The sequence below is a fragment of the Streptococcus cristatus genome, assembly GCF_001578775.1.
Lineage (GTDB): Bacteria > Bacillota > Bacilli > Lactobacillales > Streptococcaceae > Streptococcus > Streptococcus cristatus_A.
In genome coordinates this window covers 1,654,509-1,696,678 of sequence record NZ_KQ969062.1, presented here as the reverse complement: position 1 = coordinate 1,696,678, position 42,170 = coordinate 1,654,509, and the positions used below count along the sequence as shown (strand labels likewise).

Annotated in this window: 43 protein-coding genes; 36 read left to right on the top strand and 7 right to left on the bottom strand. The window is 44.1% G+C overall.

Annotated elements, in window-relative coordinates; translation table 11 throughout:
- Together SCRDD08_RS08270 and SCRDD08_RS08265 are read left to right on the top strand one after the other, a co-directional pair.
- Window positions 1-581 (top strand): transposase (locus SCRDD08_RS08270; RefSeq protein ID WP_155719799.1); only part of this gene is annotated, 581 nt, incomplete at its 5' end.
- A gap of 122 nt (window positions 582-703) precedes the next feature.
- A complete protein-coding gene (locus SCRDD08_RS08265; RefSeq protein ID WP_061423196.1) occupies window positions 704-1,546 on the top strand; it encodes a C39 family peptidase in 843 nt (280 codons plus the stop codon).
- A 51-nt stretch (window positions 1,547-1,597) separates the two neighbouring features.
- Here SCRDD08_RS08265 and SCRDD08_RS08260 read toward each other — a convergent pair whose 3' ends face one another.
- Window positions 1,598-1,885 carry a DUF3270 family protein gene (locus SCRDD08_RS08260; RefSeq protein ID WP_061423195.1) on the bottom strand — a complete coding sequence of 96 codons (288 nt, stop codon included), beginning with the start codon at window positions 1,883-1,885 and terminating at the stop codon, window positions 1,598-1,600.
- A gap of 129 nt (window positions 1,886-2,014) precedes the next feature.
- Between SCRDD08_RS08260 and SCRDD08_RS08255 the strand changes: the two genes are divergently transcribed.
- Window positions 2,015-2,944, top strand: coding sequence for a peptidase U32 family protein (locus SCRDD08_RS08255; protein ID WP_061423194.1), 930 nt, complete (start codon window positions 2,015-2,017; stop codon window positions 2,942-2,944).
- 130 nt (window positions 2,945-3,074) lie between these two features.
- Here SCRDD08_RS08255 and SCRDD08_RS08250 read toward each other — a convergent pair whose 3' ends face one another.
- Window positions 3,075-3,632 carry a TetR/AcrR family transcriptional regulator gene (locus SCRDD08_RS08250; protein ID WP_061423193.1) on the bottom strand — a complete coding sequence of 186 codons (558 nt, stop codon included), beginning with the start codon at window positions 3,630-3,632 and terminating at the stop codon, window positions 3,075-3,077.
- A 140-nt stretch (window positions 3,633-3,772) separates the two neighbouring features.
- Between SCRDD08_RS08250 and SCRDD08_RS08245 the strand changes: the two genes are divergently transcribed.
- The 7 genes from SCRDD08_RS08245 to SCRDD08_RS08215 all read left to right on the top strand — a co-directional run bounded on the left by SCRDD08_RS08245 (window position 3,773) and on the right by SCRDD08_RS08215 (window position 10,862).
- Window positions 3,773-4,474 carry an ABC transporter ATP-binding protein gene (locus SCRDD08_RS08245; RefSeq protein ID WP_061423192.1) on the top strand — a complete coding sequence of 234 codons (702 nt, stop codon included), beginning with the start codon at window positions 3,773-3,775 and terminating at the stop codon, window positions 4,472-4,474.
- A gap of 1 nt (window position 4,475) precedes the next feature.
- A complete protein-coding gene (locus SCRDD08_RS08240) occupies window positions 4,476-7,199 on the top strand; it encodes an ABC transporter permease (protein WP_061423191.1) in 2,724 nt (907 codons plus the stop codon).
- 97 nt (window positions 7,200-7,296) lie between these two features.
- Window positions 7,297-8,145, top strand: coding sequence for a metallophosphoesterase family protein (locus SCRDD08_RS08235; RefSeq protein ID WP_061423289.1), 849 nt, complete (start codon window positions 7,297-7,299; stop codon window positions 8,143-8,145).
- 56 nt (window positions 8,146-8,201) lie between these two features.
- On the top strand, window positions 8,202-8,651 hold the full coding sequence (locus SCRDD08_RS08230) for an Rrf2 family transcriptional regulator (RefSeq protein WP_061423190.1): 450 nt from the start codon (window positions 8,202-8,204) through the stop codon (window positions 8,649-8,651).
- A gap of 128 nt (window positions 8,652-8,779) precedes the next feature.
- Window positions 8,780-9,409, top strand: coding sequence for an NAD(P)-dependent oxidoreductase (locus SCRDD08_RS08225; protein ID WP_061423189.1), 630 nt, complete (start codon window positions 8,780-8,782; stop codon window positions 9,407-9,409).
- Window positions 9,410-9,465: 56 nt separating this feature from the next.
- The gene (locus SCRDD08_RS08220; protein ID WP_061423188.1) at window positions 9,466-10,323 is read left to right on the top strand and encodes a VOC family protein; all 858 of its coding nucleotides are present in this window, start codon (window positions 9,466-9,468) and stop codon (window positions 10,321-10,323) included.
- A gap of 35 nt (window positions 10,324-10,358) precedes the next feature.
- Entirely contained in the window at window positions 10,359-10,862 is a 504-nt protein-coding gene (locus SCRDD08_RS08215; protein WP_061423187.1) for a methylated-DNA--[protein]-cysteine S-methyltransferase, read from the top strand.
- A gap of 110 nt (window positions 10,863-10,972) precedes the next feature.
- Here the strand turns inward: SCRDD08_RS08215 and SCRDD08_RS08210 are convergent, their stop codons facing one another.
- The 5 genes from SCRDD08_RS08210 to SCRDD08_RS08190 all read right to left on the bottom strand — a co-directional run bounded on the left by SCRDD08_RS08210 (window position 10,973) and on the right by SCRDD08_RS08190 (window position 16,040).
- Entirely contained in the window at window positions 10,973-11,665 is a 693-nt protein-coding gene (locus SCRDD08_RS08210; protein ID WP_061423186.1) for an alpha/beta hydrolase-fold protein, read from the bottom strand.
- A complete protein-coding gene (locus SCRDD08_RS08205) occupies window positions 11,646-12,674 on the bottom strand; it encodes an ABC transporter substrate-binding protein (RefSeq protein WP_061423185.1) in 1,029 nt (342 codons plus the stop codon). The genes SCRDD08_RS08210 and SCRDD08_RS08205 overlap by 20 nt, the downstream gene beginning before the upstream one ends.
- A 55-nt stretch (window positions 12,675-12,729) precedes the next feature.
- Window positions 12,730-13,485 carry an ABC transporter ATP-binding protein gene (locus SCRDD08_RS08200; protein WP_061423184.1) on the bottom strand — a complete coding sequence of 252 codons (756 nt, stop codon included), beginning with the start codon at window positions 13,483-13,485 and terminating at the stop codon, window positions 12,730-12,732.
- Between the two features lies 1 nt (window position 13,486).
- Window positions 13,487-14,533, bottom strand: coding sequence for a FecCD family ABC transporter permease (locus SCRDD08_RS08195; protein WP_061423183.1), 1,047 nt, complete (start codon window positions 14,531-14,533; stop codon window positions 13,487-13,489).
- 424 nt (window positions 14,534-14,957) lie between these two features.
- Window positions 14,958-16,040 (bottom strand): M24 family metallopeptidase, encoded by a 1,083-nt coding sequence (locus tag SCRDD08_RS08190; protein WP_061423182.1) that lies wholly within the window; start codon window positions 16,038-16,040, stop codon window positions 14,958-14,960.
- Window positions 16,041-16,301: 261 nt separating this feature from the next.
- Between SCRDD08_RS08190 and yycF the strand changes: the two genes are divergently transcribed.
- The 26 genes from yycF to SCRDD08_RS08060 all read left to right on the top strand — a co-directional run bounded on the left by yycF (window position 16,302) and on the right by SCRDD08_RS08060 (window position 42,122).
- Entirely contained in the window at window positions 16,302-17,003 is a 702-nt protein-coding gene (gene yycF / locus SCRDD08_RS08185) for a response regulator YycF (RefSeq protein ID WP_061423181.1), read from the top strand.
- Window positions 16,996-18,360 (top strand): cell wall metabolism sensor histidine kinase VicK, encoded by a 1,365-nt coding sequence (gene vicK, locus SCRDD08_RS08180; RefSeq protein WP_005589490.1) that lies wholly within the window; start codon window positions 16,996-16,998, stop codon window positions 18,358-18,360. Before yycF ends, vicK begins: the two co-directional genes overlap by 8 nt.
- Window positions 18,353-19,153, top strand: a complete 801-nt coding sequence (locus SCRDD08_RS08175; protein ID WP_061423180.1) for an MBL fold metallo-hydrolase — start codon at window positions 18,353-18,355, stop codon at window positions 19,151-19,153. Before vicK ends, SCRDD08_RS08175 begins: the two co-directional genes overlap by 8 nt.
- A 326-nt stretch (window positions 19,154-19,479) precedes the next feature.
- On the top strand, window positions 19,480-19,839 hold the full coding sequence (locus tag SCRDD08_RS08170; protein ID WP_061423179.1) for a YbaN family protein: 360 nt from the start codon (window positions 19,480-19,482) through the stop codon (window positions 19,837-19,839).
- Between the two features lie 145 nt (window positions 19,840-19,984).
- Entirely contained in the window at window positions 19,985-20,674 is a 690-nt protein-coding gene (rnc, locus tag SCRDD08_RS08165) for a ribonuclease III (RefSeq protein ID WP_045501072.1), read from the top strand.
- The gene (gene smc / locus SCRDD08_RS08160) at window positions 20,674-24,210 is read left to right on the top strand and encodes a chromosome segregation protein SMC (protein ID WP_061423178.1); all 3,537 of its coding nucleotides are present in this window, start codon (window positions 20,674-20,676) and stop codon (window positions 24,208-24,210) included. Before rnc ends, smc begins: the two co-directional genes overlap by 1 nt.
- Window position 24,211: 1 nt before the next feature.
- On the top strand, window positions 24,212-25,006 hold the full coding sequence (locus SCRDD08_RS08155; protein WP_061423177.1) for a Cof-type HAD-IIB family hydrolase: 795 nt from the start codon (window positions 24,212-24,214) through the stop codon (window positions 25,004-25,006).
- A complete protein-coding gene (locus SCRDD08_RS08150; RefSeq protein ID WP_061423176.1) occupies window positions 25,006-25,824 on the top strand; it encodes a Cof-type HAD-IIB family hydrolase in 819 nt (272 codons plus the stop codon). Before SCRDD08_RS08155 ends, SCRDD08_RS08150 begins: the two co-directional genes overlap by 1 nt.
- 3 nt (window positions 25,825-25,827) lie before the next feature.
- Window positions 25,828-27,345 (top strand): signal recognition particle-docking protein FtsY, encoded by a 1,518-nt coding sequence (gene ftsY, locus SCRDD08_RS08145; RefSeq protein ID WP_061423175.1) that lies wholly within the window; start codon window positions 25,828-25,830, stop codon window positions 27,343-27,345.
- 141 nt (window positions 27,346-27,486) lie between these two features.
- Window positions 27,487-28,116 carry a uracil phosphoribosyltransferase gene (gene upp, locus SCRDD08_RS08140; RefSeq protein WP_015605186.1) on the top strand — a complete coding sequence of 210 codons (630 nt, stop codon included), beginning with the start codon at window positions 27,487-27,489 and terminating at the stop codon, window positions 28,114-28,116.
- Between the two features lie 171 nt (window positions 28,117-28,287).
- Window positions 28,288-28,878, top strand: coding sequence for an ATP-dependent Clp protease proteolytic subunit (locus SCRDD08_RS08135; RefSeq protein WP_005592197.1), 591 nt, complete (start codon window positions 28,288-28,290; stop codon window positions 28,876-28,878).
- An 86-nt stretch (window positions 28,879-28,964) separates the two neighbouring features.
- Window positions 28,965-29,234, top strand: coding sequence for a DUF2129 domain-containing protein (locus tag SCRDD08_RS08130; protein ID WP_061423174.1), 270 nt, complete (start codon window positions 28,965-28,967; stop codon window positions 29,232-29,234).
- 99 nt (window positions 29,235-29,333) lie between these two features.
- Entirely contained in the window at window positions 29,334-30,494 is a 1,161-nt protein-coding gene (locus SCRDD08_RS08125; protein ID WP_061423173.1) for an ABC transporter substrate-binding protein, read from the top strand.
- Window positions 30,495-30,633: 139 nt separating this feature from the next.
- On the top strand, window positions 30,634-31,515 hold the full coding sequence (locus tag SCRDD08_RS08120) for a branched-chain amino acid ABC transporter permease (RefSeq protein WP_005589506.1): 882 nt from the start codon (window positions 30,634-30,636) through the stop codon (window positions 31,513-31,515).
- Between the two features lie 3 nt (window positions 31,516-31,518).
- Complete coding sequence (locus SCRDD08_RS08115; protein WP_061423172.1) at window positions 31,519-32,472, top strand: branched-chain amino acid ABC transporter permease; 954 nt, start codon at window positions 31,519-31,521, stop codon at window positions 32,470-32,472.
- Window positions 32,472-33,236, top strand: coding sequence for an ABC transporter ATP-binding protein (locus SCRDD08_RS08110; RefSeq protein WP_005589509.1), 765 nt, complete (start codon window positions 32,472-32,474; stop codon window positions 33,234-33,236). The genes SCRDD08_RS08115 and SCRDD08_RS08110 overlap by 1 nt, the downstream gene beginning before the upstream one ends.
- The gene (locus tag SCRDD08_RS08105; protein ID WP_061423171.1) at window positions 33,236-33,946 is read left to right on the top strand and encodes an ABC transporter ATP-binding protein; all 711 of its coding nucleotides are present in this window, start codon (window positions 33,236-33,238) and stop codon (window positions 33,944-33,946) included. Before SCRDD08_RS08110 ends, SCRDD08_RS08105 begins: the two co-directional genes overlap by 1 nt.
- Before the next feature lie 700 nt (window positions 33,947-34,646).
- Window positions 34,647-35,489, top strand: coding sequence for an NAD(P)H-hydrate dehydratase (locus SCRDD08_RS08100; RefSeq protein ID WP_061423170.1), 843 nt, complete (start codon window positions 34,647-34,649; stop codon window positions 35,487-35,489).
- 221 nt (window positions 35,490-35,710) lie between these two features.
- Window positions 35,711-35,935 (top strand): helix-turn-helix domain-containing protein, encoded by a 225-nt coding sequence (locus SCRDD08_RS08095; RefSeq protein ID WP_005589514.1) that lies wholly within the window; start codon window positions 35,711-35,713, stop codon window positions 35,933-35,935.
- 101 nt (window positions 35,936-36,036) lie between these two features.
- Entirely contained in the window at window positions 36,037-37,377 is a 1,341-nt protein-coding gene (gene xseA, locus SCRDD08_RS08090; protein WP_061423169.1) for an exodeoxyribonuclease VII large subunit, read from the top strand.
- On the top strand, window positions 37,355-37,567 hold the full coding sequence (locus SCRDD08_RS08085) for an exodeoxyribonuclease VII small subunit (protein ID WP_005589516.1): 213 nt from the start codon (window positions 37,355-37,357) through the stop codon (window positions 37,565-37,567). Before xseA ends, SCRDD08_RS08085 begins: the two co-directional genes overlap by 23 nt.
- On the top strand, window positions 37,564-38,439 hold the full coding sequence (locus SCRDD08_RS08080; RefSeq protein WP_061423168.1) for a polyprenyl synthetase family protein: 876 nt from the start codon (window positions 37,564-37,566) through the stop codon (window positions 38,437-38,439). Before SCRDD08_RS08085 ends, SCRDD08_RS08080 begins: the two co-directional genes overlap by 4 nt.
- Window positions 38,432-39,256 carry a TlyA family RNA methyltransferase gene (locus SCRDD08_RS08075; RefSeq protein ID WP_061423167.1) on the top strand — a complete coding sequence of 275 codons (825 nt, stop codon included), beginning with the start codon at window positions 38,432-38,434 and terminating at the stop codon, window positions 39,254-39,256. The genes SCRDD08_RS08080 and SCRDD08_RS08075 overlap by 8 nt, the downstream gene beginning before the upstream one ends.
- Window positions 39,240-39,671 carry an arginine repressor gene (locus SCRDD08_RS08070; RefSeq protein ID WP_061423166.1) on the top strand — a complete coding sequence of 144 codons (432 nt, stop codon included), beginning with the start codon at window positions 39,240-39,242 and terminating at the stop codon, window positions 39,669-39,671. The genes SCRDD08_RS08075 and SCRDD08_RS08070 overlap by 17 nt, the downstream gene beginning before the upstream one ends.
- Before the next feature lie 8 nt (window positions 39,672-39,679).
- Window positions 39,680-41,338, top strand: a complete 1,659-nt coding sequence (gene recN, locus SCRDD08_RS08065) for a DNA repair protein RecN (protein WP_061423165.1) — start codon at window positions 39,680-39,682, stop codon at window positions 41,336-41,338.
- Between the two features lie 52 nt (window positions 41,339-41,390).
- Window positions 41,391-42,122 (top strand): metallophosphoesterase, encoded by a 732-nt coding sequence (locus SCRDD08_RS08060; RefSeq protein WP_061423164.1) that lies wholly within the window; start codon window positions 41,391-41,393, stop codon window positions 42,120-42,122.
- The last annotated feature ends 48 nt before the right edge of the window (window positions 42,123-42,170 follow it).

Sequence of the window (42,170 nt, the reverse complement as noted above, 5' to 3'; positions counted from 1 at the left end):
TCCTGCCTTTTCTGAAATCATGTCCAGCAGAGGTTGAAACAGTCGTCGCTGATGCCGGGTATGGGAGCGAAGAAAACCTCCTCCGTCTCGACGAACAAGGAATAGGCCATTATATCAAATACAATCAGTTTGACAGGGAACAAAAACGCTCCCATAAAAACTCGGCCAAAAATCTGGCTAATTGGCTCTATGATGAAGCTTCAGACAGCTATACTCATCCGGATGGCTTTGTATATTCCTTTCATCACATCGAAACTCGGAAAACAAGCACAGGGTTTGAACAAGAAATCAAGGTTTATCTCACAGATCAGCCAGAGCAGGCACCTCAACAGGGGCTTTATATCAATGAGCGTTATCAAGCCCTGAAACTCAAAGAAAGCCAGACGCTTTTATCGGAAGAAGGCCGCCGCATCTATGCTCAGCGGAAGATAGATGTCGAGCCTGTCTTTGGTCAGATAAAGGCTTGTTTGGGCTACACTCGCTGCAATCTGCGAGGCAAGCGCAAGGTGAAAATTGACATGGGACTGGTTCTCATGGCCAATAACCTCAAGAAACTGAGTAAGAAAATGGCTCAAAACTAGAAAAAAGGATAAGATCTTAAACTGACCTTATCCCTTTTTCATGAGTTGAAGCTTTTTGTCTCAGCCTCATCTTGATTTTCGAACAAGAAAGCGTTATCATATGAATAAAAGGGGGTGTTGGTATGAAAAATTTAAAAGTACTTGCCTTGCTTGGTTTAGGCTGCTGCTTACTAGCTTGTTCTCGACAGAAAGCTTCAGAGTACCCTAAGTCTGGAAGCCCTGACTCTTCTTCTAAGGTTTCGAGCACGAGTCAAGCCCACTCGAAAACAGCTAGCAGTAGTCAATCTAGTGCTAATCAATCCAGCCCTAGTCAGAGTTCGACTTCTGCGGAGTCGGAAAGCTCTAGTCAGACCAGTGAAAAGGTCAGAGAGGAGGAGACACAGCCTTCTAGTAAAGAAAAGCCTTCTCCAATCCGAAAACGCCTGGAAGTTCCTATGCAGATCCAGCGAGCTTGGAATACTTGCGCACCGACCTCTGTCAGTATGATTTTAGCCTACAGGGGTGTTCAGGCTAGTCAGGAAGAATTGGCACGAGCGATGGGGACCGATGAGACTTTCGGCACCCATAATGTCAATGCAATCCGTGTCTTAAATCAATATTTATTTGGTTATGCGGAAGTGCCAGCAGGCCAAGCAGGCTACCATCTTGCTACAGTGACTAGTAGCGCCTCGAATTCGGAAGATATGCGGCTCTTTAAGGAGCGCCTGCGCAAGAATATTGATGATGGCTATCCGCTCTACTATACGATTGATAATGCCTCCATCTACCCAGGCCACAAGGGTGAACACAATGTTGTGGGGACGGGCTATGAATTATCAGCAGACGACAGTGATGTACGTGCAGTTTATTACATTGATCCGTCTTACACCGTTCAGGATCCAATCTATGGAGGGCTGAAAAAGGTAACTCCGGAAGAATTATTGGCAGCTATGTGTGCTTGTCAGGAACCAAATTACGCTTGGTAAAGAAAAGAAAAACGAGATCTTTCGATCTCGTTTGATTTAATTCGTAGATAATTAATGTCTCTTTCTTCGAACAGTGCGATACCCTTGAATAATCATAAGACTTAGGACAATAGCAAGTGAGAAAGATAGAAAGGTGCTCATCTTTGCAGACAAAAAAATAAAGCTAAAAAAGACTGTCAAAATACAGAATAAAGCGATATTTATAAAGAAAAATAGCTCACGTAATTGTGATGCTGATTCTGCTTGGGGCAGGTATTCTTGATAGGATATTTCCTTAGTTTGTTCTGTCGAATCATGCAGGGGCGCTGATTCAAACTGTTTAAAATCTCTTACAGCCATTGTCTCTCTCCTAGTAGTACCTTATCATTCTATCATGTTTCTATGATTAGATATATTACAAGATAGTTACAAAACGAATAAAATCGAATTAAGAAATCATAAATCCTATTTTTTTGGTATAATAATGATATGAAAAAGATAATCATTACAGCAACAGCTGAAAGTATAGAACAAGTTCAAGCCTTATTGGAAGCAGGAGTAGATCGTATTTATGTTGGTGAGGAAAAATACGGCCTTCGTTTATCGCATAACTTCACTTACGACGAATTAAATCGTATTTCACAAATGGTTCATCAGGCAGGAAAAGAAATGACCGTTGCCGTCAATGCTTTGATGCATCAGGATATGATGGACCAGATCAAGCCTTATTTGGATTTTCTTCAGGAGATTGAAGTGGACTATATCACTGTCGGGGATGCAGGCGTATTCTACGTCTTACAGCGGGATGGTTATAAGTTGAAAACGATTTATGATGCTTCAACCATGGTTACCAGCAGTCGCCAGATTAATTTTTGGGGCAAGAATGCTGGGGTGTCAGAAGCTGTTTTGGCTCGGGAAATTCCATCGGCAGAACTCTTTAAAATGCCAGAAATTCTTGAGATTCCAGCAGAAGTCCTAGTTTATGGTGCGAGCGTTATCCACCACTCTAAACGCCCGCTTTTGCAAAATTATTATAACTTTACACACATCGATGATGAAAAATCAAGAGAGAGGGACCTCTTTCTTGCGGAACCGAGCGATCCTCAGAGCCATTATTCGATCTTTGAGGACAAGCATGGGACTCACATTTTTGCCAATAATGACTTGGACTTGATGACCAAATTGATAGAATTGGTTGACCACGGCTTTACTCATTGGAAATTGGAAGGTCTCTATACTCCTGGTCAGAATTTTGTTGAGATTGCTAAGCTCTTTGTTCAGGCAAGAGATTTGATTGAAAAAGGTGAATTTAGCCATGACCAAGCTTTCTTGCTAGATGAGCTGCTTCACAAATTGCATCCGAAGAATCGTTTCCTCGATACAGGATTTTATGATTACGATCCAGACATGGTGAAATAGGACAGGATTTTGTTGCCTTTAGCTAAGTGGGCATCACCAAAAAGCTATTTGCTCAACAGAAATGTTTTAAGAAAAGGCACAGATGAATCTGCGCCTTTTTGAGTTTTCATCTATAAAAGTGGAGTGCTGGTTATGATTTCCAATAATCATAATTGCAGGTAGTTAGGATCATTTGAGTAATTTCTTCAGGCTCTTCCTGAGCTCCGCCAGCTATCCAAAGAGAAATAATCCCCTCGACACTGGATAGGAAGATTTCCAAGGCGTATTTCTGAGGGATATGAAAGTTCTCTTCTAAAAAACGCTGGGTAGCAGCTTTTTGATTGTCGATCAGAATGATACTGGTTATGAATTCCCGAATAGCTCCGCGAAAGTCAATATAATGGCTTCTGGTCAGGGCGTTGATCAGACGTTCATTAGCACGGAGAATATGAAAATTTGCTGTCAATAACTTTTTGGGAGATTCTCTTTCTCCCTCAAAAAAACTATAAAGCTGGGAAACAATGTCACTTTTGAGGCTATCAATCATCTGATACTTATCTTGGTAGTGGAGGTAGAAGGTGCCGCGATTAATCCCTGCCCGTTTGCAGAGTTTGCTGATGGAGATAGTATCAAACCTTTCCTCTGACAGTAGCTGAATCAAGGCTTCTTTGATGTCTTCCTTGGTACTAGTTTTTCGTTTCTGGACCATTTTTCTTCCTTTTCACTTAAATCAACACTTTGTCGATTTTTGATTATTGCTTTTTGTCTAAGCTCATTATATAATATCTGTGATTTAGAATCAATACCCTGTCTATTTAAGGAGGTGGGGTTGAAAAGGAGAGAAACGATATGGCTTATATTGAAATGAAACATAGTTTTAAACGTTATCAGGTAGGTGATACAGAAATTGTTGCCAATCATGATATTTCTTTTGAGATTGAAAAGGGGGAACTAGTCATTATCTTGGGTGCTTCTGGTGCTGGTAAGTCTACGGTGCTCAATATTCTCGGGGGTATGGATACCAATGATGAGGGAGATATCCTGATAGATGGCCAGAATATTGCGGACTACAATTCCCACCAGCTGACGGACTATCGCCGCAATGATGTGGGCTTCGTCTTTCAGTTTTACAATTTGGTGCCCAACCTGACGGCCAAGGAAAATGTCGAATTGGCTTCGGAGATAGTCAAGGATGCCCAAGATCCAGTAGCGGCTCTGACAGCAGTGGGGCTGGAAAAACGCCTCAATAATTTTCCAGCGCAGTTGTCAGGTGGGGAGCAGCAGCGGGTATCTATCGCTCGGGCAGTGGCAAAAAATCCCAAAATTTTGCTCTGCGATGAGCCGACAGGAGCTCTGGACTACAATACTGGTAAGCAAGTGCTGCAAATCTTACAGGACATGTCCCGCAATCAAGGAGCGACAGTGATTATCGTGACCCACAATGCTGCCTTGGCTCCCATTGCTGACCGAGTCATCCGCATGCACGATGCGAGAGTCAAGAGTATCACAGTGAATGAGGAACCACAGGACATAAGTACATTGGAGTATTGATATGAAGAGAAAGATTTATTGGAAAGATATTCTGCGCTCCTTCACTAGCTCTAAAGGACGTTTCCTATCTATTTTAATCCTTATGATGCTGGGCTCTTTAGCTCTCGTGGGACTCAAGGTCGCTCCACCCAATATGCGCAGAACAGCAACAGATTACTTGAAAGAGCAGCAAACCATGGACTTGGCTGTTATGGCGGACTATGGTTTGGATAAGGCGGATCAGAAAGAGTTGGAAGCGATCAAGGGGGCAGATATTGAGTTTGGTTATCTAACAGATATCACCGTAAACGAGGAGGCCCTCCGAGTATTCTCAGATACCAAGGATATTTCAAACTTTCAAGTGACCTCCGGTCGTCTGCCTAAGAAAGATCAAGAAATTGCTCTGGCTAGCTTTTGGTCTAAGAAATATAAGCTTGGTCAGGAGATTCATCTGACCGAGAAAGCAGGTAGTCGGTCAGTTCTGAAAAACAAGACCTATAAGATTGTGGGATTTGTCAACTCGGCAGAGCTCTGGTCTGATATAAATCTGGGCAATGCGACTAGTGGCAGCGGGGCTTTATCTGCCTATGCTGTAGTCAGCCCTAAGGCCTTTGATACAGATGTTTACAGTATTGCCCGCCTGCGCTATCATGATTTAGAAAAGCTGGCTCCCTTCTCTGAAAGATATCAGGAGCGTTTGGAGCAGCACCAGACTGCTTTGGACAAGAGCCTGGAAGATAACGGAGCGGCTCGCTTTAAGCGATTAGAGGCGGATACCAAAAGTACTATTCAGAAGGGCGAAGATAAGATTGCTCAGGCTGAGAGCGAACTGACCCAAGGGAAAAAACAATTAGAGCAAGCTCAGAATCAGCTGAACCAGCAAAAAAGTCAGCTAGAAACAGCCCAAGCTGCTTCAATCTTATCTCCTGCTCAGCTCAGTCAGAGCCAGCAGCTGATTCAGGAAGCTGAGTCCCAGCTCAATCAGAAAAAAGCAGAGCTAGCAAAGGCAGAGAAAGACTTATCAGCTAGCAAGGACAAGCTAGCTGACGCTAAGGCAGACCTGAGTCGTTTGAAAGAGCCGGCCTATCATAGCTATGACCGCAAGTCCCTGCCAGGTGGTAATGGTTATTATATGTATACAAACTCCATGAATAGTATTGCGTCGATTGGCAATATCTTCCCGGTGGTGCTCTATCTGGTGGCAGCGATGGTGACCTTTACCACCATGACTCGCTTTGTCGATGAGGAGCGAACAAATGCAGGTGTCTTCAAAGCTCTAGGCTATCATAGCCGCGATATCATTCGTAAGTTTGCTCTTTACGGTTTGGTAGCGGGGAGTCTAGGTACTTTCATAGGGATTCTGCTGGGACATTATTTCTTGTCTGGAGTGATTTCTTCTATTATTACCAGAGGGATGGTGCTCTCTGCCCCTCATGCATATTTTTATGTTTCCTATAGTTTACTGGCCCTTGGACTTTCCCTTCTTTCCAGCGTTCTCCCTGCCTATTTTGTGGCAAGACGGGAGTTGACGGAAGAAGCTGCTCACTTGCTTTTGCCCAAGCCGCCAGTCAAAGGCTCCAAGATTTTCTTGGAAAGATTGACCCTTATCTGGCGACGTCTTAGCTTTACTCAGAAGGTCACTGCTCGTAATATCTTTCGCTATAAGCAGCGGATGTTTATGACCATCTTTGGTGTGGCGGGTTCGGTTGCCCTGCTCTTTGCCGGTCTAGGACTCCAATCTTCTATTGGTGGTATTCCAAAACGTCAGTTTGAGGAGATTCTGCGATACGACTTGATTGTTGCTGTCAATATTGGGGAAAATCAAGCCGAACAAGACAAGCTGAAAAAGATGCTGGCAGATGACTCGATTGCAGCCTATCAGGAGATCCACAGTGAAACCTTGACAGAGAATACAAAAGGGAAAAAAGAGACAGAGTCAGTCACTTTAATGGTTACGGACAAGGAAAATTTTGAACCGTTCATCTCGTTAGAAAGTCCTGACAGCCGACAGAAGCTGTCCCTGAAGGACGGTGCAGTTATTTCGGATAAATTGGCTCGTATAGCTGGAGTTAGCCCTGGTGGCAGTATAGAGCTGGGTGGCAAGTCTGTCAAGCTTGCAGCAGTCAATGAGAATCATTTTGGGCATTTTGCCTTTATGAAGGCAACTGACTACCAGAAGATTTACGGCAAAAAGCTCGATAAAAATGCTTATCTAGTACGGCTCAAGGACTCTTCCAGTAAAAACATTGTGGACAAGGCCAATGAATTTATGAGCCTCAAGGCTGTCAAGAGTGTTTCTCAAAATGCAAGCATGGTGAAGCAGTTCAATGTTTTAGCTGATTCTCTTAATAATACGATGATGATTTTAGTGCTGATTTCTATTCTTTTAGCAGTTGTCATTCTCTACAATCTGACCAATATCAATGTAGCTGAGCGGATTCGTGAGCTGTCCACTATCAAGGTTTTGGGCTTCCATAATAAGGAAGTGACCCTCTATATCTATCGAGAGACCATTATTCTTTCAGTGATTGGGATGGTAGTTGGGCTTCTAGGCGGTTTCTTCCTGCATCGTTTTTTGATTGAGAAGGTTGCGCCTAGCATTATCAGCTTAAACCCTCAAGTAAGTCCCTCAGTTTATCTGCTTCCTCTAACAGCAGTGACTCTTATCCTGACCTTGCTTGGCTTCTTTGTCAACTACCGCCTCAGAAGGGTGGATATGTTGGAAGCACTCAAGTCTGTTGATTAATTTAAAAAAACATTTCAAAACTTTCACTCACTTGATGAGTGGAAGTTTTTTTGAACTTTGATATAATATTCCTTGTAAAGAAAGAGAAAGACACATGATGACACGAAAAATTGCCTTATTATCAGATGTGCATGGGAATAGCACAGCCTTGGAAGCAGTACTGGCGGATGCGGAAAGCAAGCAGGTGACAGACTATTGGTTTTTGGGAGACTTGCTCCTGCCAGGAACCGGTCGCAGAAATATTTTAGATAGAATGGAGCAGCTGCCCATCAGCCTCCAGGTCAAGGGGAATTGGGAAGACAGCCTCTGGCATGCTCTACACCAAAAGCTGGATTTGAATCGTCCCAGTCACCTCTATCTGACTCGGCTCTGCCATTTTGTCCTAGAGGAAATTCGTCCTGAAGAGATTGAGCGTATGCAGGAACTTCCTCTGCAAATCTTGACAGAAGTAGAGGGATTGAAGATTGCAGTTAGCCACCATCTGCCAGATAAGAATTGGGGACGGGAGCTGATTCATATTGGCGAGCAGAGCGATTTCGATCGACTTTTTGAGGGGAATGACTGCGCTATCGCTGTTTATGGTCATATTCACCAACAGTTTCTCCGCTACGGGACTAAGGGGCAGCTGATTATCAATCCCGGCTCTATTGGTCAGCCGTTCTTTCTAGATTCAGCTTTGCGTCAGGACCTGCGAGCCCAGTATGCCATTTTAGAGATTGATGAAACGGGTCTGGCTGATGTCGACTTTCGGCGCGTGGCCTACGATGTGGAGCAGGAACTACGATTGGCTCGGGAGCTTCACTTGCCTTACTATGAGATTTATCGAGAAAGTTTGGTCAATGGTATCCACCATACCCACAACCATGACCTGCTGCGGGAAATCAGTGAGCGGGAAGGCTATGCAGATGAGATTGTAGCTTTCTTAAAGTCTGGTCGTAACTCTTGAAGTTACACCATTTTTGAGATATAATAGTGAGAGAAATTGATGAGGGAGGAGAAAAAATGCAGATTTCTAGTCGTTTTACCATTGCCACTCATATGCTGATTGTACTGGCTTTGGAAGGAAAAAAGCAAAAACTGACAAGTGATATCCTTGCTGGCAGTGTTGGAGTCAATCCAGTTATTATCCGTAAGACCTTGTCCCAGCTCAAGAATGCCGGAATGATTACCGTTGCTCGTGGGACTGGAGGAGCAGAGATTGCCAAAGATTTGAAAGACATTAGCCTGTTGGATGTCTATAGTGCGGTTGAATGTCTGGGCAAGAGCGGCCAGCTCTTTAGTTTTCATGATAAGCCCAATCCAGACTGTCCTATCGGCAAGAACATTCACAATGTCTTAGATGACCGCTTGGCGGCTATTCAGGCAGCCATGGAAGCTGAATTGGCTCAGACCAGCCTCGACGTGGTCGTCGCAGCAACCGAAAAAGAAATTAAAGAACAATCTGTTTCCTAGTGAGCAGGTTGTTTTTTTACTTAAAAATTTTCTGAGATGTAATCATTGACATTACATTAAGATATGTTATACTAATAGATGTAATAAAAACAATTACAATACAAAATTAACTATCGGAGGATAAGACTATGAAAATCGCAGTAATTGGAGCAAATGGAAAAGCTGGCAGCCTCATCGTGAATGAAGCAGTTAAACGGGGGCATGATGTAACGGCCATCGTTCGGTCAGCTAATAAAAGTGAGGCCCAGCATGAATTGATTAAAGATTTGTTTGACTTGACTAAGGAAGACTTGCTTGAGTTTGATGTAGTCGTATCAGCTTTTGGAGCTTTTGCACCAGACAACCTGCCCCAACATACAAGTTCCTTAGAACATCTAGCAATGCTTTTGGCAGATACAAAGACTCGATTGTTGGTTGTCGGTGGTGCAGGCAGCCTCTATATGGATCCAGAAATGAGTATCCAACTGTCAGATACACCAGATTTTCCAGCGGATTACAAGCCTTTGGCTAAAGCTATGGCGGAAGGGCTGGCTCATTTGCGTCAGTTTGATAATGTTCTATGGACTTACATCAGTCCCGCAGCAGATTTTGATGCAGATGGTGCTAAGACGGGCGATTATATCTTAGCTGGCGAGGCCTTTACTGTCAATGAAGTCGGTCAAAGTCGAATTAGCTATGCAGATTATGCTGTGGCTATGCTGGATGAGATTGAAAAGGGCAGCCACATCAAGAAACGTATTTCTGTTCTGGGAAAATGAAAAAAGATGGAGCAGGCGAACTGCTGACATTTAAAAGTAAAGAGAGGAGAAAGTACATGACTTTTGAATATCAAAGCAAGATTTATCTAGGAGAGGCGGCACTTTATGTGGCCGACTTAGCAGGACAAAGGGATTTTTATCAGCGCGTTTTAGGACTGGAACTTTTGGAAGAGCAGGACGGACAGGTGGCTTTGGGCAGGGACGGACAAGCGCTGGTGAGACTCTTAGCGACCAGTGACCGGCAGTCCGTTAAGTCGGTTTACGGTCTTTATCATCTGGCGCTTTTGCTTCCCAGCCGTCAAGACTTGGCGGATATCCTGAAGCATTTATCAGAAAATAAAGTTCCTATGGTTGGAGGAGCGGACCACGGTTATAGTGAAGCCATTTATCTGGAGGATCCAGAAGGCAATGGCATTGAGCTTTATCGGGACAAGCCTCAGATTGATTGGGATATTCGAGAAGATGGCCGCATTATCGGAGTGACAGAAGCGCTCGCGGCTCAAGAAATCTATGAACTAGGTCAGGAAGTTCAACCATTTAGTATTGCTGAAGGCACTCGAATGGGCCATGTCCATCTATCTGTGAAAAATAGCAGTGCTGCTAGTCATTTTTACCAAAAGCTTCTAGACTTGGAGGATAAATTTTCTGTACCTTCTGCAAGTTGGCTGGCATCAGGAAACTACCATCATCATTTAGCGGTTAATGAATGGGGAGGTTCTCACTTGAATCATCGCCAACCGAAGCAAATGGGACTGGCCTATTTTGAGGCGCAAGTAGAAGGAAAAGAAGACCTAGTAGCAATTTATGAAAATGCTCTGGATCTGCAGGCGCCAGCCCGATGGATTAGCTCCCAAGAGCTAGAAGTCACAGACCCAGATGGGATTATGGCAAAAATTAAGACAAGAGTGGTATAATAAGGCATATCAAGAAACTCGAAGAAAGAAAAAATATGTACAAGACTTATTATGCATCACCGATTGGCCGGATTCTTATCTTGACAGACGCAAATGCCTTGCTTGGACTTTGGTTGGAGAATCAGAAATATTTTGGGGCAGGCTATGATTTGGAGCAAGCGCAGGAGGAGGATACAGAAGTCAGCCGACGCATCTTTGCTTGGTTGGACGCTTATTTTAAGGGAAAAAATCCCGCAACTGATGGGATTTCATTGGCACCTCAAGTGACGGAGTTTAGAAGCAAGGTTCTGACAGTACTGCAGAAGATTCCCTATGGGCAAACGGCTACCTATTCAGACATTCTACGAGAATTACAAGCTGAGTACGGTAAGATTGGCTCTGCTAGAGCAGTTGGTGGCGCCATCGGTCATAATCCCATTTCCCTTCTGATTCCCTGCCACCGGATTGTCGGAAGCGACGGCAGGCTGATCGGTTATGCTGGCGGCCTTGATAAAAAAGATTTCTTGTTGAAACTAGAGGCGAGGGAGAAGACTGAATAAATCTTTCTACTCAAGATTTTTATCATTTTACTGGTGAGAATCTTTTTTACGTACAGTAATAAGCTAAAAACCCCTTTGTCAGCTGCTGTAAGTGACAAAGGGGTTTTTAGTTAGTCAATATGCCATTGTGTGGCCAGCCAGTCGGCAAAGGCAGCATAGCGTTCTTTGAGAGCTTCATGATGCCCATAAGGGTCAAAGATGGAGTAGGTGGTAAGGATTTCTTTCTGAATCAAGCGATGAATTTCTTTGGCATAAAAAGGAGCTTTGGAAAGTCGGTTCGAGTGATTCGCGCCTTCTGTCTTCCCATTCTGCAAATAAACCAGACAATCCTTGTTTTTCGAGTTCTGGGTCCGGCAATAGTCGGTAAAACCTGGGTACCAAAAGGAACCGCAGATAGAAAAGACACAGGGAATCTCGCAGCCGCTATAGAGACTGTAAACAGCCGCTAGTCCACCGAGAGAGTAGCCACCATAAGCAATTCTCTTGTCATCCAGTAGGTAGTGCTGTCTGATTTTTGCTAATATACCGCTGAAGAGCTCTTGGTGGTAGCTATCCGCTCTGCCGCCAAAATCAGGATTACCAGGCTTTAGAGCATTGGCTTTCCAGGGTGTATAATCGTCCAGCCTGTTGTTTGATATCAGTCCGATTAAGATTACCGATGGAGAAAGCTTGCTTAGGTAGTCTATCTGACCATCATTTAGCAAGATTGCTGGATAAGATCGTGATTTGTCATAATCTTGGGGCAGGGCAATATTGACAGTGATACCCTCCCAGACAAAGGTCTTATTTATTGACAAAGTCATTGATCTTCTCGAGTGAGTCAATTACAGCAGGTCCATAATCCATGAACTCATCATAGGAGATGGTCATGATTTTTTGATTTTTGACCGCTGGGACATCTTCCAGAACTGGATTGGCTTTCATTAGATCGACTGCTTGACCATCCATGGACTTGTTGCGGTCGCTGGTTACGTAAATGATGACTTCTGGATCCATAGAGACCAGATTTTCCAAGGTCAAGCCAGAGGTCCCAGTCGCTACATTGGTATAGCCGAGCTGGTTAAGCAGACTCTCCTGCAGGGCAGATTTATAGGCACCGAAAGTCTCATCGTTGTAGGCACACATGATGAGCGCTTTTTTCTTTTCGCCTTGGCTAGCCTTATTGGCCTTCTTGACAGTGTCAATTCTTGCCTGCAGCTGGTCAGCATACTGATTGGCCTTGTCTTGAACGTTAAAGATGGTTCCTATATTCTTGACATCTTCAACAATATTGCCTAGGTCTTGTTTGGTATTGGACAGGGAAGCCTTCTGTGTGTAGACAGGGATTTTGTTTTCATTCCAGGCACTGACTGTCCCCAGAGACTTCTCGGAAAACATCATGTTTCGGCCAAGAAGAGCATCTGGCTCATAGGATAGCACAGTTTCCTGTGATACGGTTTTCTTGTCGCCGACTTGCGGAATGGTGGCAATATCAGCCTTGTATTTATCTGTGACATCGTTGTCTGGATTGAGCATACCAGCGATCTTGTCTTTCAATCCTAGTTCAATCAAGATTTCGGTCGTTGAAAGGTTGTTGGTGATGACCTTTTCCGGTGCCTTTTCAAAGACCTGATCAATCTCCTTGCCTTCGGCATCGTAAGTTTTGATTGTCACTGGATATTTTGTCTCTGCTGTGCTCTTTTTCGCGCTTTCAGTTTTGGAGGAAGATTGCGAAGTTGAGCTTTCTTTCGTACTTTCTTTAGATGAAGAATTGCAGGCTGCCATTGTCAGTGCAGCAGTTGCGACGAGTAAGATACTGAGTGTTTTTTTCATATTGCCTTCCTTTCTTGGGCTTGGAGCTTGTATAGATAAAGCTGAGAGCAGGCTCTTATAGATACTGAATCATGGCCTGTCGATCCTTGGTCCAGATCACTTTGCTCTGAATGCCGTAAACGGCTTGCAGTGAATCATGGGTGATGGCCTCTTCTGGAGCGCCTTGGTATGCAATCTCACCTCCCTTCATGAGGTACAAATAATCTGAATACTGACAAGCCAGTTGGATATCGTGTAAAACTGCTAAAACATTGATGTTCAGGTCTTTCACGATACGCAGCATATCCAGCTGGTATTTGATATCCAAATGATTGGTCGGCTCGTCTAGGAGCAGTAGGCTTGGCTGTTGAGCCAAAGCGCGTGCCAGCAGGACTCTTTGCTTCTCACCACCAGACAGGGATAAATAGGTTCGCTCTCCCTTGTCTAGCATATCTACCTGACTCAAGGCATGACGGACAAGGGCATAGTCTTTTTCGCTCTCTTTTTGAAAAAAGGATAGATGCGGCGTCCTGCCCAGCATGACGATTTCTTGGACGGTGCAGTCAAACTGAAGATGGTTAAACTGAGTCACAACGGCTATTTTCTGGGCTGCTTTTTTTATGCTGACCTGTTCAAGTGGCCTTCCGTTTAGATAAATGTTTCCGCTGTCGGGTTTGATTTGGCGGTAGATGGTTTTGAGCAGACTAGTTTTGCCGCTTCCGTTGGGCCCTAAAATGGTGTGAAACTGATTTCCCTCGACCCTGAGCGAAATTCCTTTTAAAATCTCTTTTTGGCCGACAGCATAGTGGATATTTTGGCAAGTTAGATCCATATCAGCTGCTTACCTCCTTTCGGCTTTTGGCTACAATGTAGATAAAGAAGGGTGCGCCAACCAAAGCGGTAAAGATCCCAATCGGCAGCTCTGCATTTTTGATCAGAGTCCGAGCCAAAACATCTGCCCAGACAAGAAAGAGGGCCCCCAGAAGAGTCGCGATGGGGAAGAGCCTTCTGTAGTTGGTACCGACCAACCTTCGGGCAATGTGCGGCGTGATCAGACCGACAAAGCCGATGATGCCGCAGCTGGCCACCAGCACTGCTGTGATGATGGCGACGACAGTAATATAGAGGTACCAGTAAACATGCAGTGGCACACCCAGTGTCAGAGCAGCCTCTTCCCCCATCATCATGGCATTGAAAATACGGTACTGGGAGCAGAAAAACAAAAAGGCAAGACCGACAGCGAGAGCCGGCAAGGTCAGATCTGACCAGGAAGTTCCGGCCAGTGAGCCCATGGTCCAGAATTTCACAGTCATGATACTGTCAGCATTGGCACCGACGGAGATGATAAAGTTGGCAAAGGCGATAAAGAGAGCATTGACCACCGTTCCGGATAAAATCAGACTGCCCGTCGTCATTTTGCCCTGCATGGATGCGATAAGGACGACGACTGCCGTTGCCAGAATGGCTCCGATAAAAGCGCCTGTGCTAGTAAGGTTCTTGAGTCCTAAGATGATGCTCAAGGTTGCCCCAAAGGTCGCTCCCGCTGAAATTCCCAGAATATAAGGCTCTGCGATGGGGTTGTTGACTGTAGACTGCATGACGCTGCCGCATATGGACAGACCGGCTCCAGCTAGGATGCCCAAGAGCACTCTTGGGAGCCGCATATTCCAAACAATCGCGATTGTGGACGGAGATAGTTTACCTGTGCCGAGGGAAAAGCCGAGCTTACTGAAAATAATCCGGTAAGTATCTTGTATGTCAATAGTGACTGATCCCAAGGAGACAGCAAAAAAGAGGAAACAAGCCAGAAAAATGATGAGAAGCAAGAGTAGGCAGACATAGCGAGAAAATCTGTGATTTTCTGACTTTTTGAAGAACATCCAGACCTCCTTAACAGAAATGATTAGAATTTTTAGACAATTTCATAAAAATTATAACATTTTTAAATCAGAATGACAAGAAGGGATGAAAAACTCTGATATGATGAGGATTTGTGACGCTTGCTCTTCTCAGTGATGAAAACACCTTGCTGGTGTAAAAACTGACCGGTGTGGAGTAATTGAGATCTTCGGAACGTCTCGACAGACAACTTCATTCGGAAGAAAAGCAAGTAAGCCTAAATGACTTTGGTATAATTATTAGGAAACAAGAAAAAACGACAGAAAGTTTTCTATCGTTTTTTGAAAATATAAATGCTTAAGGACTAAGATAGCTATAACGATATGCAACAATGATAGCTTAAATAATTGGAAAGTCTTTGCTCTATAAAGTAATCATTCAACATTAATAGAGGCTTATAAAATTCTATTCAAAATACAGTAAGTCCTTGCTGGTCTCAGTGAAAAGTTCAAAGCCATTCTTGGTAACATAGCCGCAGTCCTCGATGCGGACACCGACCTTGCCAGGAATGTAAATGCCGGGCTCGACAGAGAAGCACATGCCTTCCTCAATGACCATATCGTTGCCCTCCATGATGGACGGAAATTCGTGGACATCCATACCGATACCGTGGCCGAGACGGTGGTTGAAATACTCACCATAACCAGCCTTTTCGATGACCTCACGAGCTGCGCGGTCTACTTCATGAGCTGTGACGCCTGGTTTGATAAAGTCAAGCGCTGCTTGCTGAGCTTCCAGAGTCAGATAATAGATATCTTTTTTGAACTGATCTGGCTGGCCGACAGCAACGGTTCGTGTCATATCGCTGGCATAGCCATTGACCATGCAGCCCAAGTCAAAGAGGAGGAGAGCATTGTTTTCGAGTTTATTGGCTCCGGGAATGCCGTGCGGATTGGCTGCGTTGTTGCCTGTCAGAACCATGGTTTCAAAGCTCATTTCATAGCCTTCTCGCTTGATAGCAAAGTCGATTTGAGCGATGATGTCTGTTTCAGTATTTTCTAGTGAAATATTGTCAAAACCGATATTGACAGCCTTGTCAGCATATTGGCCGGCTACTAGCATTTTCTGGATTTCATCGGCAGATTTGATCAGGCGCAAGCGGTTAATATAAGGGGTCAGATTGACAAATTCAGCTCCATTAAAAACAGTACGCAGGCCGTGGTACTTAGTTAAAATTAGATTATCAAACTCGACCGGTACTTGTTTGAAGGATTGAGATGGTAGAGAAGCCTTGATCTTTTCCCAAGGGTTTTCAGAATCAACATAGCCTATAACCTGAAAGTCTACGGTAGAAGAAGCACGCTCAACTTCCAGTGCTGGTACGAAAAGGAGTGGCTCATGGTCAGTGTAGACGAATAGGAACATCTGGCGTTCATGTGGATCGCTGTAAAAGCCTGTTAGGTAATGAATGGTTACAGGATCAGAGATTACAGCTACATCCTGCTTTTCATTTTCAAGATAAGTGATGATTTGATTGATTTTTGTCATAGTTCAACCTTCTTTCTATGCCTCTATTTTTGCAGAAAAAGTGAAAAAAATCAAGGATTCTAATGAAGATTCCTCATCCTTGCTTGGAATTTTCGTAAGAGGGAAAGCTAAGATGAAATTTCAATAAGAATGTTGGAATATAGTGTGCGAAAATAGTATTTTTTAAGAAAAATTTGATATAATGGTGCTTATGGAGTGGTAGGACAGATACAAAAATAATAGTGTCTAAGCTTAAAAATTATATAGATATGAAGGAAAAAAATGAAAAAAATATTAGTTGTAGATGACGAGAAGCCAATCTCGGACATTATAAAGTTTAACATGGCTAAGGAAGGCTATGAAGTACTGACAGCCTTTGATGGTAAGGAAGCTCTAGAAATGTTTGAAGCAGAGCAACCGGATATTTTGATTCTGGATTTGATGTTGCCAGAAGTGGACGGACTGGATGTTGCTCGGACCATTCGCAAGACCAGCAATATGCCGATTATTGTACTTTCGGCCAAAGATAGCGAATTTGATAAGGTAATCGGTCTGGAAATCGGAGCAGACGACTATGTGACCAAGCCCTTTTCGAATCGTGAATTGCTAGCTCGGGTCAAGGCCTTGTTGCGCCGTTCTGAACTAGTCCCAGATAGTCATGTGGACGAGAGCAGTCCAAAGGAACTTTTTATTGGGGATTTGCAGATTCTTCCAGATGCTTTTGTGGTGAAAAAACACGGGAAAGAATTGGAATTAACCCATCGTGAATTTGAGCTCTTGCACCATTTGGCGACTCATGTTGGTCAGGTCATGACGCGTGAGCACTTGCTGGAAACTGTCTGGGGCTATGATTACTTTGGAGATGTGAGGACAGTCGATGTGACCATTCGCCGTCTGCGCGAAAAAATCGAAGATACTCCAAGCCGTCCGGAGTATATCCTGACTCGCCGCGGTGTCGGTTATTACATAAGAAATAATGATTGAAACACTAAAAGAATTCGTGCTTTCTCCTGACTTTGTCTTTTCACTGATCGTTGTTGGCTTTATCATCGTCGTGGCTCTTTTGTTGCTGGAAAATCGACGAGATACTCAAAAGCTGGTGCAGTTAAACCAAAAGATCAAGGGATTGATTGCAGGAGATTATTCAGAAGTTTTAGATATGCAGGGCAGTCCTGAAATCACGGACATGACCAATTCCATCAATGATCTCTCTGAAGTCATCCGCCTGACGCATGAAAATTTGGAGCAAGAAACCAAGCGTCTATCCAGCATCTTGTCTTATATGACGGACGGGGTGCTTGCGACCAATCGTCGAGGGCAGATTATCACCATCAATGACATGGCAACCAAGCAATTGGGTGTCAAACGTGATGATGTCCTTAATACCAGTATCTTAGATTTGCTGGATATTGCTGATGAGTACGATCTACGCGAATTGATCACCAAGGTTCCAGAATTGACCATTGATTCTCAAGATGAAAATGGTGAATATGTAAGCCTGCGGGTTCGATTTGCCTTGATCAGACGGGAATCAGGCTTTATATCCGGACTGGTAGCAGTGCTGCATGATACAACGGAGCAGGACAAGGAAGAACGGGAGCGTCGGCTTTTCGTTTCCAATGTTAGCCATGAATTGCGGACGCCTCTAACCAGTGTGAAATCCTATCTGGAAGCCTTGGATGATGGTGCTCTGTCAGAGCCTGTTGCACCGGAATTTGTCAAGGTTTCACTAACTGAGACAAACCGGATGATGCGGATGGTGACAGACTTGCTTAGCTTATCGCGGATTGATAATAATACCAGCCATCTGGACGTTGAACTGACTAATTTTACGGCCTTTATCACCTATATCCTCAACCGTTTTGATAAGATTAAAAATCAGGATGAGACCAAAAAATATGAGATTATCAGGGATTATTCAATTACGCCGATTTGGGTAGAGATTGATACGGATAAGATGACCCAGGTGATTGATAATATCATGAACAATGCCATCAAGTATTCGCCTGATGGTGGGACGATTACGGTTTCTGTGAGGACAACAGATGTTCAGTTGATTCTCTCGATTTCAGATGAAGGTCTGGGCATTCCCAAGCAGGATCTGCCAAAGATTTTTGATCGTTTCTATCGGGTGGATAAGGCCCGCAGTCGAGCTCAGGGAGGAACGGGCTTGGGTCTGGCTATCGCTAAAGAAATTATCAAGCAGCATCATGGCTTTATCTGGGCTAAGAGTGAGTATGGCAAAGGATCTACCTTTACCATTGTTCTTCCATATGATAACGATGCTGTCCGTGTAGATGACTGGGAAAATGAAGAGAATGTAGAAAGTGAACATGACTAAGGGATTTCAATATAGTATTTTGGCATCTGGCTCGAGTGGTAATTGCTTTTATCTGGAAACAGACCAAAAACGCCTACTTGTCGATGCTGGTCTATCAGGGAAAAAAATTACGAGCCTTCTGAGCGAAATTGACCGCAAACCAGAGGACTTAGATGCTATTTTGGTCACCCATGAGCACAAGGATCACATCCATGGTGTAGGGGTTTTGGCGCGTAAATACAATCTGGATATTTATGCCAACGAAGCAACTTGGCGAGCGATGGAAAAGGACTTAGGCAAGCTAGATGCTAGTCAGAAGCATATCTTTGAAATGGGTAAAATGAAGACCTTTGGTAATCTAGATGTCGAAAGTTTTGGAGTGAGCCACGATGCGGCTGCTCCCCAGTTTTATCGCTTTATGAAGGATGGAAAGAGCTTTGTCATGCTGACGGATACGGGTTATGTCAGTGACCGCATGGCTGGAGTGATTGAGAATGCGGATGCTTATTTGATTGAGAGCAATCATGATATCGAGATTCTTCGGAGCGGTGCCTACCCGTGGAGCCTGAAACAGCGCATCCTGTCTGACTTGGGGCATTTATCCAATGAAGATGGTGCGGAAACCATGATTCGTACCCTTGGCAATCGAACCAAGCGCATCTATCTGGGGCATTTGAGCAAGGAAAATAATATCAAGGAACTGGCTCATATGACCATGGTCAACCAACTGGCTCAAGCTGACTTGCCAGTGGGCCATGATTTCCAGGTCTTTGATACTTCTCCTGATACAGCGACGCCTTTGGTGAATATCTAATCATCAGTCGCTCAGAAAGAGAGTGGGACAGAAATCGGTAATTCGTTAGAATTCGATTTCGTCGTCCCACCTCCGCACAGTTGAGTAGGGCTGTAAAAGCTGATGCAATCAGCGTAATAGAGTCCACTCAACCACTGCGTCTTGCTCGACAATCCAAAGACAATTGAGAGGCTAGGACTTTTGCCCCAGCCTCTTTTTTAGGATTGACAAGAATTATTATTTATGGGAAACTAGTTTTATATTTTTTAGCCTGTTTTTTTACACTTGAAAGGAAGCTAAAGAATAGAAATGAAGAACGACTATGAAAATCTACGTGAGGAAACCAAATGCGCCTGATTTATTTTGTGATTGCCTGTCTATCTTTAGCTCTAGGAGTGCTGGGGATTTTTCTGCCCCTTCTTCCTACGACTCCTTTTTTACTTTTGTCTATTGCTTGCTTTTCGCGCAGTTCCAAGCGGATTGAAAATTGGCTTTATCACACCAAGATATACCAGACCTATGTTGCAGATTTTCGGGAGACCGGCTCGATTGCCAAAGAGCGCAAGAAAAAGATTATCGTGTCCATCTATATCTTGATGGGAATTTCTATTACGTTAGCCCCGATAATTTGGGTGAAAATCTTCTTGTTCGCCCTGACAATCTTTATTACCTACTATCTTTTCAAGGTCATCCCAGATAAGGAATAGACCGGGAAATACGCTAAGAAGACAAGTAAACAAGTGCGTTGGCACTTGTTTTTTGGTATAATGGTAGATAGTTCACAAAGAACATCATTTTAGAAAGGATGGATTGGACTCATGCTCTGCCTTGGCCTAGCATGAAAAAGAAACTATGGAACAATTAAAAGATGCACTGCTGGAGCAGTTTGGACTGGTGTTTGAAGACAGCAGTCTGCTAGAGACCGCTTTTACTCATACCAGCTATGCCAATGAGCACCGCCTCTTAAAAATTTCACACAATGAACGCCTGGAATTTTTAGGAGACGCTGTTCTGCAGCTGATTATTTCTGAGTATTTATATAAAAAATACCCTAAAAAACCAGAAGGAGATTTGTCAAAACTACGCTCCATGATTGTTCGGGAGGAGAGTTTGGCTGGCTTTGCACGGGACTGTCAGTTTGATCAGTTTATCAAGCTAGGTCGCGGTGAGGAAAAGTCAGGAGGTCGCAATCGCGATACCATTCTGGGTGACTTATTTGAGGCCTTTTTGGGTGCCCTTCTTTTGGATAAGGATGTGGAGACTGTCAAAGACTTTATTTACCAAGTCATGATTCCCAAGGTAGAAGCAGGTGACTTTGAGCAGGTGACTGACTATAAGACTAAGCTGCAAGAACTCCTACAGGTTAATGGCGATGTGGAGATTGTCTATCAGGTTACAGATGAGACAGGGCCAGCCCATGCTAAGAACTTTGCTGTGGCTGTGTTGATCAATGGTCAAAAAGCGGGTCAGGGACAAGGCCGTTCTAAGAAACTGGCTGAGCAGGAAGCTGCCAAGGATGCATTTGAAAAGGAAAGTCACTAATGTTTTTAAAGGAAATTGAAATTCAAGGCTTCAAGTCATTTGCAGATAAGACCAAGGTAGTTTTTGACCAAGGGGTGACTGCTGTTGTTGGTCCCAATGGCTCAGGTAAGTCCAACATTACGGAGAGCCTGCGCTGGGCTCTGGGTGAGTCGAGCGTCAAGAGTCTGCGGGGCGGTAAGATGCCCGATGTCATCTTTGCAGGGACGGAGAACCGCAAGCCACTCAACTATGCTTCGGTCGTTGTGGTTTTGGATAATCAGGACCAGTTTATCAAGCAAGCAGGCAAGGAAATCCGTGTCGAGCGACATATCTATCGCAGTGGTGATAGCGAGTACAAGATTGACGGTAAAAAGGTCCGTCTCCGCGATGTCCATGACCTTTTCATGGATACAGGGCTAGGACGGGATTCTTTCTCTATCATTTCCCAAGGGAAGGTAGAGGAAATCTTTAATAGCAAACCAGAAGAGCGCCGAGCTATCTTTGAGGAAGCAGCCGGTGTACTCAAATATAAGACTCGTCGCAAGGAAACAGAAAGCAGGCTAGCGCAGACTCAAGACAATCTGGATCGCTTGGAAGATATTATCTACGAGTTGGATAGTCAAGTCAAGCCACTGGAAAAGCAGGCTGAGACGGCCAAGCGCTTTTTAGAACTGGATCAAGAGCGTCAGGAGCTTTATCTGGATGTCTTGGTGGCTCAAATCAAGGCGAATAAAAGTGATTTGACGGCGGCAGAAGCTGATTTGGAAGCGATCAAGCAGGAGCTGGCGGCCTATTATACGAAACGGGATGAATTGGAACGTGAAAACCAAGAGATTAAGGTTAAACGTCAGGAAGTGAATCAAAAACTGTCTGACGATCAGGCCAGTCTTTTGGAGTTGACGCGTTTGATCAGTGATTTGGAGCGCCAGATAGACCTAGCTAAGCTGGAATCTAGTCAGGCGGCCAGCAGCCGTTTGGAAAATGAAGAACGCTTGGCTGGATTGAGAGAAAAAAGCCAGCAGTTGACAGTTGATATTTCCTCCAAGGAAGCTTATCTAGCTGATTTAGCAGTTCAGCTGACAGAAAATCAAGAGGCTATGAGCCAGTTGGAAGCAGAATTGGCGGACTTTTCAGATGACCCAGATCAGTTGATTGAAAATCTGCGGGATCGTTACGTCAAGCTCATGCAAGAAGAAGCAGATCTGTCCAACGACTTGACCTCGCTAGAAAATCGACTGGAGAATGAGCGGAGTCAAGCAGCCAGCAAACAGGCTGAGTTTAGCAAACTGCAGGCTGATTTAAAAGCTGGTAGGGCAGAAGAAGCGGCTCGACAGGCAGAATTGGAAGCGGCTCAGGCTGCTCTCAGAGCCTTGCTAGATCAGTATCAGCAGCAGCAGGGGCAGGTCGAGAAGTTGGCGACTGCTTATCAAAATGAGCAGACCAGCATGTTTGCCCTGCTGGATGATTTGAAAAATAAAAAAGCCCGTGCGGCTAGTTTAGAAGCTATCCTTAAAAATCACAGTAATTTTTATGCAGGTGTAAAAAGCGTTCTGCAGGAGGCTGATCGTCTGGGTGGTATTGTCGGGGCAGTCAGCGAGAAATTAAGCTTCGATCCTCATTACCAGACTGCTTTAGAAATTGCGCTGGGGGCAAGCAGTCAGCATATTATCGTTGAGGATGAGGGAGCAGCGACCAGAGCTATTGATTTTCTTAAGAAAAATCGGGCTGGTCGGGCTACCTTCCTGCCTCTGACGACCATCAAGGTCCGTCAACTTCCCGAACAAAATCAATCCAGAATTGAGGCCAGTCCAGGCTTCCTAGGTTTGGCTTCAGAGCTGGTGACCTATGAGCTAGGTTTGGACAATATTTTCCAAAACCTGCTGGGAACAACCGCTATTTTTGATACGATTGAGCATGCGCGTGCAGCTGCCCGTCAGGTTCGTTACCAAGTCAGAATTGTAACGCTGGACGGCACGGAACTGCGCACAGGCGGTTCTTATGCTGGAGGAGCCAATCGTAATAATAACACAATCTTTATTAAGCCTGAATTGGACAGCTTGCTTGGAGAAATGGAACAGCAGTCCCAAAAGCTGAAAGTTCAGGAGCAACAAGTCGAAAGTTTGCAGTCTCAGCTATCAGAGGCCAAGCAAGCCTTGGAAGCCATCAAGTCTGAGGGTGAGCAAGCTCGCTTGACGGAGCAAAGAGTCAAGTTGGCCTACGAACAGATTGCAGAGCGGGTTGCGGAACTCAGCCAGCTGGAGCAGCTACAGGAGCAGGACTTGGCTAGCCAGACTGAAACGGCAGGCCTGACTGAAAAGAAAAAAATGGAAGAGCGGCTGTCGGCTATTGAGGCTGCAAAAACAGCCATTACTGCTGAAATTGAGCAAGTCAAGTCGAATAAAAACGCTGTTCAGGATCGCTTCGATCAGCTATCGGCTAACTTGTCTGAACTGAAATTGAAGAGCACGGAGCTGACTTCTAGCCAGCGCTTTGAGAAGAATGATTTATCGCGTTTGCTAGAGGAGAAGGCTGCCTTGGACAAGGAAGTTGCTACTTTGCAGCTTTTGATAGAGCAAAAGGAAGAAGCTGTCAGTCAAAAGGTGGATATTTCCGTCTTGGAAGAGCAACTTAAGACTGCCCAAGAGAAAAAGACAGACTTGGATCAGAACCTCATCCGACTCAAATTTGAGCTGGACGACTTAGAGGGGCAGTCTGAGGATATTCTAGGGCATTTAGACCAAGCACGTCAGCAAAATGAAAGTTTGATTCGCCGTCAGGCCAAGGCAGAGGCAGAAAAAGAGAAATTTTCAGATGTCTTGCGTCGTCTGCTGACCAATCTGACGGATAATTACCAGATCAGCTTTGAAGAGGCTGATCAAAGAGCCCGCTCTTTGGAAAATCTTGCAGCTGCGGAAGCTCAAGTCAAAGACTTAGAAAAGGCTATTCGTGCTTTGGGACCGGTCAATTTGGATGCGGTAGAGCAATTTGAAGAAGTTAGCAGCCGCCTGAGCTTTCTCAATAGTCAGCGGGATGACGTACTCTCGGCCAAAAATCTTCTCTTGGAAACCATTGAAGAGATGAATGACGAGGTCAAGGAACGTTTCCAAACAACCTTTGAAGCCATTCGTGAAAGCTTTAAGCTGACCTTTAGCCAGATGTTTGGCGGCGGTTCAGCAGACCTCATCTTGACAGAAGGCGACCTGCTGACAGCTGGGGTAGAGATTTCGGTTCAGCCTCCGGGCAAGAAAATCCAATCTCTCAATCTTATGAGTGGTGGAGAAAAAGCCCTGTCAGCCTTAGCCTTACTCTTCTCCATCATCCGTGTCAAGACCATTCCGTTTGTCATCTTGGATGAAGTTGAGGCAGCTCTGGATGAGGCCAATGTAAAGCGCTTTGGGGATTATCTCAATCGCTTTGACAAAGAAAGCCAGTTTATCGTTGTGACCCACCGCAAGGGAACCATGTCTGCAGCAGACTCTATCTATGGAGTGACCATGCAGGAGTCAGGAGTTTCCAAGATTGTGTCGGTCAAGTTAAAAGATTTAGAAAGTTTATAGTATGAGCATAAAATTAGTAGCAACAGATATGGACGGTACTTTTTTAGATGACAAGGGCCAGTTTGATATGGAGCGGCTCAAGCATCTGCTGGCCCAGTTTCGAGAAAAGGGCATCTATTTTGCTGTTGCCAGCGGTCGAGGAATTCTTTCTCTTGAAAAGCTCTTTCATGAAGTTCGAGATGATATCATCTTTATCGCGGAAAATGGCAGCCTTGTAGAGTTCCAAGGAAAAGATCTATACGAAGCAACCATGCCAAGAGAATTTTATCTCAAGGTATTTGACAAGCTCAAGGAGTCGCCCTTTGTCAATATCAACGAGTTGCTCCTAACAGGGAAAAAAGGCTGTTATGTCCTAGAGACAGTAGATCCGACTTATCTCTCTTTCAGCGCTAATTATAATGAAAATATCCAAAAGGTAGCTGATTTTAGTGAAATTACAGACGATATTTTCAAATTCACCACCAATTTCAGCGAAGAAACAGTGGCTGACGGCGAAGCATGGGTTAATGAAAATGTCGCGGGTGTTAAGGCGATGACAACAGGCTATAAGTCGATTGATATCGTGCTGGACTATGTGGATAAAGGGGTGGCTCTTGTCGAGCTAGCTAAGAAGCTAGGCCTAGAGATGGATCAGGTCATGGCTTTTGGTGATAACCTCAATGACCTACATATGATGCAGGTAGTGGGCCATCCGATTGCACCAGAAAATGCACGGCCGGAAATTTTGGCAGTTGCGAAAGAAGTGATTGGGCACCATGCGGCCCAATCTGTTATGACCTACATGGAGGGCTTATAATGGCTGATATTAAATTGATTGCTTTGGACTTGGACGGGACGCTTTTAACCACGGATAAAAAGATTTCTGAAGAAAATCTAGCAGCGCTCAAAGCGGCTCAACAGCAGGGAGTCAAAGTTGTATTGACCACAGGGCGTCCGCTCAAAGCTATGGAATTTTTCCTGCATGAGCTGGGCACCGATGGTCAGTCAGATGAATACACCATTACCTTTAATGGTGGTCTGGTTCAGCGCAATACTGGCGAAATTTTGGATAAAACGGTATTTGCCTACGATGATGTAGCTAGAATTTATGAAGAAACTGAGAAATTGGGTCTGCCTCTGGATGCGATTGATGGTGGCTTGGTTTATCAGATTCAATCAGACCAAGCATCGCTCTACGCAGAGTTTAATCCGGCTCTGAACTTTGAATCCATTGCTTTTGAAGACCTTTCTAGCCAGATTACCTATAATAAATGCGTTACAGCCTTTGCTCAGGAACCGCTGGATGCAGCCATTCCTCACATTTCTCCAGAACTGTTTGACCAGTATGAAATTTTCAAATCACGGGAAATGCTGCTGGAATGGTCACCGAAAAATGTCCACAAGGCGACTGGTTTGGAGAAACTGATTGCCCACTTGGGAATGGATAAAAGCCAAGTCATGGCCTGCGGTGACGAAGCAAATGATTTGTCAATGATTGCTTGGGCTGGTCTGGGCGTTGCCATGCAAAATGCCGTACCAGAAGTCAAGGAAGTAGCAGAAGTTGTCACTCCGATGACCAATGATGAAGATGCAGTTGCTTGGGCAATTCGGAAATATGTATTGAAGGAGAACTAAAGAATGGGATTATTTGACCGTCTTTTTGGACGTAAAAAAGAGGAACTTGAAGAAAAGCCCCAGATAGAGGAACAGGTAGAGGAGAGTTATCAGACTACAGAGATTGAAGTTCCATCTGAGACAGATTTCCAGCCCCTTGCTGCTTCTAATGAAGAAACAGCGGAAACTCCGGTAGTAGAATCTGTGCCAGAAGAGAAAATAGAGTCCGCAGTTTCAGCAATTTCTGAGCAGGAATTTGCCCTAACTGCTCAACAAGCTGACTTATCTGAGCCAATGCTTGAAGACGAGGAAAGCCCTGAACAAGTTTTGATTGAGGTAGAAGAGCAGTCTGAAACTTCAGCAAATCAAGCTTTGGAAAGTAGTAGTGAATCAGAAGCGAGAGATTATTACCAAGAATTGCAGGAGCGTTTGGCTGCAGCTAGAGAGCAAATCAGCTATAAACCAGAGCTAGAGGTGTCTAGCAAGCAGGAAGCAAGCACTTCCTCACAAGTAGACTCGACAGAGTATGGAGAAGAGGCGGAGGAAGAACAGGTTCTAGTCGAAAGTGAGACTCCCGCAGAAACAGCTGAGATTTCTACTGAATACCAAGAAGAGAGTGTCCAAGACAAGTATGACCGCAGTCTAAAAAAGACTCGGACTGGCTTTGGTGCTCGTCTCAATGCCTTCTTTGCTAATTTCCGCTCAGTTGACGAAGATTTCTTTGAAGACCTGGAAGAACTGCTGATTACTAGTGATGTCGGTGTACAGGTAGCTTCCAATCTAACTGAAGATCTGCGCTATGAAGCTCGTCTGGAAAATGCTAAGAAACCAGAAGCCTTGCGCCAACTCATCATTGAAAAATTGGTCGATATCTATGAGAAAGACGGCCGTTTCAATGAGAAAATCAATTTTCAAAATGGTCTAACAGTCATGCTCTTCGTCGGTGTAAATGGAGTAGGGAAGACGACCTCAATAGGCAAATTAGCCTATAAATACAAGCAAGAAGGTAAAAAAGTGATGCTGGTGGCAGCAGACACCTTCCGAGCTGGAGCCGTTGCCCAGTTGGCTGAGTGGGGGCGTCGAGTAGACGTGCCAGTCGTGACTGGCCCAGAAAAGAGCGATCCAGCCAGTGTAGTGTTTGACGGTTTGGAAAGAGCCAAGGCTGAAAATGTCGATATTCTCATGATTGATACAGCTGGTCGCTTGCAAAATAAGGACAATCTCATGGCAGAGCTGGAAAAAATCGGTCGTATTATCAAGCGGGTAGATCCATCAGCGCCGCACGAAACCTTCCTAGCCTTGGATGCCTCTACGGGTCAAAATGCACTGGTTCAGGCCAAAGAATTTTCAAAAATTACGCCTGTGACTGGTATTGTCCTAACTAAGATTGACGGAACAGCGCGTGGTGGTGTTGTGCTTGCCATTCGTCAGGAACTGGATATTCCAGTGAAGCTGATTGGTTTTGGCGAGAAAATTGACGACATCGGCGAGTTTAATTCTGAGAACTTTATGAGAGGCCTCTTAGAAGGTTTGGTGCAATAGTCTATCAATAAAGCCTAAATTGAAATCAAACTCTTCTATCAAAAAGTAATCAAAATAGATGAAAAGGTTTGCTTGTTGCAAGCCTTTTTTCTTCTTTTTTGATATAATAAGAAGAAAAAATTGAAAGAAGGAAATCCAATCATGGGAAAACTTGAAGTTATCGCTCATCCACTTATTCAGCATAAATTGTCTATCTTGCGTCGTACAGATACCTCTACCAAAGCTTTTCGTGAATTGGTAGATGAAATCGCAATGCTGATGGGATACGAAGTTTTGCGCGATTTACCACTTGAAGATGTAGAAATTGAAACACCAATTACGAAAACAGTTCAAAAGCAGATTGCAGGGAAAAAATTGGCTATCGTCCCAATCTTGCGGGCTGGTATCGGTATGGTAGATGGTCTCCTGAGCTTGGTTCCTGCTGCTAAAGTCGGCCACATTGGAATGTACCGTGACGAAGAAACCTTGAAGCCAGTTGAATATTTGGTAAAATTGCCAGAAGACATTGACCAACGTCAAATCTTTGTTGTCGATCCAATGTTGGCTACGGGTGGATCTGCTATTTTGGCTGTAGATTCTCTGAAGAAACGTGGCGCAAGCAACATCACCTTTGTCTGCTTAGTGTCTGCTCCAGAAGGTGTTAAAGCCTTGCAGGATGCTCATCCTGATGTAGATATTTTCACTGCTGCCCTTGATGATCATCTTAATGAACATGGCTACATCGTTCCAGGTCTCGGAGATGCTGGTGACCGCCTCTTTGGCACAAAATAATAGCTAGAAGTTACAAAAAGGAAAGTTCTGCCAAACCGGTGGATTTGTGCTTTCTAAACCAAAGATAATCTCAGCGCTGTTCTCTGTCATCCGACAGAGAAAGCAAATATTTGACCTTTTTTGACCAAAAAGATATAATAATGAATAGATCGAATGAAGGAGAAAATATTCATGATTCCTGTAGTTATTGAACAAACCAGCCGTGGTGAACGTTCTTATGACATTTACTCACGTCTTTTAAAAGACCGTATTATCATGCTGACAGGTCCTGTTGAGGACAATATGGCTAATTCTGTTATTGCGCAGCTGCTTTTCCTAGATGCACAAGACAGCACCAAAGACATCTATCTTTATGTCAATACTCCTGGTGGCTCTGTGTCAGCGGGATTGGCGATTGTGGATACCATGAACTTCATCAAGTCTGATGTGCAGACAATTGTCATGGGAATGGCAGCTAGCATGGGAACTATCATCGCATCTAGCGGAGCTAAGGGCAAACGTTTCATGCTTCCAAATGCAGAGTATATGATTCACCAGCCAATGGGTGGTACTGGTGGAGGTACTCAGCAAACAGATATGGCTATTGCAGCAGAGCATTTGCTTAAGACTCGTAGGACCTTGGAGCAAATTCTTGCCGACAATTCTGGTAAATCGGTTGAGCAGATTCACGCAGATGCAGAACGTGATTACTGGATGAGTGCCCAAGAAACCTTGGAATATGGTTTTATCGATGAAATCATGGCTAATAATAATCTTAGCTAGTTTTCATTTATAACTACGAAAAATGCCCCATTTGCGGGCTTTTTTTGATATAATCAATAGAGTACAAATGACCAGAGAGGATTGTCATGTTTAAAAAAGAGGAACGAATGGGCTTCATCATTCATCTATACTATAATCGAGATGCCAAGAAGCTGGCTCATGTTGGAGATATTATTTATCATTCTAAGAAACACCGTTATTTGCAGCTTTATGTGGCAAAAGATCAGGCAGATTCTCTGAAGGAGAGCCTGTCAAAAGAGTCCTATATCAAAAAAATCCAGACTTGCAAGATTCAAAATCTGGATACGAATTTTGTTGGAAGTTTATTTAGAAACCAAGAAAACGCTATTATTTAAAAAAATGGCTTCTTTGGGTTGACAATTGTCAGATAATTCGGTATATTCTTACTATATCATTTGCAAACAAAGCAAAAAACAAAATAGAGGAGATTATTCATGAAGAAAAAATTTGCACTTTCGCTTGTAGCTTTTGCTAGTGCTGCGCTTCTAGCAGCCTGTGGAGAAGTTTCTACAAACAACTCATCTGCTACTGGAACAGAAATCGGTAAAACACTTAAGTTCGGTTTCAACTTTGAAGAAACTGGCGCTGTAGCAGCTTACGGTACTGCAGAACAACACGGTGCTCAACTTGCTGTTGATGAAATCAACGCAGCTGGCGGTGTAGACGGTAAGAAAATCGAAGTAATTGATAAAGACAACAAATCAGAAACTGCAGAAGCTGCTACTATTTCTACAAGCTTGGTAACTCAAGATAAAGTTAATACAATCATTGGTCCTGCAACTTCAGGTGCCGTAGCTGCCGCAATTGCAAATGCTGGTAAAGCAGGCGTTCCTTTGGTAACACCAAGTGCTACACAAGATGATTTGACAAACAAACAAGATTATTTGTACCGTGCAACCTTTACTGATGGTTACCAAGGTAAAATCATTTCTAAATATGTAACTGATACTTTGAAAGCTAAAAAGGTTGTTCTCTACTATGATAATTCAAGCGATTATGCAAAAGGAATGGCAGAAGCTTTCAAGAAAGAATATAAGGGTGAAATCGTTGCGACAGAAACTTTCGCTTCTGGTGACTCAGACTTCCAAGCTGCTTTGACAAAAATCAAAGGTAAAGACTTTGATGCACTGATTGTGCCAGGTTATTACACAGAAGCTGGTAAATTGGTGAACCAAGCGCGTGGTTTGGGAATTAACCAAACAATCGTTGGACCTGATGGATTTAGCGATGCCAAGTTTGTTGAGCAAGCAACTCCAGCAGCGGCAACTAATGTTTATTATGTATCTGGTTTCTCAACTTCAGGTGACATGACAGATAAAGCGAAGAAATTCGTTGCAGCTTACAAAGCTAAATATAACGAAGAACCTTCAATGTTTGCAGCCCTTTCATATGACGCAGTTTATATGGCAGCAGAAGCATCTAAGGGTGCAAAAACATCTGTAGATATTAAAGATAACCTTGCTAAGTTAAAAGACTTTGAAGGAGTTACTGGATCTATTACCATCGATAAAGATCACAATCCTGTGAAGACAGCCTTGATGATTGGTTTGAAAGATGGTAAAGTAGAAACTGTTGAAACAGTTAAACCTGAATAAAGGGTCTGAGGCTGGGGACAAACCCAGTCTTTGACTTGTTTCTTACTTGCTTATGATGTTTGAGTAGAGACGGCAAGACAAGGCTTCGTCTGAGATTGTTGTTTCTGCTCTTATTTTATATTAGAAAGAGTGGTGTGGAATGCTCGAACAATTTCTTCAGCAATTGGCTAATGGATTGATTTTGGGGAGTGTTTATGCGCTTCTGGCCTTGGGTTATACCATGGTTTATGGAATTATCAAACTGATTAATTTCGCGCATGGAGACATTTATATGATTGGTGCTTTTATGGGATATTACCTGATTAACACCCTTCACCTAAACTTCTTTGTAGCCCTTATTTTATCTATGGTTGGAACAGCGATCCTTGGTGTAGTGATTGAGTTCTTAGCCTATCGTCCTTTGCGCAATTCAACACGGATTGCTGCTTTGATCACAGCAATTGGGGTTTCTTTCCTCTTGGAGTACGGGATGGTCTTCTTTGTAGGTGCCAATACTCGCTCCTTCCCTCAAGTGATTAAAACAGTGCGTTATACGCTTGGGCCAATTTCAATTTCCAATATTCAACTGATGATTTTGGGAATTTCTATTTTACTCATGGTTGGTTTGCAGTTTATTGTGCAAAAGACGAAAATGGGTAAAGCCATGCGGGCTGTTTCCGTGGATAGCGATGCTGCCCAGCTGATGGGGATTAATGTCAATCGTACGATCAGCTTTACTTTTGCTTTGGGTTCAGCCTTGGCAGGAGCAGCAGGGGTGCTGATTGCTCTTTACTACAACTCACTTGAACCACTGATGGGAATGACCCCGGGTATCAAGTCCTTCGTTGCTGCAGTTTTGGGCGGAATCGGTATCATCCCAGGGGCAGCTTTGGGTGGTTTTGTAATCGGTCTCTTGGAAACTTTTGCAACAGCAGTTGGATTGTCAGATTTCCGTGATGCAATTGTGTATGCGATCTTAATTATCATTCTATTGGTTCGTCCAGCTGGTATTCTAGGTAAAAACGTGAAAGAGAAGGTGTAATGTATGAAAAATAATTTAAAAGTAAATGCGTTATGGCTTGCTCTGATCCTCTTTGGCTATCTATTGATGACAGTGCTTGCTAGCACAGGTATTCTCAATCCTTTCTATCTGCAAATTTTTGAGCAGATTGGGATTAATATTATCTTGGCTGTTGGCCTCAATCTTATCGTTGGTTTTTCTGGGCAATTCTCGCTTGGGCATGCTGGCTTTATGGCCATTGGTGCCTATGCAGTAGCTATTATGGGCTCTAAATCTCCAAACTATGGTACTTTCTTTATTGCTATGTTGGTTGGCGCTGTGATTGCAGGTGCAGTAGCTCTGCTTGTTGGTATTCCGACCCTGCGCTTAAAGGGAGACTATTTGGCAATTGCGACGCTGGGTGTTTCTGAAATTATCCGGATTTTGATTGTCAATGGAGGCGATCTAACTAATGGTGCGGCAGGTATCCTATCCATTCCTAACTTTACCTCTTGGCAGTTGGTTTATGTCTTTGTCGTAATTACAACTATTTTGACTCTTAACTTCCTACGCAGTCCTATCGGACGTAGCACCTTGTCTGTTCGCGAGGACGAGATTGCAGCAGAGTCTGTTGGTGTCAATACAACAAAAATTAAAGTCATTGCTTTCGTTTTTGGGGCTATTACAGCTTCTATTGCAGGTTCTTTGCAGGCTGGATTTGTCGGTTCTGTTGTACCAAAAGACTATTCCTTTATCAATACAATCAATGTCTTGATTATCGTCGTTTTTGGCGGTCTTGGATCAGTGACTGGAGCAATCGTTGCGGCAGTGGTACTGGGTATCCTCAATATGCTTTTACAAGATATCTCAAGCGTTCGGATGATTGTTTATTCGCTTGCCCTAATCTTGGTGATGATTTTCCGTCCAGGCGGCTTGCTTGGTACTTGGGAATTTAGCTTGGCTAAGCTCTTTAAAAAGAATAAGGAGGTCAAAGAATAATGGCACTTCTTGATGTGAAAAAATTAACCAAAAATTTTGGAGGACTAACAGCTGTTAGTGATGTGACTCTGGAATTGAACGAAGGGGAACTGGTCGGTCTTATCGGGCCTAACGGTGCTGGAAAAACAACTCTTTTCAACCTTTTGACGGGTGTTTATGAACCGAGTGAGGGAACGGTTACTTTGGATGGTCATTTGCTGAATGGTAAAACACCTTACAAGATTGCAACACTGGGTCTCAGCCGGACTTTCCAAAATATCCGTCTTTTTAAAGATTTAACTGTTTTGGATAATGTACTGATTGCTTTCGGTAATCATCATAAACCTCATGTATTGGCTTCTTTCTTCCGTCTTCCAGCATTTTATAAAAATGAAGAGGAATTGAAAGCAAAAGCTCTGGAATTGCTGGCTATTTTTGATTTGGATAAGGAAGCAGAAACCTTGGCTAAAAATTTGGCTTATGGTCAACAGCGTCGTCTGGAGATTGTCCGAGCGCTTGCCACAGAGCCAAAGATTCTCTTCTTGGATGAGCCAGCTGCTGGGATGAATCCACAGGAAACAGCTGAGCTGACTGCCCTGATCCGTAGGATTAAAAATGAATTTAACATTACCATCATGCTGATTGAGCATGATATGAGTCTGGTTATGGAAGTAACTGAGCGCATCTACGTACTAGAGTACGGTCGCTTGATTGCCCACGGCACACCAGATGAGATTAAGAATGACAAACGCGTTATTGAAGCTTATCTAGGAGGTGAAGCCTAATGTCCATGCTCAAAGTTGAAAACCTATCTGTCCACTATGGCATGATTCAGGCTGTCCGTGATGTCAGCTTTGAAGTCAACGAAGGAGAGGTTGTTTCCCTTATCGGTGCCAATGGTGCTGGTAAAACGACCATCCTCCGCACGATCTCTGGTTTGGTTCGCCCAAGTGCTGGGAAGATTGAATTTTTAAGTAATGAAATTCAAAAAGTGCCTGCTCAAAAGATTGTGGCTGCAGGGCTCTCACAGGTTCCAGAAGGACGCCATATTTTCCCAGGTTTGACTGTCTTGGAAAACCTTGAAATGGGAGCTTTTCTTAAGAAAAATCGTGAAGAAAATCAAGCCAATCTCAAAAAGGTCTTCTCTCGTTTCCCACGCTTGGAAGAGCGTAAAAACCAAGATGCTGCAACCCTTTCGGGTGGTGAGCAGCAGATGTTGGCTATGGGGCGAGCACTCATGTCTACTCCTAAGCTCTTGCTCTTGGATGAGCCATCAATGGGGCTAGCGCCAATTTTCATTCAAGAAATCTTTGATATCATTCAAGATATCCAAAAGCAGGGGACAACTGTGCTTTTGATTGAGCAAAATGCCAATAAAGCACTATCTATCGCAGACCGCGGTTATGTTCTTGAAACAGGAAAAATCGTTCTGTCTGGAACTGGTCAAGAGCTTCTCGCTTCTGACGAAGTCCGAAAAGCATATCTAGGTGGTTAAAAAGGTCCAGTGGACCTTTTTAAGTTGTAGATAAAGAAAACAGAGTTTTCTTCAAAATTTCTGGGAGACATTTTTAGGTTGTTGATAGAAAGTTATGATAGTAACTTAACATTTAGAAAAGGTCCAATGGACCTTTTTTGTTTTCAAGATAAATTTGTTTATTTGGATGGGCCGTTAGCCGTTTTTGGTTACAACCAAAAAGTTACATTAGCAGCTGCATGTTTTTAAAAATCCGCTGGGCCCTTTTTAGATGAGGCTAGAGTTTCGTAGTATAGTTTTCTTTGATAAAAGTCTCCATTTTTTAGATACTGTGGTAGTAAGCAATGTAATAATTTCATGCGGCCTTTCTCTGAATCTGTTTCTTCATTTTAAGTATCGAGCGAAAATATGGTAAAATATGGGAGAAGAAAAATTGCTCGGGTTGAAATGAAGAATGGAAATTTCGGAAAAAAATTGTCAAGGTATAGGATATACTTATTGGCGGTAACTGGTGAGATGGAGAGTCATTTTAGCTTTTGATTTTGAAGTGACAAAAGATAGTGCTTTTTGTTGGGCTCAACACTGTTCTCTTACGCAACTAGAATTCAATAGAGATATGCTTATCAGGGATAGAAAATGGCAGTCGAATTTCTTTGCTTGATGTGCTTGAGCGGGTAATATTGGTTTTTGAAAACGTTTAAATAATTATAGAGGATCAAAGATGAAACTAGTCAGTGACAGGCTTTTGAAAAAGGTTATTATAAATCGATCGCCAGACAGCCATAAAGGCGACTATGGTCGCCTGCTCTTGATTGGTGGGACCTATCCCTATGGCGGAGCTATTATCATGGCTGCTTTGGCCACAGTAAGGAGCGGAGCTGGTTTGGTGACTGTTGCAACTGAACGTGAAAATATTCCCGCCCTCCATGCCCATCTGCCAGAGGCTATGTCCTTTGATTTGCGGGAGCAAGAGCGACTGATGAAGCAGATCCGCAAGGCTACTGTTATTTTAATCGGGCCGGGTTTGGCTGAAAATTCTTTAGAGAAATCGGTACTGCAGCTGGTTTTACAGCTTGTAAACAAACAACAAATCTTGATTATGGATGGGGGTGCTATCTCGCTTTTTGCCAAGCAAGCTCTGCCTTTTCCAAACTCCCAGACAATTTTTACCCCTCACCAGAAAGAATGGGAAAGCTTGTCTGGCTTGCCCATCGAGTCGCAGGACGAAAAATCTAGCCAAAAGGCTGTTGACCAATTTCCTAAGGGAACTCTAGTCGTACAGAAAAGGAATGGGACACGAGTTTTTCAGAGTGGAGAAAAGGATATTTATCAGCTGCAGGTTGGTGGTCCCTATCAAGCAACCGGCGGTATGGGAGATACCTTGGCAGGGATGATTGCCGGCTTTGCAGGTCAATTTCAGCAGGTTTCACTTTTTGAAAGAGTGACAGCTGCGACCTACTTGCATTCAGCCATTGCGGATGAATTAGCCAAAGAGGTTTATGTGGTATTACCGACAGAATTGAGTCGACAAATTTCGACTTGGATGAAGAATTTTAGTCAATAAATCTTGGGAGGCTTGGAAAAATCCGAGCCTCTTTTTGCGGATTAGGAAATCTTGTCTTAGTTAGGAAAAGTATAAGATTCATCAACTTTCTCACATAATTACTTTTTTAATTTATAGAAAAAAGTTAATACGATAGAAAACTTTTTTGTGCTATAATAAAAATAAAGTATGAGAGTTAGAAGTATAAAAACTAGTAGAAAAGGATAAGTGCGGAAAGTGCCATGTCAGAGCTAAAAGTAGCAATTGGGAAAAAAATTCGAGAACTGCGGGAACAACGTAAAATGACAAGGGAATTGCTGTGTGAAGATGAGACTCGTTTGACGGTCAGACAGCTGGCTCGTATTGAGGCAGGCGATTCGATTCCTAGTTTACTAACCTTAGAATTCATTGCGCAACAGTTGCGCATCGAAATGTATCAAATTATCAAGGAAAGTACAAAATCTTAGTGATTTTTATCATGAAAATTGGGAACTTGGAAGCACTGACTTCCTCCATTTTTTGGTATAATAAAAGTTACGCAAATACTAGAAAATAGAAAGGGAGCGACATGCCAGATTATTTATCGGTTTCTACTTTGACCCGTTATCTGAAGATGAAGTTTGACCGTGATCCTTATTTGGAACGGGTTTATCTGACAGGTCAGGTCTCTAATTTTCGCAAGCGTCCCAATCACCAGTATTTTTCCCTCAAGGATGAGAAGGCAGTTATTCAGGCGACTATCTGGTCAGGTGTTTATAAAAAGCTTGGTTTTGAACTAGAAGAGGGCATGAAGGTCAATGTCATTGGCCGTGTGCAGCTCTATGAGCCAAGTGGGTCCTATTCGATTGTCATTGAAAAGGCCGAGCCAGACGGCATTGGCGCCTTGGCTGTTCAGTTCGAGCAGCTCAAGAAAAAACTGGGAGAAGAAGGTCTTTTTCAAGATAAATTTAAACAAGCCTTGCCTCAATTTCCTAAGAAAATTGGGGTGGTGACCAGTCCTAGTGGAGCTGTCATCCGAGATATTATCACGACAGTCAGCCGCCGTTTTCCCGGTGTGGACATTCTACTTTATCCAACCAAGGTGCAGGGCGAAGGAGCTGCCGCCGAGGTAGCAGCCAATATCCGTCGAGCCAATGAGCGAGAAGATTTGGATGTCTTGATTATAGGTCGAGGTGGCGGGTCCATCGAGGATCTCTGGGCTTTTAATGAGGAAATCGTCGTACGAGCTATATTTGAGTCCCAGATTCCGATCATTTCCAGCGTGGGGCATGAAACGGACACAACGCTGGCTGACTTTGTGGCAGACCGACGAGCAGCAACCCCAACAGCAGCAGCGGAATTGGCAACGCCAGTCACCAAGCTGGATCTTCTGGGGCATTTGAGTCAGCAGCAAAATCGTCTGGCAAATGCAGCTTCCAATCGTCTGGCCTACCAGCGAGAACGTTTGCGCAAGCTGGCTTCCTCTGTTATTTTTCGGCAGCCAGAGCGACTTTATGATGGCTACCTGCAAAAGTTAGACCAGCTCAATCTACGATTAAAGCAAAAAATTCGCGAATATTATAGTGAAGAAGTCCAGCAGGTCAAGATTCTCCAGCATCGCTTGGAATCTTTGTCACCTCTGCGGCAGGTGCAGCGCTATCAGGAGCAGGTGCACCAGCAAGAGCGCTTGTTGCGTAGCAATATGGCAGTGATCTATGATCATAAGGTGGCTGAAGCCAAGCGGCTATCAGATGCGCTACTCATGCTGGATACCAGTCGCATTGTAGCGCGGGGCTACGCTATTATCCAAAAAGATGAAACAGTAATCGAGTCCAGTCAGGATATCAAGAAGAAGGACCAGCTGACCATTCTCATGCGGGACGGTCAGGTCCAAGTTGAGGTAAAAGATGTCAAAAGACAAGAAATTTGAAGAAAACTTAGCTGATTTGGAAGCCATTGTCCAGAAGCTGGAAAATGGGGATGTGGCCTTGGAAGAGGCCATCGCTGAATTCCAGAAGGGCATGCAGTTGTCTAAAGACTTGCAAAAGACGCTAGATCAGGCAGAGAAGACCTTGGTCAAGGTCATGCAGGCGGATGGCACGGAAACGGATATGGAATGACAAGAGAGCATAAAATCAGGCAAATTGGCCTGACGATTCAAGATTTTTATCAAAGTAAGGGAGTGTCAGCGAATTTGACTGAGACCATTCTCTATTCTGTCGAGGCCGGTGGTAAGCGGATCCGACCTCTCTTGCTTTTGGAGTTGTTAGAGGGCTTTAGTCTGGAATTAACTCCCGCTCACTTTCAGGTGGCGGCAGCCTTAGAGATGATTCACACCGGTAGCCTGATTCATGATGATCTGCCGGCTATGGATAATGATGACTACCGCCGTGGCCGTCTGACCAGCCACAAGAAATTTGGGGAGGATATGGCCATTTTGGCGGGAGATTCTCTCTTTTTGGATCCTTATGGTTTGGTGGCAATGGCAGAGCTCCCTAGTCAGGTCAAGGTGGATCTGATAGCAGAGCTGTCTCTGGCTGCTGGATCCTTTGGTATGGTGGCCGGGCAGGTTTTGGATATGCAGGGCGAAGGTTGCAAGTTGACCATGGATCAGCTACAAACTATTCATGCCAATAAGACAGGTAAGCTCTTGGCCTATCCTTTTGTAGCAGCGGGGATCATTGCTCAGACTAGTCAATCAGTCCTAGGGAAGCTCCGTCAAGCGGGAGAGCTCTTGGGTTTGGCTTTTCAGGTGCGGGACGATATTTTAGATGTGACGGCCAGTTTTGAGCAGATCGGTAAGACACCGCAGAAGGACCTGGCGGCTGAGAAATCAACCTATCCAGCTCTACTAGGTTTAGATGGAGCTAGAGCTTTTTTCGATGAAACGCTGGAACAAGCGAAAAGTCTACTGGGGCAACTAGAAAAAGAAAGTGATTTTTCAGCTAAAGAAATTCAAAAAATAATAGAAAGTTTGAGACTGGATGGCTAAGGAAAGAGTGGATGTACTGGCTTATCGACAAGGACTCTTTGAGACTCGAGAACAGGCCAAGCGTGGAGTAATGGCTGGTCTGGTCGTGTCACTTGCGAATGGAGAGCGCTTTGATAAGCCGGGTGAAAAAATCGATGATGGAACAGAGCTCAAGCTCAAGGGAGAAAAACTCAAGTATGTCAGTCGGGGCGGCCTAAAATTAGAAAAGGCTTTGCAAGTGTTTGGCCTTTCGGTGGCAGACCGAGTGGCCTTGGATATCGGAGCTTCAACTGGAGGATTTACCGATGTCATGTTGCAGAATGGAGCTAAGCTGGTCTATGCGGTTGATGTTGGGACTAACCAGTTAGCCTGGAAACTTCGCCAAGACGAACGGGTTGTCAGCATGGAGCAGTTCAATTTTCGCTATGCGGAGCCAGCTGATTTTGACTTTCGGCCCAGCTTTGCCAGCATTGACGTTAGCTTTATCTCACTTAGCTTGATTTTGCCGGCCCTCTATCAGATTTTAGAAGAGTGCGGTCAGGTCGTGGCTTTGATCAAGCCTCAGTTTGAGGCTGGCCGCGAGCAGATTGGCAAGAAGGGGATTATCAAGGACAAGAAAGTTCATTTGGCGGTGCTGGAAACTGTGACAGCCTTTATGCTGGAAGCAGGTTTTTCAGTCAAAGGTTTGGATTTTTCTCCGATTCAGGGTGGGCATGGCAATGTTGAGTTTCTAGCCTTTCTAGAGAAAAGTGAACAGCCGAAAAATGACTTGGAACAAGACTTAGTTGCTGTCGTAGAGGCAGCCCACAGGGAATTTAAAGATGAAGAAGAAGGATAGATTAGAGAAAATCAGACGATTTGTCAGCGAATTTGAGATTGGCACCCAAGAGGAAATTGTAGAACATCTCAGGGAGTCTGGTATTACAGCGACACAGGCAACGGTTTCACGAGATATCAAGGAGCTAGGGATTGTCAAAATCCCTTTTAAAGATAATACCTATATCTATGAGCTTCCCAAAACAGCGACCAATAGTCTGAAGCTGGCTGAAAATAATATTTTGGCCTGTCGAAATCTAGGAAATATGCTCAATCTTAACCTAGTACCAGGGAGTGCGGCGGTCGTCAAGCGTCATCTGAGTAAAGAATTTGCTGAGGAAATTTTCAGCATCATTGCGGATAACGACAGTATCCTAATCGTTGCAGTGAGTGAAAGTGCAGCCCAAAAAGTCACGGCTGAAATCAATAATTGGTAGGAAAGTCTATGTTATTAGAAATTTCGATTAAGAATTTTGCCATTATTGAGGAGATTTCCCTTAATTTTGAGCAAGGTATGACGGTTTTGACCGGGGAAACTGGAGCCGGTAAGTCTATTATTATTGACGCCATGAACATGATGCTGGGCAGTCGTGCTACGACGGATGTGATTCGTCATGGGGCACCCAAAGCTGAGATAGAGGGACTTTTTTCGCTAGAAAATAGCAGAGCTTTGCGAGAGATTTTTGAGGAGCAAGGCTGGGAGCTGACCGATGAGTTGATTATCCGTCGGGAAATTCTGCAAAATGGCCGCAGTGTCAGCCGTATCAATGGTCAGATGGTCAATTTATCTGTTCTAAAGACTGTTGGTCAGCATTTAGTGGATATCCATGGTCAGCATGATCAGGAAGAGCTGATGAGACCCCAGCATCATATTGCCATGCTAGATGAGTTTGGCTCAGCAGACTTTTTAAATCTCAAGGGTCGCTATCAGGAAACCTTTGACCGCTATCGAAGCCTGCGCAAGCAAGTCCTGACTTTGCAGAAAAATCAGCAGGAGCATAAGGCCAGAATTGAGATGCTGGAGTTTCAGATGGCGGAGATTGAGAGTGCTGCTCTCAAAAGTGGTGAAGATACTGCCCTGCATCAGGAACGAGATCGATTGCTCAACCACAAGCTCATTGCAGATACGCTGACCAACGCCTATACCATGCTGGACAATGAAGATTTTTCCAGTCTGACCAATGTCCGCTCAGCTATGAATGACCTTGAGTCTATTGAAGATTACGATCCAGCCTACAAGGAGCTTTCAGGCAGCTTGTCAGAGACTTATTATGTCTTAGAAGATGTCAGCAAGCGCCTAGAGGACATTTTAGATGGACTGGACTTTGACGGAGATCGACTGCTGCAGGTGGAGAGTCGCTTAGACTTGATTAACAGCATCACGCGTAAATACGGCGGCCAAGTAGATGATGTGCTGGATTACTTTGCTCAGATTTCCAAAGAATACAGCCTTTTAACTGGAAGTAACTTGTCTTCAGAGGATATGGACCGAGAGCTGAAGGCCTTGGAGAGAGAGCTGGTAGAGCTGGCCCAGGAGCTGAGTCAAGCTCGTCACGGCCTAGCAGCCCAGCTGGAAGCAGAAATCAAGCAGGAGCTGCAGGACCTCTACATGGAAAAGGCACGCTTTAAAGTGCAGTTCAGTAAGGGCAAGTTCAACCGTGAAGGCAATGAGCAAGTAGAATTCTACATCTCGGCAAATCCAGGTGAGGATTTCAAACCTTTGGTGAAGGTTGCGTCTGGCGGGGAGCTCTCCCGTCTCATGTTGGCGATTAAATCGGCCTTTTCTCGTAAGGAAGGCAAGACCAGCATTGTCTTTGACGAAGTGGATACGGGCGTTTCTGGCCGTGTGGCTCAAGCCATCGCTCAGAAGATTTACAAGATTGGCTCCAACGGGCAAGTCTTGGCTATTTCCCATCTGCCGCAGGTCATTGCGATTGCTGATTATCAGTTCTTTATTGAGAAGATTTCGGATGAGAATTCGACCGTCTCAACGGTTCGTCTGCTGACAGCTGATGAGCGTGTTCAGGAGGTTGCTAAGATGCTGGCTGGCGAAGATGTGACGGAGGCTGCTTTGACGCAGGCTAGAGAATTATTAAAAAAATAAACAAGCGAGGCTGAGACACGGGTGTCTTGGTCTTCTTTAGAAAGTGGCAACTATGACAAAATATTTTGTAATCGGTGATGTCCATGGTAAGGCTGGCATGCTTGATGAATTGCTCCAGCATTGGGACGGTCGTAGCCAACTAGTCTTTCTAGGCGATTTGATCGATCGTGGCGAAGACAGCCGAGCAGTTTTGGAGCGGGTCAAGGACTTAGTGGACCAAGAAGGAGCTGTTTGTCTGTCTGGCAATCATGAGTATATGTTTCTGACCTGGCTGGACAATCCTGAAAAATCTTATGACCACTACCGACGCAATGGCGGAGATACGACGATTAATTCGCTTTTAGGCCGGCCTCTCAATGCTCCTGTAGATGGACTAGCAGACGCGGAACGTATCAAGATGGAGGCGGCCGATTTAGTAGATTTTATTCGCCAGATGCCTTTCCTATTGGAGACAGAGCAGTACATTTTTGTCCATGCTGGTCTAGATTTGGAGCTGAAAGATTGGCGAGAGACAAGTGATTATCAGAAAGTCTGGATTCGCGCGCCTTTTCACGAAGGCAGCAATCAGACTGGCAAAAGGATTGTCTTTGGTCATACACCGACATTTTACCTCTTGCATGAGGCGCCGGGAACTGATCAGCTCTGGATGACTGAGGATGGCAAGATTGGCATGGATGGCGGAGCTGTTTATGGCGGAGTCCTCCACGGAGTTCTCTTTGGTTATAATGGCATCATAGAGCAGTATGCGATTAGAAATGATGGTTTTGCGGCGGAGGACGAATAGAATATTTGATTGCTAGCGTCTCGATAAAGAAATCAAGAAGATTGAAGA

What these genes read in the sequence shown, in the direction of transcription:
- SCRDD08_RS08215 (WP_061423187.1), top strand. Translation starts at nt 10,359, where the DNA reads ATGTACAAGACTTATTATGCATCACCGATTGGCCGGATTCTTATCTTG.
- SCRDD08_RS08235 (WP_061423289.1), top strand. Translation starts at nt 7,297, where the DNA reads ATGACACGAAAAATTGCCTTATTATCAGATGTGCATGGGAATAGCACA.
- vicK (WP_005589490.1), top strand. Translation starts at nt 16,996, where the DNA reads ATGATTGAAACACTAAAAGAATTCGTGCTTTCTCCTGACTTTGTCTTT.
- SCRDD08_RS08175 (WP_061423180.1), top strand. Translation starts at nt 18,353, where the DNA reads ATGACTAAGGGATTTCAATATAGTATTTTGGCATCTGGCTCGAGTGGT.
- SCRDD08_RS08250 (WP_061423193.1), bottom strand. Translation starts at nt 3,632, where the DNA reads ATGGTCCAGAAACGAAAAACTAGTACCAAGGAAGACATCAAAGAAGCC.
- SCRDD08_RS08060 (WP_061423164.1), top strand. Translation starts at nt 41,391, where the DNA reads ATGACAAAATATTTTGTAATCGGTGATGTCCATGGTAAGGCTGGCATG.
- SCRDD08_RS08260 (WP_061423195.1), bottom strand. Translation starts at nt 1,885, where the DNA reads ATGGCTGTAAGAGATTTTAAACAGTTTGAATCAGCGCCCCTGCATGAT.
- SCRDD08_RS08230 (WP_061423190.1), top strand. Translation starts at nt 8,202, where the DNA reads ATGCAGATTTCTAGTCGTTTTACCATTGCCACTCATATGCTGATTGTA.
- SCRDD08_RS08125 (WP_061423173.1), top strand. Translation starts at nt 29,334, where the DNA reads ATGAAGAAAAAATTTGCACTTTCGCTTGTAGCTTTTGCTAGTGCTGCG.
- SCRDD08_RS08070 (WP_061423166.1), top strand. Translation starts at nt 39,240, where the DNA reads ATGAAGAAGAAGGATAGATTAGAGAAAATCAGACGATTTGTCAGCGAA.
- SCRDD08_RS08095 (WP_005589514.1), top strand. Translation starts at nt 35,711, where the DNA reads ATGTCAGAGCTAAAAGTAGCAATTGGGAAAAAAATTCGAGAACTGCGG.
- yycF (WP_061423181.1), top strand. Translation starts at nt 16,302, where the DNA reads ATGAAAAAAATATTAGTTGTAGATGACGAGAAGCCAATCTCGGACATT.
- SCRDD08_RS08130 (WP_061423174.1), top strand. Translation starts at nt 28,965, where the DNA reads ATGTTTAAAAAAGAGGAACGAATGGGCTTCATCATTCATCTATACTAT.
- ftsY (WP_061423175.1), top strand. Translation starts at nt 25,828, where the DNA reads ATGGGATTATTTGACCGTCTTTTTGGACGTAAAAAAGAGGAACTTGAA.
- recN (WP_061423165.1), top strand. Translation starts at nt 39,680, where the DNA reads ATGTTATTAGAAATTTCGATTAAGAATTTTGCCATTATTGAGGAGATT.
- smc (WP_061423178.1), top strand. Translation starts at nt 20,674, where the DNA reads ATGTTTTTAAAGGAAATTGAAATTCAAGGCTTCAAGTCATTTGCAGAT.
- SCRDD08_RS08220 (WP_061423188.1), top strand. Translation starts at nt 9,466, where the DNA reads ATGACTTTTGAATATCAAAGCAAGATTTATCTAGGAGAGGCGGCACTT.
- SCRDD08_RS08115 (WP_061423172.1), top strand. Translation starts at nt 31,519, where the DNA reads ATGAAAAATAATTTAAAAGTAAATGCGTTATGGCTTGCTCTGATCCTC.
- SCRDD08_RS08225 (WP_061423189.1), top strand. Translation starts at nt 8,780, where the DNA reads ATGAAAATCGCAGTAATTGGAGCAAATGGAAAAGCTGGCAGCCTCATC.
- SCRDD08_RS08240 (WP_061423191.1), top strand. Translation starts at nt 4,476, where the DNA reads ATGAAGAGAAAGATTTATTGGAAAGATATTCTGCGCTCCTTCACTAGC.
- SCRDD08_RS08135 (WP_005592197.1), top strand. Translation starts at nt 28,288, where the DNA reads ATGATTCCTGTAGTTATTGAACAAACCAGCCGTGGTGAACGTTCTTAT.
- SCRDD08_RS08170 (WP_061423179.1), top strand. Translation starts at nt 19,480, where the DNA reads ATGCGCCTGATTTATTTTGTGATTGCCTGTCTATCTTTAGCTCTAGGA.
- SCRDD08_RS08120 (WP_005589506.1), top strand. Translation starts at nt 30,634, where the DNA reads ATGCTCGAACAATTTCTTCAGCAATTGGCTAATGGATTGATTTTGGGG.
- SCRDD08_RS08190 (WP_061423182.1), bottom strand. Translation starts at nt 16,040, where the DNA reads ATGACAAAAATCAATCAAATCATCACTTATCTTGAAAATGAAAAGCAG.
- SCRDD08_RS08195 (WP_061423183.1), bottom strand. Translation starts at nt 14,533, where the DNA reads ATGTTCTTCAAAAAGTCAGAAAATCACAGATTTTCTCGCTATGTCTGC.
- SCRDD08_RS08200 (WP_061423184.1), bottom strand. Translation starts at nt 13,485, where the DNA reads ATGGATCTAACTTGCCAAAATATCCACTATGCTGTCGGCCAAAAAGAG.
- SCRDD08_RS08100 (WP_061423170.1), top strand. Translation starts at nt 34,647, where the DNA reads ATGAAACTAGTCAGTGACAGGCTTTTGAAAAAGGTTATTATAAATCGA.
- SCRDD08_RS08210 (WP_061423186.1), bottom strand. Translation starts at nt 11,665, where the DNA reads ATGACTTTGTCAATAAATAAGACCTTTGTCTGGGAGGGTATCACTGTC.
- SCRDD08_RS08265 (WP_061423196.1), top strand. Translation starts at nt 704, where the DNA reads ATGAAAAATTTAAAAGTACTTGCCTTGCTTGGTTTAGGCTGCTGCTTA.
- SCRDD08_RS08150 (WP_061423176.1), top strand. Translation starts at nt 25,006, where the DNA reads ATGGCTGATATTAAATTGATTGCTTTGGACTTGGACGGGACGCTTTTA.
- SCRDD08_RS08205 (WP_061423185.1), bottom strand. Translation starts at nt 12,674, where the DNA reads ATGAAAAAAACACTCAGTATCTTACTCGTCGCAACTGCTGCACTGACA.
- rnc (WP_045501072.1), top strand. Translation starts at nt 19,985, where the DNA reads ATGGAACAATTAAAAGATGCACTGCTGGAGCAGTTTGGACTGGTGTTT.
- xseA (WP_061423169.1), top strand. Translation starts at nt 36,037, where the DNA reads ATGCCAGATTATTTATCGGTTTCTACTTTGACCCGTTATCTGAAGATG.
- SCRDD08_RS08110 (WP_005589509.1), top strand. Translation starts at nt 32,472, where the DNA reads ATGGCACTTCTTGATGTGAAAAAATTAACCAAAAATTTTGGAGGACTA.
- SCRDD08_RS08105 (WP_061423171.1), top strand. Translation starts at nt 33,236, where the DNA reads ATGTCCATGCTCAAAGTTGAAAACCTATCTGTCCACTATGGCATGATT.
- SCRDD08_RS08245 (WP_061423192.1), top strand. Translation starts at nt 3,773, where the DNA reads ATGGCTTATATTGAAATGAAACATAGTTTTAAACGTTATCAGGTAGGT.
- SCRDD08_RS08080 (WP_061423168.1), top strand. Translation starts at nt 37,564, where the DNA reads ATGACAAGAGAGCATAAAATCAGGCAAATTGGCCTGACGATTCAAGAT.
- upp (WP_015605186.1), top strand. Translation starts at nt 27,487, where the DNA reads ATGGGAAAACTTGAAGTTATCGCTCATCCACTTATTCAGCATAAATTG.
- SCRDD08_RS08085 (WP_005589516.1), top strand. Translation starts at nt 37,355, where the DNA reads ATGTCAAAAGACAAGAAATTTGAAGAAAACTTAGCTGATTTGGAAGCC.
- SCRDD08_RS08075 (WP_061423167.1), top strand. Translation starts at nt 38,432, where the DNA reads ATGGCTAAGGAAAGAGTGGATGTACTGGCTTATCGACAAGGACTCTTT.
- SCRDD08_RS08155 (WP_061423177.1), top strand. Translation starts at nt 24,212, where the DNA reads ATGAGCATAAAATTAGTAGCAACAGATATGGACGGTACTTTTTTAGAT.
- SCRDD08_RS08255 (WP_061423194.1), top strand. Translation starts at nt 2,015, where the DNA reads ATGAAAAAGATAATCATTACAGCAACAGCTGAAAGTATAGAACAAGTT.